Raw genomic sequence first — 53,568 nt, 5'->3', positions numbered from 1 at the left:
ATCCTTGGGATGCGCACCGCCCCGAGCCCGCCGCTCGGCGCCGTGGATGGAAACGGACTCGCGCGCCACAGCGGACGTCGAGCCCAACCCTTCCGGCCGGTATCCGGGCTGGCAGGCCCGGCCGCACCGCCTTCCCGGGCGCCGGCGGGTGCCGGCGTTCCAGTGGCGTTGGCGCGACCAGCGCTGGGCCTGAAGGCCCGGCGCGCCTGCTTACCGTTGCGGGGGCAGCACAGGTTGGCTTGAACCGCCTGCGAGGCGGCTTCGCTCCCTGTTTCCCGTTTAACCGCGCGCTGCGACTGCTCGCACGGCACCGAAAGCGGGGCGAATTATACGTCCGGCGCGCGGGGCTCCGGAAACCTTACAGGGCGCTCATGGGGCGCTCATTCGATCGACGCGAGCGCGGCGAGCACCAGCCCGGAAGTGAGGATCTCCGGCAGGATGCGCGGCTGCGATTCGCCGGGCAGGTACAGCAGGTAGAGCGGCACGCCGTTGCGGCCATGGGCGGCCAGCGCCTCTGTGATCAGCGGGTCGCGCTGCGTCCAGTCCGCGCGCAGCGTCGCCACGTTGCGCCGCGCGAACGCACCGGCCACCGGGTCGCGTTCGAGCACCAGCTTCTTGTTGACCTGGCAGCTCACGCACCACGCCGCGGTGAAGTCGACGAACACCGGCCTGCCTGCGGCCCGCGCCTGCTGGACCGCTGCCTCGCTCCAGACACCCCAGGCGACCGGCAACGCGCCGGACGTGCCGGACGTGCCGGACGTGCCGGACGTGCCGGACGTGCCGGACGTGCCGGATGCGCCCGCGGTGCCGGACGCTCCGGCCGCACCCGCGGTGCCGGACGCTGCGCCGGCCCCCGGCGAGCGCTCGGCGCCGCCAGCGGGGGCGAGCCCCGCGTCGGCCGCCGGCATCGCCAGCCATAGCCCGCAGGCCAGCGACGCAAGCGCAAGCGCCCCGGCCAGCAGGCGATGGCTGCCTGCGGAAGCCTGCACGAAGCGCCCATAGAGCCAGGCCGCCAGCGCGACCAGCACTGCACCGAGCGCCAGCGCGAGCACCGCATCCACGCCGGCCTGCAGGCCGAGCACCCAGGCCAGCCACGCAACGGTGGCGAACATCGGGAAGGCCAGCAGCTGGCGGAAGCTCTCCATCCAGCGCCCCGGGCGCGGCAGCCAGCCCAGCGCCCGCGGGAAGAAGCCCAGGATCACATAGGGCAGCGCCATGCCGAGCGCAAGCGCGGCAAACACCACGAACACCTCGACAGCCGGGCGCCCCAGCGTGTAGCCCAGCGCCGACCCCATGAAGGGCGCGGTGCAGGGCGTGGCGACCAGCACCGCGAGCACCCCGGCGCCGAAGGAGCCCGCCAGCCCGCCGCGACCGGCCACCGCCGCCTCGGCGCCGCCGAGCCGGGTCAGCCGCAGGCCGAACTCGAAGACGCCTGCGAAGTTCAAGCCGATGAGGACGAACAGCAGCGCCATCGCAGCGACGAACGCAGGCGACTGCAGCTGGAAGCCCCAGCCCACCGCCTGTCCCGCCCCGCGCAGCACCAGCAGCAGCGCCGCCAGCACCCAGAACGAGGCGAGCACGCCGGCGGCGAACGCAAGCGCACCGCGGCGGGCCTCGCCGCCGCCTGCGCCTGCGCCCCCGTGGCCGGCGAAACCCAGCACCTTCAGGCCGATCACCGGGAACACGCAGGGCATCAGGTTCAGGATCAGCCCGCCAAGCACCCCGAACAGTGCCGCCATCGCCAGCGTCAGGCCGCCGCCCGGCGCCGCAACCGCGCCGGGCGCCGGGGCGGAGCTGCCACCGCCGACCCCCTCGAGGAAGCGCGATGCCGCGCCCCCTTGCGGCGCGCCGCGCGACTCGTCCCTGCCCTCGGCGGTCGCCACCAGCACCCCGCCCGCGCCCGCTTCGCCGGGACCCGCCACCACCTCGTAATGGCGGCCGTCGACCCTCATCACGCCCACCGGCCCGGCGAGGAATCCGCCCTTGTCCAGCGCGGCGCGATCCACCCCCTCGGCCAGCGCCAGCTCGAGCCGCCATCTACCGGGCGTGTCCTGAGCGCCCGATGCGCCCGGCGTGTCCAGGCGGAACAGGCGCTGCGGTGCCGGCGCCGAAACCAGCGCCGGCGCATACGGAAAAAACTCCGCCGTCTGCACGCCTGCGAGGCCGAAGGCCAACGAGGCTCGCCCGCCATCGCCCAGCCCGACCCGGACCGGCAGCGCTTCGCGCGGGCCGGCCGCCATCGCCGCCTCGAAAAGAGCAGCCTGCGGCGAAGGCGCCGCCGTGGGTGCGACCCGCAGCGGCAGCGCCAGCTCGGCCTCGCCGGGAATGCAGACGTCGCGGCACATCAGCCACTGCGCCCGGGCGGTGATCCGCACCTCGCCCGGCGCGGCGCCGGCGGGCACGCGGACCGGCACCGGCAGCAGGACCTCGTCCTCGTAACCGTAGTTGGCCAGCGGCCCGATGAAGATGCGCTTCGGCGCCGGCCAGGCGATCTCGCCGGCGGACCAGCCCGCGGGCAGAGCGAGCTCCAGCTGTGTCGGCAGGCCGGAGTCGCCAGGGTTGCGCCAGTAGCTGTGCCAGTGGGGGTCGTGCCGCAGCCTCAGCCCCAGCATCAGCGTGCCGCCAGGCACCGCAGCGTCGCTCGCCGCGACCAGTTCGGCCTCGACCGCATCGACCCGCACCGGCTGCGCCACGGCGCCGGAGACCGCCAGCCAGCAGGCCAGCAGCAACATGAGGAGCTTGTTCACGGGCGGGATGCTAACCGAATCGGCAAGCCTTGACGGGCGCGCGGGCATTGCGCGGGCATTGTCAACTTGACCCACCGGGGGCGCATCCATACCATCGCCTGATGGATCAGGAACTCGATACGCTCGCCGAGCGCACCCGCGAGCTCTTGGCGCTCGTGCGCCGGCTCGCAGAAGACAACGAACGGCTGCGCTCGGACAAGGCGCAGTTGCACGCCGACCAGGCACAGCTTCGCGCCGAACTCGCGGCCTCGATGGACGCCCGGGGCGCGCTGTACGGCCGCATGGCCCAGGCCCGCGCGAAGGTAGAAACCGCCCTGTCGAGGCTCCCGACCCCCGGGGCCGAGACGCAGGACGAGGCCCAGGACGGAGAGCACTGAGCGATGGAACAGATCGACGTCCGCATCCTCGACCGCGAATACCGGCTCGCGGTGAGCCCAGACCAGCGCGAGCGACTGCTCGAGGCAGTCTCCATGGTGGACGGGCGCATGCGCGCCCTGCGCGATTCCGGCCGCGTCGCCGGCATCGACCGCATCGCCGTGATGGCCGCGCTGCAGCTGGCCAACGAACTGCTCGGCGCCCCGGCGGCCGGCGCTGGCACCACCACCACCGGCGACATCATCCGCCGCATCCGCAGCATCAAGGAAGAAATCGACGCGGAGATCGAGCGTCAGGAACGCCTGTTCTAGATCCTCGGAATGCCCGGGCGCACGCGCGGGCCGCGGTACAATGGCCTCGCCCTGCAGTGTTCGATCCAGGCCATATATTCCTTGAACCAATGTATGCATCCAGGCCGCGGCGACCGCGGATCGCTGTTGAGAGCGTCCTTCGCCGGACGCACCTGATGCGACCCCTGCTGCGGCCGCTCTGAACTACACGGTTCAGGATGCTGGTCTGCCGGCACAGGTGGGGCGCTTCTCCCGGGGGCGGTCGGCAACGACCGCCCCCTTCGTTTGCACGGGCCGCCGCAGGCGCGGACCCGCAGCCATGGCACGGATGGCGCCAATCTCATATGACTGCGGCGTCCACGCCCGGTGCTAGCATCCGCCCTTCGGCCAAGCGGATGACGACGTGGACATTTCCCTGATCCTGGGCCTGCTGGCGTTGGGCGCGGCCACCGGCTTCCTCGCGGGCCTGCTGGGCATCGGCGGCGGCATGGTCACCGTGCCCTTCATGACCATGCTGCTTGGCGCGCAAGGATTCCCGGCCGCCGAAACCGTCAAGGTGGCCATCGCCACCTCGCTCACCACCATTGTCTTCACGTCGATGTCCAGCGTGCGCGCCCATCACCGGCGCGGCGCGGTGCGCTGGGATCTGGTGCGGCTGCTGGCGCCAGGCATCCTGCTCGGCGCCCTGTGCGCGGCGCAGCTCGCGGGCTGGCTGCCAGCCCGTTGGCTCGCGGCCTTCTTCGGCGTCTTCGTCGGCTATTCCGCACTGAAAATGCTCCGTTCCGGCGCCGCCACCGCCGACAAGCCCCTGCCCGGGCAAGGCCTGCTGTTCGGCGCCGGCAGCATGATCGGTGCGCTGTCGGCCCTGCTTGGCGCCGGCGGCGGCTTCATCACCGTGCCCTTCCTCGCGCGGCGCCAGGTGCCGATGCATCACGCGGTGGCCACCAGCGCGGCCTGCGGCTTCCCGATCGCGCTGGCCGGCACGCTCGGCTACATCTGGGCGGGACGCGGACTCAGCCTGCCCGGCTCGGTCGGCTACGTCTACCTGCCGGCGCTGGTCTGCATTGCCTCGGCAAGCGTGCTGACCGCGCCGCTGGGCGCGCGCGCCGCGCATGCGCTGCCCACCGCCACGCTGCGCAAGGTCTTCGCGGTGGTGCTGCTCGCGCTGGCGGCCTACATGCTGTCGCGCGCCGCCCAGGCCTGAGCAACTTCGACCAGGAAGCAGGTGCCATGACGCAGCTCACCGGACTCGACGCATTGTTCCTCCACCTCGAGACCGAGGACATGCCGATGCACGTCGGCTCGCTGCACCTCTACGAGGTGCCGGCGCGCATCAGGCGGGACTTCGTCGAGCGGGTGCGGCGCCACCTCGCCGGGCGCCTACACCTGTGCCCGACCTTCACGCGCCGGCTGGCGCCCACGCCGATGGGCCTGGCGCCGCCAGCCTGGATCGACGACCCCGCGGTGGACCTGGAATACCACGTGCGCCGCGTGGACCTGCCGGCGCCCGGCAGCCGCGAGCAGCTCGACGAGTGCGTCGCAGAGCTGCATTCGCGCCCGCTCGACCGCACGCGTCCGCTCTGGGAGTTCCACCTGATCCATGGCCTGCCCAAGGGCGGGGTCGCCTTCTACGCGAAGGTGCACCACGCGGCCGTGGACGGCCAGGCCGGCGTGGCGCTGGCGCGCGCCATGCTCGACACCAGCCCGCACCCGCGCGCAGTGCCGCCGCCGCCGCAGGCCGATCCGGCGCCGCTGCCGCCCCCCGCCGTACGCCTGGGCGCGGCCATCGCCAACCAGTTCAGGCAGTCGGGACGGCTGCTGGGCCGCCTGCCCGGGCTCGCGCGGGCCGGTTCGCGCTTTGCCGGCAGCCTGCTCGCCGAGCGGCTGTCGCAGCTGATCTCGGGCGGCGCCGACGACCCCTCGCAGCCGCCGCTGCTGGCGCCGCGCACCCCATTCAACACCACGATCGACCGCAGCCGCGCATTCGCCTGCGTTGCGGTCCCGATCGCGGACGCGAAACGCATCACCGCCGCCCTCGGCGGCACCATGAACGATGTGGTGCTCGCACTGTGCAGCGGCGCGCTGCGCGCCTGGCTGGACGAGCGCGGCGAGCTGCCTGGGCAGCCGCTGCTCGCCGCGGTGCCGATGTCGCTGCGGGCCGAGGGCGACACCGCCCAGAACACGCAGGCGACCATGGTGCGCATCGGCCTGGCAACCGGGGTCGCGGATCCGCTGGAGCGTTACGTGGCGATCCGCGAAGCGAGCGAGTCGATGAAGCGCACGATGCAGGCCGTGCGCTCCGAGCTGCCGACCGACTTCCCCTCGTTCTGGCTCCCCTGGCTGCTGCCGGGGGCGGCCGGGCTCGCCGGCCGTGCCCGGCTCGCCGACCGGCTGCGACTGCCCGCCAACCTGGTGATCTCCAACGTGCCGGGGCCGCGCATGCCGCTCTACCTGGCCGGCGCCCGAATGCTCAGCTACGAGCCGGCCTCGATCGTCACCCACGGGCTGGCGCTCAACATCACCGCGATGAGCTACCTGGACACGATCCACATCGGCATGGTGGCCTGCAGGCGCGCGGTGCCGGACCTGCCCCGGCTGGCGGAGCTACTGGAGGCGGCGCATCGGGAACTGCTCGCGCTGGCGAGCGAGGACGGCTGACCCGGGCCGCGCTCAGCCCCCGAAGCGCTCCCGCAGCAGGTTCTTCTGCACCTTGCCCATCTGGTTGCGCGGCAGTTCAGCCACCACGTGCACCTGCTTGGGCACCTTGAAGTTGGCGATGCGCGACTTCAGCGACGCGACGATCGCGCCAGCGTCCACCTGCTCGCCCGCCTTGGGCACCACCACCGCGGTTACCGCCTCGCCGAAATCGCGGTCCGGCACGCCGATCACCGCCGACTCGAACACCCCCGGCAGCTCGTCGATGTACGACTCGATCTCCTTCGGGTACACGTTGTAGCCCCCGGTGATGATCAGGTCCTTGTTGCGGCCGACGATGGACAGGTAGCCATTGGCGTCCCAGCGCCCCATGTCGCCGGTGCGGAAGAAGCCGTCGGCGGTGAACTCCTCCTTCGTCTTCTCCGGCATCCGCCAGTACCCGGCGAACACGTTGGGGCCCCTGACCTGGATCGCGCCGATCTCGCCGGTGGGGCAGGACGCGCCGGCCTCGTCGACCACCCGCACCCGCACCCCGGGCAGCGGCAGCCCGACGGTGCCGGCAATGCGGTTGCCGTCGTAGGGGTTGGAAGTGAGCATCGTGGTCTCGCTCATCCCGTAGCGCTCGAGGATGCGCCGGCCGGTGCGCGCCTCGAACTGCCGGAAGGTGTCCGGCAGCAGCGGCGCCGAGCCCGAAACGAACAGCCGCATGTTGCGGCAGGCGTTCGCGTCGAAGCCAGGATCGTCGAGCAGGCGCACGTACATGGTCGGCACGCCCATGAAGACCGTGGCGCGCGGCAGCCGCACGATCACCGCCTTCGGGTCGAAGCGCGGCAGCCAGATCATGGTGCTGCCGTTGAGCAGCGCGCCATGGATCGCCACGAACAGGCCATGGACATGGAAGATCGGCAGCGCGTGCAGCAGCACGTCACCCGGGCGCCAGCGCCAGTACCGGTGCAGCACCAGCGCGTTGGACGCGAGGTTGCCGTGCGAGAGCATCGCGCCCTTGCTGCGGCCGGTGGTGCCCGAGGTGTAGAGGATGGCGGCCAGGTCTTCAGGCGCGCGGTGCACCGTCTCGAAGCGGTCGCTGCGGCCGGCCGCGGCCTCGAGCAGGGTGCCGTCACGCGCCTCGCCGAGCGTCAGCAGGTGCGGCACCCGGTGGCGCGCCACCAGGCCGCGCATCCACGCCTCGTTGCGCGGGCTGCACACCACCAGCGAGGGCTCGGCGTTGCCGATGAAGTAGTCCACCTCCGCCTCCTGGTAGGCGGTGTTCAGCGGCAGGTAGACGTAGCCGGCGCGCAGCGTCGCCAGGTAAAGGAGCATCGCTTCGGGGGACTTCTCCACCTGCACCGCCACCCGCGCACCCGCCGGCAGCCCCAGCCCCGCGAGCAGCCCGGCCAGGCGCGCGCTGCTGCGATCGACCTCGTCCCAGCTGTAGCGCAGCCCCTCCTGCGTCTCGATGCAGCAGGCCTCCCGGTCAGCCGGGAAGTGGGCCTGCAGCAGCGCGTACAGGTTGGCACCGGCGGGATTTGCCGCCGCCGGCGCGGGGCTCGGAATGTCGGACATCGGTGTCTTCCCAGTTCAATGAAGCAGGCCGGTCACCGCGCGCGACGCGTTGACCTCTTCGCTGACGAAGCGTTCGTGGTTGGCCTCGATCTCGTCGAGGTCGTACAGGTAGTTGACCATCAGCCCGTGCGACTGCTTCAGGCCCTTGCGCGTCAGATCCCCGTCGGCGTTGATGCGCTCGAGCCGCGCGCCGTTGCCAAGGTGAAAGCGCGCCACCGGGTCAGAGGGACGCAGCCCCGCGGCGGAGGTGTGGAACAGGTAGAAGGCGCAGAGCCGGCGCAGCAGCTCGGCGTCGTCGGTCTTCTGCGCGGCCCCCGCCTTCTCCGTGGCGCCGCCCTTCGCGCTGGCGCCGGCCTTCTCCACGGGCCCGGCCCCGTGGCTGCGCGCCCGCCAGGCCTGCAAGGCTGCGTCCAGCGCCTTCAGCCGCGCCGGCTTGAGGCGATCGGACTCGAGCCGCTCGACCTTCGCCAGCCAGTCGGCGAACGAGGGCACCGGCGACAGCGTGCAGAAGGTGCGCAGCGCCGGGAACCCGGCCTGCAGCCGCTGCGCCACCTGCTTGATCAGGAAGTTGCCGAGGTTCACGCCGCGCAGCCCGGGCTGGCAGTTCGAGATCGAGTAGAAGGCCGCCACCTTGAATCGGCGCGGGTCCTGCGCCGGCGGCTGGTCGCAGTCGAGCAGCGGCCCGATCGCCGCGGGCATGGCCTCGAGCAGCGCCACCTCGACGAAGATCAGCGGTTCGCCGGGCAACGCCGGATGGAAGAAGGCGAAGCAGCGCCGGTCCGGCTGCAGCCGCCTGCGCAGGTCACCCCAGCCGTCGATCTCGTGGACCGCCTCATGACGGATGATCTGCTCGAGCAGCCGCGCAGGCGAATCCCAGTCCACCTGCTGCAGCTCGAGGAAACCGGGGTTGAACCAGGACGACAGCAGGTGCTGGAAATCGGCGTCCACGGCGGCGAGCCGGCGGTCGCCGCGCAGCCTCACCAGCAGCTGGGCGCGCATCGACAGCACCGCGGCGGTGCCGCCCGACGCGCGGATCAGCCGGCGCAGCAGCTCCTGGCGCGGCGGCTCGGCGGCCCGCGTCAGCGCGATCAGGTCTTCGGGGGCGCGCGACTGCGCGTAGCGGCCGGCCAGCTCCAGCACGCTCTGCGGATCCGGATCGAACTCCTCGGCCAGCAGCGTGAAGAAGGCCTTCAGCGAATCCGCCGAGAGATTCCGGTAGTGGCCCACCGCCGCGTCGGCGATCGCCACGCTGTTCGATTCGCCGCGCGCGCCCAGCAGCGCACGGCAGGCGTCGATCAGCCGCGCCAGGTCGCTGCGCTCGCGGGCGCTGCGCCGCGCCTGCTGCAGGCGCTCAAACACGCTCGACGGCACCGCCCGGCGCGGGCCGCGCCAGCAGCCAGAGGCCGAAGGCCAGCATCGGCAGGCACAGCAGCTGGCCCATGGTGAGCCCCAGCGCGAGCGTGCCCAGGAAGGCGTCGGGCTCGCGCGCGAACTCCGCCAGGAAGCGCAGCACCGCGTAGCCGGCCAGGAACATCCCCGCCACCCGCCCGTGGGCGCGCGGACGCGACGAATACCACCACAGAAAGCCGAATAGCAGCAGGCCCTCGCCCGCGAACTGGTAGAGCTGCGACGGATGGCGGGCGACCGCGTCGCCTGCCTGCGGGAAGACCATTGCCCATGGCAGGTCGGTGGCCCGCCCCCAGAGCTCGCCGTTGATGAAATTGCCCATGCGCCCGGCGGCCAGCCCCAGCGGCACCAGCGGCGCGACGAAGTCCATCACCGGCCAGAAGCCGCGGCCGCGCAGCCGGCAGTAGAGCCAGAGCGCGCCGATCACGCCCAGCAGCCCGCCGTGGAAGGACATTCCGCCCTGCCAGACCGCCAGCGCCTCGAGCGGATGCGACAGGTAGTAGTCGGGCTTGTAGAAGAGCACGTAGCCGAGCCGGCCGCCGATCACGACGCCCATCGCGCCGTAGAAGAGCAGGTCCTCGAGGTCGCGCGGCTGCATGCCGGTGGACGCCTGCCAGCGCGGTTGCGACAGGCGCGAGCGGCCCGCGAAGTAGAAGGCAAGGAAGGCGACCAGGTACATCAGCCCGTACCAGCGGATGGCGAGCGGGCCGAGCTGCAGGGCGATCGGATCGAATTGGGGATGGATCATCATGACGCCGGTATTCTGACACCGGCGGCGGCTGCGGGGCTTGCGGCTGCCCCGGGAGGCTCCCCGCAGCAGCGGTCAGCGGCGGCGCGAGCCCTTGCCGGCGCCGGGGAAGGAAGCGGCCACGCGCTCCTTGCGCCGCTGCTCCCACTCCAGGTGATCGGCCTTGCGCCGATCGAAGCCCAGCGGCTTCTCCAGCAGTTCGAACCAGACGAAGGCCGCCACCAGCGGCGAGAGCGTCCACCACCAGGATAGTTCGGCGACCGGGCCGATCTCCAGCAGTTTCAGCACGATCAGCAGGACTCCGGCGACGATCAGGATCATGTTCTGCGCCGCCCTGGCGGAACCGGTCCGCGGGCGGCCCTCTCGGAGATGGCGTTGCCGCCGATGCTGCCGCCGCGCGAGACCCGGACAAAGTGCGGATCGCCGGATGGCGGGATCCGGCGTGTCAACGGCGGGCGCCCCGGGGGCGTTGTAGAGGCAACAGAAGCATGGCCCGGGCCGGGGCTCGCAACAGCGGAACCGGCCGGGCGCCTGCCCCTCTCCTTCCCTCGACTGCAACCGGAGTCCATTCCATGACCCTGCGCCTGCGCCCCGCCCTCGTCGCCACCGCGATCGCCCTCGGCGTCTTCTCCGGCAGCGCCCTCGCCAGCGCCGACCTGGCCAAGGCGAAGAACTGCATGGCCTGCCACGCCGCCGACAAGAAGCTGGTGGGTCCCTCGTACAAGCAGATCGCCGCCAAGTACGGCAGCGACAAAGGTGCAGTCGAGAAGCTCACGCAGAAAGTGCGCGCGGGCGGCTCCGGCGTCTGGGGCCAGGTGCCGATGCCCCCCAACCCGCAGGTCTCGGCCGATGAGGCCGCCACGCTGGTCCAGTGGGTGCTGTCGCAGAAGTGACGAGTCCCTGATCGGCCGCGCCCTCCCGGCGCTGCCGATCCCAGCGTGAGCGGTCCCGGCGCGCTGGCGTCCCGTTCGTCCGGATGCCCGCGCCGCCGATCCGGGTGCGCTCTGCGCGGCCCGGCATCGCCGCTAAGCTGAGCTCTCCTCGAACCCGCCGCGTGCCCGGTCCTGCCGGGTTCCGCGACACTGCGACACTGCGACGATTTTTCTCCCTGGCTGGTTGACCCCGGTTCGCCGGGGTTCTTTTTTTGCGGCGCCCGCACGCCCTGCCGGGTATTCCCGCTTCTTGCCCCCTCTCGATCCACGTAGAATCCGCCCGGTTTGGCCAGCCGGGGACCGGGTGTTCGACTTCGAAATCCTTCTGCAGCAGATCCTGAACGGGCTGGTCCTGGGCAGCGTCTATGCCATGGTCGCGCTGGGCTACACGATGGTCTACGGCATCCTCCAGCTGATCAATTTCGCCCACGGCGACGTGCTGATGGTGGGCGCGATGGTCGGCGCCACGGTGGTGATGCTGCTCGCCCCCTTCGGCCTGCCCGGCCCGGTGCTGCTGCTGGCCGCGGTGGCCGCGGCGGTGCCGGTGTGCGTGCTGCTGTCGCTGTTCGTCGAACGCGTCGCCTACCGGCCGCTGCGCAACGCGCCCCGGCTCGCGCCGCTGATCACCGCGATCGGCGTGTCCATCGTGATCCAGACGGTGGCGATGATCATCTGGAAGCCCAACCCCATCGTCTTCCCGGACCTGCTGCCCACCGACCCGGTCCACGTGTTCGGCGCGCTGCTCGCGCCCAAGCAGATCCTGATCCTGGCGGTATCGACGTCGATGATGGCCGCGCTGATGCTGCTGGTGAACCGCACGCGGCTGGGCCGCGCGATGCGCGCCACCGCCGAGAACCCCCGCATCGCCGGACTGATGGGCGTCAACGCCAACCTGGTCATCGCCGCCACCTTCGCCATCGGCGCGGCGCTGGCCGCGGTGGCCGGAGTGCTGGTGGCGATGAACTACAACATCGCGCAGTTCTCGATGGGCTTCATCCCCGGCCTGAAGGCCTTCACCGCCGCGGTGCTCGGCGGCATCGGCAACATCCCCGGCGCGGTGCTCGGCGGGCTGCTGCTGGGCGTCATCGAGAGCCTGGGCGCCGGCTACATCGGCGACCTCACCGGCGGCTTCCTCGGCAGCCACTACCAGGACATCTTCGCCTTCGTGGTGCTGATCGTGGTGCTGGTGTTCCGCCCGTCGGGGCTGATGGGCGAGCGCGTCGCCGACCGTGCCTGAGTCCAGCGCGATGAAGTCGCTGTTCCCGAAGCTCGCCGACAAACCCCGCGCCGCCTACGCCGCCACCGTCGCGCTGGCGATCGTGCTGGCCGTGCTGCCGCTGGTCGTGGGCATGGCAGGCAACGCCTGGGTGCGCATGCTCGACTTCGCGCTGCTCTACGTGATGCTGGCGCTGGGGCTGAACATCGTGGTCGGCTACGCCGGCCTGCTCGACCTCGGCTACGTCGCCTTCTACGCGGTCGGCGCCTACATGTACGCGCTGCTCTCGTCGCCGCACCTGGCCGAGAACTTCGAGTGGATCGCGCAGACCTTCCCCGACGGCCTGCACAACTCGATCTGGCTGGTGGTGCCGCTGGGCGCCGCGATCGCGGCCTTCTTCGGCGTGCTGCTGGGCTCGCCCACGCTGCGGCTGCGCGGCGACTACCTCGCGATCGTCACCCTCGGCTTCGGCGAGATCGTGCGCATCTTCCTGAACAACCTGAACGCGCCGCTGAACCTCACCAACGGCCCCCAGGGCATCAGCAACATCGATCCGGTGCGCATCGGCGGGCTGGAGTTCTCCAAGCCGCTGGAGATCTTCGGCTTCGAGCTGCAGTCGGTGCAGCTCTACTACTACCTGTTCCTGCTGCTGACGGTGGCGGTGGTCATCGTGTCGATCCGCCTGCAGGACTCTCGCATCGGCCGCGCCTGGATGGCGGTGCGCGAGGACGAGATCGCCGCCAAGGCGATGGGCATCAACACGCGCAACACCAAGCTGCTCGCGTTCGCGATGGGCGCGTCCTTCGGCGGCGTCTCGGGCGCGATGTTCGCGTCCTTCCAGGGCTTCGTCTCGCCCGAGAGCTTCGTGCTGATGGAGTCCATCGTCATCGTGGCGATGGTGGTGCTGGGCGGAATGGGCCACGTGCCGGGCGTGATCCTGGGCGCGGTGCTGCTGTACGCCATCCCCGAGACGCTGCGCTTCGCCGCCAGGCCGATGCAGGAGATGCTGTTCGGCGCCGAGCTGATCGCGCCGGAGGCGCTGCGCATGCTGCTGTTCGGCCTGGCGATGGTGCTGATCATGCTCTATCGCCCCAGCGGGCTGTGGCCCGCGCCGAGGCGCTGAGGAGCTCCGCATTGAGCGAAGTCCCGATGCTCTCGGTGCAGGGCGTGAACAAACGCTTCGGCGGCCTGCAGGCGCTGTCGGACGTGGGCCTGGAGATCGGGCGCGGCGAGATCTACGGGCTGATCGGACCCAACGGCGCGGGCAAAACCACTTTCTTCAACGTCATCACCGGGCTGTACACGCCGGACTCGGGCAGCTTCGCGCTCGACGGCCTCCCCTACGAGCCCACCGCGGTGCACCGCGTAGCCGAGGCCGGCATCGCCCGCACCTTCCAGAACATCCGCCTGTTCGGCGAGATGAGCGCGCTGGAGAACGTGATGGTCGGACGCCACGTGCGCACCCGTGCCGGCGTGCTGGGCGCGGTGCTGCGCACCCGCGCGCAGCGCGAGGAGGAAGCCGCGATCCGCGCCCGCGCGCTGGAACTGCTGGCCTACGTCGGCATCGCAGGGATGGCGCAGCAGGCGGCGCGCACGCTGTCCTACGGCGACCAGCGCCGCCTCGAGATCGCCCGCGCGCTGGCCACCGACCCGAAGCTGCTGGCGCTGGACGAACCGGCGGCCGGCATGAACGCCACCGAGAAGCTGGCGCTGCGCGACCTGCTCGTGCGCATCCGCGCCGACGGCCGCACCCTCCTGCTGATCGAGCACGACGTGAAGCTGGTGATGGGCCTGTGCGACCGGATCACGGTGCTGGACTACGGCCGCGAGATCGCGCGCGGCCTGCCGGCCGAGGTGCAGCGCGATCCCGCGGTGGTCGAGGCCTACCTGGGGGCGAGCCATGCGTGAGCCGCTGCTTTCGCTGCGCGGCCTGCGCGTCTCCTATGGCGGCATCCAGGCGGTCAAGGGCATCGACCTGGAGGTGGCCGAAGGCGAACTGGTCGCGCTGATCGGCGCCAACGGCGCCGGCAAGACCACCACGCTGAAGGCGATCACCGGCGGCCAGCCGCTGGCCGCCGGGGAGATCCGCTACCGGGGCGAATCGATCGCCGGCGCCGCCCCGCACGCGCTGGTGGCGCGCGGACTGGCGATGGTGCCCGAGGGGCGCGGCGTGTTCGCGCGGATGACGATCACCGAGAACCTGCTGATGGGCGCGTTCACGCGCCGCGACCGCGCCGGCATCGCCGCGGACATCGAGCGCATGTTCGCGACCTTCCCGCGGCTGAAGGAGCGCGCGCGGCAGTACGCCGGAACCATGTCCGGCGGCGAGCAGCAGATGCTGGCGATGGCGCGCGCGCTGATGAGCCGGCCCGCGCTGCTGCTGCTGGACGAGCCCTCGATGGGGCTGTCGCCGATCATGGTCGAGAAGGTGTTCGAGGTGGTGCGCGAGGTGTCCGCGCAGGGCACCACCGTCCTGCTGGTCGAGCAGAACGCGCGGCTCGCGCTGCAGGCCGCGCACCGCGGCTACGTGATGGACTCCGGACTGGTGACCCTGCACGGCGAGGCCGCCCAGCTGCTCGAGGATCCGAAGGTGCGCGCCGCCTACCTCGGCGAGCAAGGCGGCGCTGGAGAGCTCGCCGGCTGAGCCCCGGTCGGGCGCGGCGCCCGGCCGAGGCTGCGGCAGGAACTCAGCCCCCGGCCGCCGCCAGGTCCGCCGCCGTCGTGAAGGCGTCCGCGTAGAACTCCGCCTCGGGCAGGCCGCACTTCGACCTGAATTCCGCGCGCGCGGAGTCGATCACGATCGGCGCGCCGCAGGCATAGACCTGGTATCCGGACAGGTCCGGGAAATCCTCCATCACCGCGCGGTGCACGAAGCCGGTGCGCCCGGTCCAGCCGTCTTCGGGCAGCGCGTCCGAGATCACCGGCACATAGCGGAAGCCGGGCAGCTCGCGCGCCCAGCCCTCGGCGAGCTCGTTCAGGTAGAGGTCCTGCGGGCGCCGGCCCCCCCAGTAGAGGGTCACCGGCCGCACGATGCCCTTGTGCACCATGTGCTCGACGATGGCCTTGATCGGCGCGAAGCCGGTGCCGCTGGCCAGCAGCACCATCGGCCGGTCGCTGTCCTCGCGCAGGAAGAAGGTGCCCATCGGTCCTTCCATGCGCAGGATGTCGCGCTCCTTGACCACCGGAGTGCTCGCGCCGAACAGCGCATCGGTGAAGCGCCCGCCCGGCACGTGACGCACATGCAGCTCGAGCTGGTCGGCCGCGTGGGGGGCGCCGGCCATCGAGTAGCTGCGCCGGTTGCCGTCGCGCAGGATCAGCTCCACGTACTGCCCGGCCAGGTACTGCAGCCGCTCGTTGGCGGGCAGCTGCAGCCTGATGATCGCCACGTCGGGCGCCGCCATGACGATGGACGCCACCCGGCAGGGCATCTTGCGCACCGGGATGTCGCCGGCCGCCGCCACCACGCGGGCCTCGATCACCAGGTCGCTGGTGGGCCAGGCGCAGCACAGCAGCGCCTGGCCGCGCACCACCTCGTCGGCGCTCAGCGCCTTCGGCGAGTGCTCGCCCTGCTCGATGCCGCCCTCCAGCACGCGGGACTTGCACGAGCCGCAGGCGCCGTTCTTGCAGCCATAGGGCAGCACCACGCCCTGGCGCAGCGCAGCTTCGAGAACGAACTCGTCGTCCTCGACGGTGAATTGACGCCCGCTGGGCTGGACGGTGACGCTGAAGCTCATAATTCGCGGTCCGAAGGTGGAGATCGATGAACAAGACCGCGCATTATCGCCCGTTGCCAAGGCGCTTCCGGCGCCAGACCCTGCTCCTGGTGGGCTGCGGCGACGTCGGCGGCCGGATCGGCGCGCAGAGCCTGGCGCGCCATCCGGCCGACCGGCTGCGGGTGATCGGCACCAGCCGGCGCCCCGAGCAGGCCGCCGCGCTGCGCGCGCTGGGCATCCTGCCACTGCCGGTGGACCTCGACGAGCGCGCCGGGCTGCGCAGGCTCGCGGGCCTCTCCCGCTGGATGATCGACCTCGCGCCGCCGCCCCCCGCCGGCGCCACCGATCCGCGCAGCACGCGGCTGATCGCTGCGCTGGCACGCAACTCGCGCCGCCCGCTGCCGGCGTTCCGGTCCGCGGCGCGCGACACGCCGGGGATCCGGCCGGCCCGCGCGCGCCGCGAGCCGATGACCGCCCCCGCGCCGGGCGCCGTCGGGCCGCTGCGACTGGCTCCGCCGCGCGCGCGCCGCCGCTGGGTCTACGTCAGCACCACCGGTGTCTATGGCGACTGCGCCGGCGCAAGCTTCGACGAGACCCGCCCGGTGGCCCCGGCCAGCGCCCGCGCGGTGCGCCGCGTCGACGCCGAGCGGCGCTTCCGCGCGGCCGGCGCGCGCGAGTTGGCCCGCGTGGCCATCTTGCGGGTGCCCGGCATCTACGCGGATGACCGGCTGCCGCTGGAGCGGCTGCGCAAGGGCCTGCCCGCGCTGCGCGCCGAGGACGACGTCTTCACCAACCACGTCCACGCCGACGACCTGGCGCGCATCGCCCGCGCCGCGCTGGTGCGCGGACGCCAGGGCCGGGTGGTGCACGCGGTCGACGACAGCGACCTGCGGATGGGCGACTACTTCGACCGCGTCGCGGACGCCTTCGCGCTGCCGCGGCCGCCGCGCGTGGCCCGCGCCAAGCTCGCCGCGCTCGTCACTCCGGCCATGCTGTCCTTCATGAGCGAATCGCGCCGGCTGGCCAACCGGCGGCTGAAGGGCGAGCTGCGCCTGCGCCTGCGCTTTGCGAACGTCGATGCCACCCTGGCGCACGCCACGCTCGCGCCCTCCTCCGACCCCGCCCCGTTCCAGCTTCCGGCCTGACCGGTTCCGCTTTCCCGGCTTCCTGCCGCGCGCCCCGCGCCGCGCGGTCGCCCGGCCCCGGCGGGGCGGCGACAATCGACCCCCAGCAGATCGCCCCCCCGGCCGGCCACGCGCCGAACGGGGCAATGCGACTCCCCTCAACGCCACGGATGCCCGCCCAGGAGGCCTCGATGTCAGAACAACTCGTCCTCGTAGAGAAGGACCCCGCCGGCTATGCCGTCGTCACGCTCAACCGTCCGCAGGTCATGAACGCGCTGTCGCGCGCGCTGCGCGCCGAACTCGCCGCCACCATCGACCGCCTCGAGACCGACCCCGAGGTCCGCGTGCTGATTCTCACCGGCGCCGGCCGCGGCTTCTGCGGCGGCCTGGACCTCAAGGAACTGGGCGGCGGCGCGGCCGAGTCCACGCTCGCCTACGGCAGCGGCAAGGACCTCGACCCGGTCACCTCGCTGGCCCAGTTCAGCGGCCCGGTGATCGGCGCGATCAACGGCGTGGCGATCACCGGCGGCTTCGAGCTGGCGCTGGCCTGCGACGTGCTGCTCGCCTCCGACCAGGCCCGCTTCGCCGACACCCACGCCCGCGTCGGCGTGATGCCCGGCTGGGGCCTGTCGCAGAAGCTCAGCCGCATGATCGGCATCTCGCGCGCCAAGGAGCTCTCGCTCACCGGCAACTTCCTGGGCGCCCAGCAGGCCGAGGCCTGGGGCCTGGTCAACCGCGTGGTCAGCCCCGAAGAGCTGATGCCGCAAGCGCGCAAGCTGGCCACGGACATGCTCTCGGTGATCCCCGAGATGCTCACCGGCTATCTGAGCCTGATCGACGACGGCTACGCGATCGGCCTCGGCGATGGGCTGGCGCTGGAGAAGCAGCGCGGGCGCGAAGCCAACGCCAAGCTGAAGTCCGAGGACATCGAGAAGCGCCGCGCCGACGTGCAGGCACGCGGCCGCGGCCAGAGCGGCAACTGAGGATCACAGGAATGGACTACAAGACCCTGAAGATCGACCGCGAAGGCGGCGTCGAGTGGCTGACGCTGAACCGGCCGGACAACATGAACACGCTCGATCCGGTGATGAAGGACGAGCTCTGGCACTACTTCGACCGCCTCTACACCGACCGCTCGGTGCGCGTGGTGGTGATGCGCGGCGCCGGGCGCATGTTCTGCGCGGGCCTGGACCTGACCCAGACCAGCGTGTCCGACCGCAAGCCCGGCGAGCGCATCAGTCCTGACGACGGCATGGTCTCGCAGCGCAAGGTCAGCGAAATCGTGATCCGGATGCGCCGCTGCCCGCAGCCGATCATCGCGCTGGTGCACGGGGCCGCGGCCGGCGGCGGCTTCGCCATGGCGCTGGCCGCCGACATCCGCATCGCGGCCGAAGGCACCAAGATGAATGCCGCCTTCATCAAGCTGGGCCTGTCGGCCTGCGACATGGGCGTGAGCTACTTCCTGCCGCGCCTGGTGGGCGTCTCGGTGGCCAGCGAGCTGATGCTCACCGGCCGCTTCATCCACGCCGACCGCGCGCTGGCCACCGGCCTGGTGTCCGAGGTGGTGCCCAAGGACAAGCTCGAGGAGACCGCGCGCGGCTACGTCGCCGACATGCTGCGCACCTCGCCGCTGGGTCTCAAGCTCACCAAGGACTGCCTGAATCACGCGGTGGACGCCGGCTCGCTGGAAGCGGCGATCGCCATCGAGGACCGCAACCAGATCCTGTGCGTGCAGTCGCCGAACTTCGTCGAAGGCGTGGCCGCCTTCCTGGAGAAGCGCGAGCCCAGATACACCTGACGAGGCGCCATGCGCGTGCGCCCGCCGCCACATCGCCACGGGCGCACGCTTCCCAAGCCGGGCTGTGCGCTGCTATAATCGAGGGCTCGTGTGCCGGTGTAGCTCAGTTGGTAGAGCAGCGCATTCGTAATGCGAAGGTCGACAGTTCGAATCCGTCCATCGGCACCATGAAAACCAAGGGGTCGGCTCCGCAAGGGGCCGACCCCTTGTCCATTCTGGCGGGGACCGCCCACGATTTCTTCCGGAGGAGCGTCCTTGTCCAGGAAGCTCGGCACTTCGCAACTGGCCGGCCTGCTCGGCGAAGCAGCCGCTGCCGAAACCGGCCCCTCGGGGGAAGACGCCGCGCAGCGGCTGGGCCAGTGGCTGGGCGCCTTCGATGCGGTGTCGCTGCGCTCGGCGCTGCGGGCGATCGGATCGCCCGGCGCTGCCGGCACGGCAAGCGCGGGCTCCCCGGCTGCCCTTGCGGCCAGGGCGGATCCCGAGCAGGTTCGCGTGCTCGAACAGGACCTGGCGCAGGTGCGCGAGGCGCTGGCGAAGCTCGCGGCGCCGGACGCTGATGCCGCGCTCGACCGCAGGCGCCACCTGGAGCTGCAGCGGACCATGGAACCCAGGATCGGCAGGCTGCGCGACCGGGTGCGCCAGGCGCTGGCCAAGGCCTCGCCGCGGCTGGCCCGGCTGGCGGCGCTTGACGCAGCGATGGAGCAGGCCTTCAGCGCGCGCGAGCAGAAGCTGCTGGTCACGCTGCCGGCGCTGGCCGAGCGGCGGCTCGCCGAACGAGGCCAGGCAGCGGAAGACGCGCTGCGGCAGGTGCTGCTGGCCGAGCTGGAGCTGCGCCTGGAGCCGGTGCGGGGATTGATCGAAGCATTCAGGAACGAGGTCGGACCACAATCATGAACAGGATCGCTTTCGCGCTCGCCTTCGCCATCGGCCTGCTGGCCGTGGCCTGGGTGGGCGCCGGCTTCGTCGGCGCGAGCGCACTTGCGCTGGCCATGACCGTGTCGATCGCCGCGGCCTACCTGCTGGGCGCCTGGGAGCTGCACCGCTTCCGCGCGACCACCGCCGCGCTGACCGGCGAGATCTCGGCCCTGGCCCAGCCGCCGCAGACGCTGGACTCGTGGCTGGACCGGCTCCCGCTCTCGCTGCGGCAGGCGGTGCGGCTGCGCATCGAAGGCGAGCGCGCTGCGCTGCCCGGGCCCGCACTCACTCCCTACCTGATCGGGCTGCTGGTGATGCTGGGCATGCTCGGCACCTTTCTCGGCCTGATCGTCACCTTCAAGGGCGCGATGTTCGCGGTCGAGGGTTCGGCCGACCTGCAGGCGGTGCGCTCGGCGCTGGCCGCGCCGATCAGGGGGCTTGGGCTGGCCTTCGGCACCTCGGTGGCCGGCGTCGCCGCGTCCGCCGCGCTGGGCCTGATGTCGGCGCTCAGCCGCCGCGAGCGGATGGACGCCGGCCGGTTGCTGGACGCCGCGATCGCCACCGTGCTTCGGCCCTTCTCCGGAACCCGCCAGCGCGAGGAAACCCTCGGCGCCTTCCGGGCCCAGGCGCAGGCGCTGCCCGCGCTGGTCGACCGCGTGGACGCCCTGCTGGACGGCCTGGAGAGGCGCGGCCAGGAACTGGACCGCCAGCTGCTGGAGCGCCAGGAGCAGTTCCATCGCGAGGCTTGCGCCGCCTACACCGGTCTGGCCGGCTCGGTGGGAAGCGCGCTGCGCGAGAGCCTGGCCGCGGCGGCGCAACGGGGCGACGAGAGTCTGCGCCAGGCCGGCGAGCGCCTGTTGCCGGTGGTCGAGGCCGCGATGACCGGCATCGCGCAGGAGTCCCGCCAACTGCACGAGCGCCAGGTCGAAGCCACGCGCACGCAGCTGCAGGCCCTGTCCACCGAGCTTGGCGCCGCCGAGCGCCAGCGCCAAGAGGCGTGGACCGAGTCGCTCGAGGCCACCGTGGCCGCGCTGCGCGACGAATGGAACCGTCTCGGCGCCCGCACGCAGGCGAGCCACGAAGCCAGCGCATCCGCGCTGGAGCGGACCGCACAGGCAGGCGCCGCCGCACTGCAGCAGTCGGCGCAGGCGATCGCCGAGCGGGGCAACGAGCAGACCGGCCGCATGCTGGCCGAACTCGGCGCCCTGCTGGCGGCCTCCGAGGAACTGGTGCGCGCCCGCACCGCCACCGAGGCGCAATGGACGCAGGCGCACCAGGAGCGCGTGGATGCGATGACCGGGATGCTGCGCACCGAGCTCGGCGCCCTGCGCGACGACGAAGCCGCGCGCGGCCAGGCCGCCGCCCAGCGCGCGCAGGACCTGCAGGCGGCGATGGCAGCCCGGATGGAAGCCTTCCAGTCCGCCATGGCCGGCCAGCTTGGCGAGCTGCAATCCGCGGCCGCAGGCGGCCTGTCGGGCCTGCAGTCCACGGTGACCGGCGGGCTGGAGTCCATGCAGTCGACGGTTGCGGGGCGGCTGGAGGCCATGCAGTCGACGGTCGCGGGGCGGCTGGAGGCCATGCAGTCGGCAGCGGCCGGGCAGCTGGAAGCGCTGCGGTCGACGAGCAGCGGACGGCTGGAGGAGTTGCAGTCCGCGACTCTCGGACGCCTGGCCGAGCTTCAGTCTTTGACCGCCGAGCGGCTCGAAGCGCTGAATTCCTCGGCCACCAACCGCCTCGGCGCGCTCGAATCCGCGGCTGCCGGTCACCTGGCCTCGCTCGGCGCCACCCTGGAAGCGCCGATGACCCGCCTGATCGAGACCGCATCGGAGGCGCCCCGGGCGGCGGCCGAAGTGATCGCCCAGCTGCGCCAGGAGATGTCCCGGCTCGCCGAGCGCGACACCCGCGGCATGGAGCAGCAGGCCAGCCTGGTCGGCGAGACCGCGGCGCTGGTGGACGGCCTCAGGCAGGCAACCCAGGCGCAGCGCGAGGCGATCGAATCGCTCGTATCCTCCGCAGCCACGATGCTGGACGAGGCCGGCGCCCGTTTCTCGCGGGTCATCGACGCGCAGGCCGGCAGCGCGGCCGAGGCGGCCGACCGGATCGCCGTCGGCGCGGCCGAGCTGGCCAGCCTGGGCGAGGCCTTCGGCCGCGGCGTCGAGCTGTTCGGCGCGGGCAACCAGCGTCTGGTCGAAGGCCTGGAGCGCGTCGAGTCGGCAATCGGACGCTCGATCGCCCGCAGCGACGAGCAGCTCGAGTACTACGTCGCGCAGGCGCGCGAGGTGATCGAACTGAGCATCGGCGCGCAGCAAGGCATCCTCGAGGACCTGCGCCGGCTGCGCGATCCGCAAGGCGCCGCCGCAGGGGACGCCGCCTGATGCCCTGGCTGAACGAACGCGAGGACGGCGCCGACCAGAGCGCCCCAGTGTGGACGGTGTTCGGCGACCTGATGTCCGGCCTGCTGGGCGCCTTCGTGCTGGTGCTGATCGGCGTGCTGGCGGTGCAGATGGACCTGGTCTCCAGCCTGGAGACCGAGGTTGCCAAGCGCCGCAGCGAGGAACGGCGCCGCATGGCGCTGGAGAAGGCCCTCGCGGTGCCCCTGGCGACCGGCCGGATCACGCTCAACGATGGCCGCATCGGCATCAGCGGCAGCGTGCTCTTCCCGCTCAACTCCGACCAGCTGCGCCCTGACGGCCGCCTGCTGCTGCAGAGCCTGGTGCCCCCGCTGCAGGTCTACCTCGCCGAGCGTAACGAGCTGCTGATGGTGAGCGGCTTCACCGACGACCGCCGCATCCAGGAAGGCAACCGGCGATTCGCGGACAACCTGGAGCTGTCCGCCCAGCGCGCGCTCACCGTGACCCGCGCGCTGATCGAGGACGGCCTGCCCGCGGACCGGATCTTCTCCGCCGCCTTCGGCCCCGAGCAGCCGGTGGCCTCGAACGAGACCGAGGAAGGACGCGCGCAGAACCGCCGCGTGGAGATGGCGCCGGTGCACCGGGCCTCGGGCGCGAGGCCCTGATCGATGGACGGCGCGAACCGCGACGCGGTGCAGCCGAAGGCCTCGCCGGATGACGGCATCCCGGTGCGGGGACCACGGCCAGGCGCCGCCGCCGAGCCGACGCCGCAGAGCGTGGACCGGCTGGCCGCGCTGCGCGCAGCCGGCGCATCGGAACTCGACCCCATCGGACTGCGTTACCTGGAGGCGCTGTCGCGCCGCACCCAGGCCGCCACCGGCGCGCCTCGACGCCTGCTGGAGCTGCGGCTGGAGGCAGCGATGGCGCAGGCTGCTGACCGGCTGCAGCGCTCCCGCGAAGCCGACGCCGGCCGCGGCCTGCGGCGCGCAGTCGCAGAGGCGGGCCTCGCGCCGCTGCGCGCGCTCAACCAGCGGCTGCGCGAACTCGGACAGCCCGTGACAGCGGTCGCACCCGAGGGCGAGGCCGGCCCCGAGGGCGAGGTGGGGCCGCTCCCCGGCGCGGCGCGCGAACTGAAGGGCCTGCGCGGATTCCGCCGGACCTGGTCGCGGATTTCCGCCGAGAACCTGGTGCGGCGCGCAGTCGACCGCCAACCGGAGAACGCCGGCCCGCTCAACTCGCACATGCTGGTGCTGCGTTCGCTGGAGCTGATGCAGGAGCTCTCCCCCGACTACCTGCAGCGCTTCCTGTCCCGGCTGGACGCGCTGCTGTGGCTCGAGCAGGCGGATGCGCAACGCGCCGCGGCCGCCGAGCCCAAGGCGCCACGCCGCGGCCGACGCAAGAAGGATGCGACCTAGAAGCGCTGCCCCGCTGACGCGCCCGCCCTACCCCCGCTTCTCCGTCCACAGGCGCGCCATCGCGCTCAGGTCGCCCTCGCCCCACTCGTCCAGAAGAAGCTGGAATCGCAGACCCATCAGCGGAACCGCCTGCGAGGTGCCGAACCAGTCGGCGGGGTTCGCGCCCACCTGCCGGCTCCAGGCCTCCAGCTTGCGGCGCCGGGTCAGGCCCATGCCCGCTGCCCTGCAGGCCAGCTCCCATGGCGACAACCTGGGGTCGCCGGCCGGCAGGCCGAAGCGCACGCAGCCGAAGCGCTGCCGATGTTCCTGCAGCGACAGCAGCCTGGGCTGCGCGCCATCGACCACCTGCGCGGTCGCGGTCGGCTCCCAGTCCTGGCGCGCCGAGAACCACAGCATCGGCGTCTCGCCCGGATCCTGCGCCTCGCCCGGCAGCAGCGCGCCCGCGGCCACGATGCGCGGCAGCGTAGCCCAGGACGTGTAGTGCCAGACCAGCCTCATGCCCGGCTCCCGGGCGCCCGCCGGCCGCGCCAGGCGGCCGGCCGTGCCGCTTCGAGGCGAATGCGCATCATTGGGCGGTGTAGCCGCCGTCGACCAGGTGCTGCGAGCCGGTGATGAAGCTCGCCTTGTCCGACAGCAGGAACAGCACCAGCGCAGCGACCTCCTCCGAAGTGCCGAGCCGCCCGACCGGATGGAGAGTGACCAGTCCGTCGTAAGCCTCTTTCGGCAGCGCCTCCAGCAGCGGCGTGTCGATGTAGCCCGGATGCACGGAGTTGACCCGGATGCCCTTGTCCGCATAGCCGAGCGCGGCCGCCTTGGTCATTCCCGTCACGCCGTGCTTGGCCGCGACGTAGGGCACCGCGGCAGGCGTCCCGACCACGCCGAGGATGGACGCGACGTTGACGATGGAGCCGCCGCCCGCCTTCAGCATCGCTGGGATCTGGTAGTGCATCCCGTAGAACACCGAGTGCAGGTTGACGTCCATCAGCTTCAGGTAGTCCGCGATGCTCACGTCGGCCAGCAGCCCCAGCGGCCCGCCGATGCCCGCGTTGTTCACCGCCAGGTGCAGCGCCCCGAAGCGCTCCACCGCCGCGTCCACCGCGGCCTTCACGTCCTCCGGCTTGCCGACGTCGCCGGCAATTCCGAGCGCGCTTCCGCCGGCCGCAACGATCTCGTCGGCAACCGCCTTGGCAGCGGCGAGCCTGAGATCGTTGACCACCACGTTTGCGCCCTCGGCGCCGAGTGCGAGCGCGATCGCCTTGCCGATGCCAGACGCTGCCCCGGTAACGATCGCGGTCTTGCCCTGGAACTGCTTGCTCATGTGATGCTCCTTTCGATGATGCGTGTTCGTGCCGCAGCCGACCCGGATGCGGACTGGCGCGGCGCGGCGCGGCGCCATGGCCACAGTGTAGGCCGGGGCGGCCCCAGCCCAGCCCCTCCCGTCCGTCTCGTGCCCGGTGTCACCTTGCGCCGGGGGCCTTACCGTTCGATGACGGGGCATGGAGGTCCGGAGCTGGCGCTTGGTGCCGCGCGATACGTCGGATCTTCGACGTTCGAGACCCCGACTCAGTCGATGAGCGCATCCATGACTGCCCCGGGATTGCGGTCGATGACATTCAGCAGGACGAGCGCAGGCCCGTGGGGCGCCCGATCGCCACGTTCCCAGTGCCGCAGCGTGGCCACCGACACGCCGAAGCGCTCGGCGAACTCGGTCTGGCTCAGGCCGATGCGCGTGCGAAGGGCCTTGACGTCCACTGGCCTGGGGCGATGGACACGGACGCCATCTCCCTTTCCCTGCGCATGTGCAACAGCCTCCTCGAGACCGCGCCGGATGCTCTCAAAGCCCTTCTTCATTCGGATCTCTCCTTCCACGTCGTCACCAGGGCGTCGACCAGCGTAGCAAGCTCAACGCAGCTTGCGGATGCCTCCCGTGCCTTCGAGAAGGTCGCCGATACGAGGATTTACCGCCAGACAACTGATCAGCTCCTGGAGCTCTGATTCGCCCAGCAGCTGGTCGGCCGCCCGGATGAACTCGGGCAGTTCCGCAACCGCGTACAAGCCGCGACTGTAATCCATTGGGACGGTTTGCGCTGAAAGGGGAAAGAAGCCGTCGAGGAAGCCCGCGATCCTGGCGAGGGGCGGAATGCGGCGATCACCGGGAAACAGCATTCGACCCCCGACCCGCAGGATCCGCCATGCTCCCTTCAGCCGATCCGGAAGGCCGTTCGACCCGCCCGCCGCAATGAGCGAAAATCCCGCTTTTCCCTGGCCCCGGCCTGCCACCCGCAGCCCGTCCGCCCGCACCTCCATAGGACCCTCGATGCAAGTCAACCGCACCGTCTACCGCGACGACCACGAACAGTTCCGCACCACGGTGCGCCGCTTCCTCGAGCGCGAATGCGTGCCGCACATGAACGACTGGCACAAGGCCGGCTGCGTGCCGCGCGAGCTCTGGCTCAAGGCCGGCCAGGAAGGTCTGCTGTGCCCCACGCTGCCCGAGGAATACGGCGGCGGCGGCGGCGACTACGGCCACGCTGCAGTGCTCACTGAAGAGATGGGCCGGCTGGGCATCACTGGCGTGGGCTTCGGGCTGCACTCGGACATCATCGCGCCCTACCTCAATCGCCTGGGCACCGACGAGCAGAAGGCCAAGTGGCTGCCGCGCTGCGCCACCGGCGAAACCATCCTGGCCATCGCGATGACCGAGCCGGGCACCGGTAGCGACCTGAAGAACATCCGCACCACCGCGGTGCGGGACGGCGACGAATACGTCATCAACGGCAGCAAGACCTTCATCAGCAACGGCCTGAACTGCGACCTGGTCATCGTCGTCGCCAAGACCGACCCCACCAAGACCGGCTCCAAGGCAATGAGCCTGATCCTCGTCGAGACCGACCGCCCGGGGTTCCGCCGCGGCCGCAAGCTCGACAAGGTGGGCCAGCACGCCGCCGACACCGCCGAGCTCTTCTTCGACGACGTGCGCGTACCCGCCAGCAACATCCTCGGCGGCGAGGGCAAGGGCATGTACGCGCTGATGGAAGAGCTGCCGCAGGAGCGCTTCTCGATCGCCCTTGGCGCCGCTTCGGTGTTCGAGGCCTGCCTGCAGCACACCATCGACTACGTGAAGGACCGCAAGGCCTTCGGCCAGACGGTCTGGGACTTCCAGAACACCAAGTTCAAGCTCGCCGACCTGAAGGCCGAGTGCGTGGCGGTGCGCATCATGATCGACCACTACCTGGCCGAGCACATGCGCCGCAAGATCACGCTGGAGGAGGCGGCCATCGCCAAGCTCTACGCCACCGAGAAGCTGGGCGCGGCGCTGGACACCATGGTGCAGCTGCATGGCGGCTACGGCTACATGCTCGAGTACCCGGTCGCCCGGGCCTTCGTCGACATGCGGGTCAACCGCATCTACGGCGGCACGAGCGAGGTGCAGCGGGAGCTGATCGCGCGCAAGCTGTAAGGCGCCTCGCCCCGATTGACGGGCGCGCAATCACGGGCATATGATGAACGTCATATGATGTGCATCATTTGGAGATCAACCGATGAGCCGCACGCCCGGCGCCCGCAAGCAGGAAACGCATGAGCGCATCGTGGACGTGGCCGCCCGCGCGATCCGCCGGCAGGGCTACGCCGGTGTGGGCGTGGCCGACGTGATGAGGGACGCCGGCCTCACGCACGGCGGCTTCTACGCCCACTTCGATTCGCGCGACGCGCTGCTCGTCGAAGCACTGGAGCGGGCCGGCCGCGAGAGCGGCGACGCCCTGACGCGCGCTGTCGAGCGGCGCAAGGCAAAGGGCGCGAGCGCCTTCCGCGCGCTCGTCGACGCCTATCTGTCCAACGAGCATCTCGCGGCGCTCGAAACCGGCTGTCCCGTGGCCGCGCTCGCGTGCGACATGCCGCGCCAGTCGGAGGCCGTGCGCGAGGCATCGGCCGCGCGCGTGCAGAGCCTCGTCAACGCCGTGCGGTCGGCCTTGCCGCCGGCCTCGCGGGCAGCGGCAGGCGTGGTGGCCGGCACGCTCGTGGGAGCGCTGCAGATCGCCCGCGCCAAGGGCGACGACGCCGACGGGCGCGCCATCCTGTCCGCGGCGCGCAAGACGCTGATCCACCAGTACGACACGCCAGACGCGTCAGCAGGCTGATTCCGCCGAGTCTGCCTGGAACCGCCCTTCAATGTCGATCGACCTCGAATATGACGATAATCATATTTCAACTCGAACTCGCCCACGAAATGCCGCGCGTGCGGCGCCTCCAGATCGGAGAATGAGCATGGCCCCCGCCACGACCGCGACCCCCGACGACTCCCCTGCCCCCGCCAGTGCCGCATCGCCCTGGCCCGTGTTTTGGGTCGCGTGCGTCGCAACCTTCCTGGTCTCGCTCGACACGACCATGCTGTACTCGGTGTTCAGCGCGCTTCGCGCCGGCTTTCCCGACGCGAGCGCGGCCGAGATGTCGTGGACGCTGAACGCCTACACCGTGGTCTATGCGGCGATGCTGATCCCCGCCGGCGGGCTGGCCGACACGCACGGCCGCAAGCGGGTCTTCATGTCGGGGGTGGCGCTGTTCATCGCCGCCTCCGCGATGTGCGGCCTCGCAGGCAGCGTCGGCTGGCTGATCGCCGCGCGCGCGCTGCAGGCAGTGGGCGCTGCGCTGCTCACGCCGGCCTCGCTGTCGATCGTGCTGGCGGCCTTCCCGCAAAGCCGACGGGCGGTCGCGGTCGGCCTCTGGGGCGCGGTCGGCGGCTTCGCGGCCGCGGTCGGCCCCAGCCTCGGTTCGCTCCTCGCGCAGACCGTCGGCTGGCCGTGGGCCTTCTTCATCAACCTGCCGATCGGTGCGCTGACGCTGTGGTGGGCCGCCTCGCTGCTGAGGGAATCCGACCGCGGCGGCCCGCGCCGCCGTGTCGACCTGATCGGTATGGCGCTGATCGTCATCGCCGTCGGCGCGATCGCGCTGGCGATCGTCGAAGCGGAATCGGCGAACTGGACCGCCACGCAGCTCACCGCGACTGCCGGCGCTGGCGCCCTCGCGCTGCTGGCCTTCATCGCCTGGGCAGGCTCAGTGCGCGAACCGCTCGTCGACCTGGGGCTGTTCCGCCACCGGACCTACAGCGCAGTGAACCTGGCCACCCTGAGCTTCGGCATCGCCTTCGCGATGATGTTCTTCTCGCTCTTCTTCTTCATGGAAAACGTCTGGCACTACAGCCCGGCGCGCGCCGGGCTGGCCGTCGCGCCGGGCCCGCTGATGGTGGCCCCGGTGGCAGTGCTCACCGGACGCCTCGCCGCGCGCCTCGGACACCGGCCGTTCCTGATCGGCGGCGCTCTGCTGTTCGGCGCAACCGCACTCTGGTTCATGGTCATCCCGGGCAACGAGCCTTCGTACCTGCTGCACTGGCTGCCCGGCCTGATGATGAGCGGGGTCAGCGTGGGCCTGGTGCTGCCATCGCTGTCGGCCGCCGCGGTCAGCAGGCTGCCGGCGCAGCACTATGCGGTGGGCAGCGCCGTCAACCAGGCGACCCGCCAGATCGGCTCGGTCATCGGCGTCGCGATCATCGTGCTTCTGCTCGGGCACGACACCGTGCAGCGCGCAGATTTCGGCATGGTCTATGGGCTGCAGATCGGGCTGGCACTGCTGACCGCCGCGCTGTGCTCAATGGTGATCACCCGGCCGGGAGCCCGGCCGGGGTGAAGGCTCACCGCCTGCGCCGACGCGACGCAACCAGGCCGGCGGCGCCGAGCGCAAGAAGCCCGACCGTGCCCGGCTCGGGCACCGTGAGATCCTCCGGCGCCACCTGCATGCGAACGAGATACTGGGTCGGTCCGTTCGAGATGCCGTTCGACAGCAGCGACCCGATGTCGAAGGACGCGAAGAATACCGGCACCGGCGCCAGGTAGGCCCTGAGGTTGACGACTGATGATCTCCTCGATGAGGGAATACGCAGGGCGCTACAGCTTCACCACCAGCGACGCCGCATCGTCGGGCCGATACACCGCGTCGTATTGCAACTCCTCCTGCAACCGCTTCTCGGCCCACTCCCGGTTCTGATCGCTCTCGTAGTTGAAGTACAACTTCGGGCGCAGCTGCGTGGTGCGCCCGATCACCCGCTGCACCGCTTCGCGGTCCGGGTGGCCGAACTGCGCGCCGTTGGTGCTGAACAGGAAGCGCGGGCTCTCCACCAGCGCCAGCAGCTCGTCGGTGACGTTGCCCCGGCTGCCGTGATGCGACAGCTTCACCGCATCGACCACCAGGCGCTCCAGCCCGCGGGCCCGCAGCAGGCGTGACAGCGAAGCGCAGACCAGGTCCGGATGCGCATCGGCCAGGAACAGACAGCTGCGGCCGGCGAATTCCGCCAGGAAGGCAATGCTCGAGCCGTTGGCCGCTGCGTTGTCCGGCCGCCCCTGCTTCTCCAGCAATGCATCCAGTTCGGGAGTGGTGCCCAGCAGCCCCTGGCCCGGCAGGTACTGCTTGCGCCCGGCCAGCAGTTCCCAGGCAGCGTCCAGGTCGCCGGGCTCGATCGCGTCGCCGAGATCCTTGCGCCAGGCCTTGCGCATGCGCTCCAGCTTCTGGGGCGAGGGCGACAGCAGGGTCAGCTTCAACTGACCGGCCAGCGTGCGCTCGGGCAGCTCGCCCTCGGCGGGAACCACCACCGGGCCGCCGCCGAAGGCGCCGTTCCAGCTGCCCGGATCCAGCCGCCGCGCCAGCAGCGCGCTGAAGTACTCGCCCTGCTTGCCGCCCAGCAGACCGTGCGCCTGCTCCAGGTGCCGCCAGCCGTTGAACCAGACGTCGCGCACCACGAAAGGCCAGGGCCTTGGCTGCGCGAACAGGCGGATGATCCCGTCGACGTGGTCGGTGTCCACGTGGCTGAGCACCACCAGCTCGAAGTTCCGATCCCCCGCCGGCAGCGCGTCGACCCGCGCCTGCAGCGCGCGGAAGGCGCCGATGGGGCCGCCGTCGATCAGCATGCGCCGGGTGCGGCGCTCGTCGCCGTACTCCACCACCAGGCAGTCGCCGTGCAGCGCGGGCAGCATCTCGATGTGAAAGAACTCGCCGGCCATGTTTCCTCCCTGCGCTGCGCCCGGATCCGCCCGCGCGCGTCGATCAAAGCCGCCAGTCTGCGTCCCCGAAGGCCACCACGCACATCGCCATCGGCAGACTCTCCAGCAGGGCCGCCCGGCGGGCATCGCGAAGCGCCTCGCCGATGCGCGCGACGGGCGGCTCGGCGCCAGGCGACGCCGCGCCGGCACCGGCCGCCGCGCCCGCGGCCGCCTCCAGCAGCCCTTGCAGGATCACCTCCCCCACCCGCACCGCATGCGGCCCGAAGACCGTTGCAATGGTCGACACCACCACCGCCGCGCCGGCCCGGCGGAAGTGGCCCACGTGGCTGGAGAAGTCCTGCGCGGTGCCGGCCACGTCGCAGCCCAGCAGGAAGACCACCGGAGTTGCGCTCGTGTCCGCACGCACGTAGCCGTCCGGAAGGTCGAGCGTGTAGAGCTTGCCCCCGCCGATTTCCAGCAGCATGCCCTCCTCCTTGCCCTCGTTGTGCGGGAAGGCCACCAGCAGCGCGGGTTTCTTCTGCCCGACCGCCGTCATCCATTCGCCCCAGTCCTTGACCAGCGCCACCCCTCGCGGCAGCTCGCGCAGCAGCCTCGTGACCAGCGGCGCCACCTCGTCCGCCTTCACCTCGGTGCTGTGGCCCAGCAGCGCCGCCGAGCGCAGGTCGAGACGATCGCGGCCCTCCACGGCCTCCACCCGCACCAGCAGCTCCGCGCCGGCGGGCGCCGCCTGCATGGCCTTCGGATCGAAGAGATGGCGCTCGATCACCTTCTTCAGGCCCCAGAAGCCCATCGGGCAGACGTGCCGCCGCGGCTGGCCGCGCCGCGCGCAATCGGCCGGGCAGCGCCCCTCCTGGAGCGCCTGCCGGTGCTGCGGACAGACCGTGGCGTCCGGGTCCGGCGCGTTGTAGTCGTAGAGGAACTCCAGCGGCACCACCGCGTCGGCGCGGGCGCTCACCACCTGCACGTGGGTCACCTTCTCGTCGCCGACGTCGAAGCCTTCGCTGGCCAGCTGGCTGAGCTGGTCGCGGTAGAGCAGCGCGTACAGGTTGGAGCCCACCCGCGCCAGCGCCACCAGCAGTTTCGGGTTCTCGCCCTGGTCCAGCCCGTCGCCATGATCGAGCACGCTGTACGCCACGCCCGAGAGCAGATCGTTGAGCCGGCGCACCGGCTGCTCGATGCCGTCGAGCCGCGTGGCCCAGGCCCTTGCACCGGCCACCGCAGTCAGGTTGGACTGCCCGTCGCCCGAATGGTTGTGGACCACCGCCAGGTCGAAGCGGCGGCGCTTGGCGAGGTCCGACCAGTCGTGCCGCACCTCGGCGAGGTCGGCCAGGCGGATGCCCAGCCCCGCGGCGGGCCGCGCCCATGAGGACGCGTAGACCTGCGTGTGCAACAGCACCGTCTGCAGCACCCGCCCCCGGTGCAGCACCGTGATCCGTCCCTCGAAGGCCCCCGCGGCGCGCGGCGTGAAGACGAAGTCGGCCGCACTGCTGTCCCCGGCGCGCGGCAGCTCGATCTCGCCCAGCATCGGCTGGTCGAACTGCCGGGGCTCATGGAAGACCACCAGCAGGCGATGGACGTCCTCGTCCGGCGGCAGGCGCTCCTCCGGGAAGGCGGTCGGCGCGGCGATGCTGTCCTCGCGCAGCGGACCGATGTGGACCCGCAGCAGCACCGGCTCGCCGAGCGCGTAGCCCACGCGCTCCTCCGCCGGACCCTCGGGCTCCTGCCTGAAGCTGCGCTGCTGGATGTGGCGCGGCGTCGCCAGGCGCCGGCGCGCCTCGATTTCCTCGCGCTCGAGGCGCCGGCTCAGCTCCGAGAGCGCCGAGGCCTCGCCGCTCTCATGGTCGAAGCCGTAATCGCTTCGCGAGGCATCGATCGCATCGGCGAGGTCCTCGGGAGCGGCCATGGCCTGGGGCTCGTCGGCCATGGCCTCGTCCTGAGGCTCGGGCTCGGCCTCGACGGGGAAGCTTGCGGACGGCGGTAGCGGGGGCAGCGGCGGTGACGGCCGCATCCGCTGCTCGGGCAGGCGCAGGCGCTGCAGCGCACGCCCGGACAACTGCAGTTCCCGGTCCCTGGGCAGGCCGCGCAAGCGGTCGGCCGCGCGTTCCATCGACGCGTCGAGACGGCTGACATCGAGCAGATCGCGCCCCATCATCAGCAGCAGCCGGTCGCCGAAGCCGCCGGCCAGCGCCACGTCCAGCGGCCGGTTGTGCGACAGGCCATAGGCGGACTCGTTCAGGCGCCCGACAAAGCTTTCAGCCGAGTCGCCAGGCTCCACCACGGCCACGCCCTCGGCCGACACGCGCGCCGCCAGCGCGCGCAGCAGCGGCAGCGCCGAGACCGGCGACTCCGCGCCCATGCCCGCGACCACCACCAGGCAGCAGCTCAGCCGCAACTCGCTGTCCAGCACCTGGGCCAGTGCCCGGTCGACGGATGCGCCGACCACCAGCACCTCGGAGCGCGCCGCGTCCCGGCCAATCACCCGGTAGCGGAAGGGCCAGGAGTCGGTGGGCAACCTTGCCTGCATCGCGGCCATCGACGCCGCGAGCGGATCGCCCGGCAGCGTGGCAATGCTGAAAGGCCAGCGCCAGTCGATTCGCCCGTCGGCATCGAAGGCCTCGTCCAGGAAGACGCCCGTGGCCCGCACCTCGGATCGCAGCAGCAGGCGCGCCAGGCCCATCGCCTGCGGCAGATCCTGTGCAGGCGTGGCCAGCGCCAGCCGCGGACCAGCCGGCGTCCAGCGATCCATCGCCGGAAATCCGACCACGAAGTCCTGCCAGGCCTGCGCCAGCGAAGCTGCGTCTGGCGCATCCACCGCCAGCCAGGCACCGGCGTCCGAGGGCGCGACGATCAGCCGCGGCGCATCGAACCGCGGCGCATACGGCGGGACCGCACCGGGCAGGACCGCACCAAACGGCGGCGGCACCGTCGGCAGCATCCAGCGCAGCAAGCCTGACGGCCGCTCGGTCGCGCCGGCGAGCACCGCGGCCAGCGCATCGACCCGCCACACGCCATCGGCCCAGGCCGCTCCCAGCCGCCGCGGTTCGACCGCCGCAAGCGCACCGAGCGCCGCCAGCGCCAGCGGAAACCGGTCGTCGGGGAGCCCGAGACTCCAGCGGGCGAGATGCGCACGATCCATTGCAGCACCTCCAAGGCGGGCTGGACGGGCGGGGAGTTCAGGCCCCGCCGGTCCGCGGAGAAGGCGGCCGCACCAGGGCACCGTACGATCGGATCAGTCTAGGCGCTGGGACGGGTTGGCGGCAAGGCTGACAAAGACTGGCTCGATCAGGACCAGGACCAGGACCATCATCGCAAGCTCAGCGCCGATCCTCCCAGTCCACCCAGCGGACCGAATGCGCCGCGACATAGGAACTCACCGCCTCGCCCAGCGTCGCGAAGAAGCGATCCTCTCCCAGCCTGGAGAACAGGCCGAAACGCTTGAGCTTGTCCTTGACGGGGTCCTTCATCTCAGCGAAGCACAGCTCGACGCCCGCCGCCCGCAGGGCGCTGTCGAGTTCGTCCAGGGCATCGGCGGCCGTGACGTCGACGCTGGTGATAGGTTCCGCGCCAACGACGATCCGGTTCACCGGTGTGGGCGACGCGGCCACGGCATCCAGAACCTGATCGCGGAAGAGCTCGGCGTTGGCGAAGAACAGCGGCGCGTCCCACCGGAACAGGACCAGCCCGGGCACCAGCCGGGCATCCGGGTAACGGGTGATGTCGTGGTAGCCCTTGATGCCGTCGACGCGGCCCAGCACGGCGTAGTGCGGGCGCCAGGCATCCCAGAGGAACTCGATGACCGCGATCACGACCGCAAGGCCAATGCCCTGGATGGGGCCGAGCACCGCGACCCCCGCAAGGCAGCCCATCGACAGCCAGAATTCCCAGCGCTGGATCCGGTAGATCCGTCGCAGATCGGTGATCTCGATCAGTGCGATGGCGGCGGCGATCACCACGGCTGCCAGGGTCGCCCGCGGAAGACTCTCCAGCAGCCTGGGCGCGAACATCAGCAGCACGGCCACGACGATCGCGCCCACGACGCCTGCCAGTTGCGTCTTCGCGCCGGCGGCCTCGGCGACCGGCGTGCGCGATGTGCTGGCGCTGATCGGAAAGCCCTGGAAAAGTCCGGCGGCCAGGTTCGCCGCGCCCAGCCCGACCATCTCCTGGTTGGGATCCACGTAGGTTCCGCTGCGCGCCGCGTACGACCGCGACAGCACGCTCGTGTCAGCAAACGAGACCAGCGCCACCGCCAGGCCACCAAGCAGCACCGGAACGATGTCCGCCGTCGTGATCAATGGCAGCACCAAGGCGGGCAGGCCCTGCGGCAATGCGCCCAGGACGACGACGCCTGCACGCGCGGCCAGGTCCAGCACGGCAACGATGGCAATCGATCCGGCCACTGCGATCAGGACGCCCGGGAGACGCCGGCTGCCGTTGAGCAGGAAGATCACGATCAGCGTGCCTGCGCCGAGCATCAGCGACGCCCAGTTCGTCTCCCCGGCCAGCACCGCCTCCACGAAGGCGCGGGAGACGTCGAGGATGCCCTCGCCATCGACCGAGACGCCGAACAGCGCCGGCAACTGACTCACCAGCACGGTCAGCGCAATGCCGTTCATGTAGCCATAGCGGATGGGCTTGGAGAGCAGCTCGGTGATGAACCCCAGCCGGGCCGTGCCGGCCAGGATGCACAAGGCTCCCGACACCACCGCCATCATTCCGGCCAGGGCCATCGCCCGCTGCGGATCCCCTGCCGCCAGCGGCAGCACCACCCCGAGAACGAGCGCGACCAGCGAGGAGTCCGGCCCCAGCACGAGCACACGGCTGGGACCGAACAGCGCATAGGCAAGCAGCCCGAAGATGGTCGCGTACAGGCCGCTGATGGCCGGAACGCCGGACGCCACCGCATAGGCGATACCGACCGGCACCAGCACCGCGGTCAGCGCCAGGCCAGCGAACACATCGTGACGCAGCCAGGCGATCTGGTAATTGCGGAGCACATCGAGCCCCGGGAACCAGCGCATCCAGCCCGTCCCTCGGAGGGCTCGCGCCGGGTGCGTGATGCGGACCGGATCCACCGGCGCGGGTGACGGCGGCGGAGCGCTCATGTGGCGTCCGTCACGCGCGAAGCGTGCTGATTCAAACCTTCCTCCCCTTGCGGCTCCCGGCGAGCCTCGCGGCCGAGTCTACAGTTGCGCGAGGGGACCTCGAGGGGCGAGACAACAGCCACTCGGCCAGCACCAGATTGGGCACCCAGCACAGCCAGGCGACGACCGGATAGGTCACGTCCAGGGTGAAGCCGCTGGCGATCCACAGCACGGCCAGCGTGCCGAGGCCGGCGCCGGACGCCAGCCGTCCAGCAGCCGCTCCAGGTTCTGGCGGCTCGCTTCAACGATCGGGCCAGAGAAGTCGCGCAGGTGCGTCTGGCGCAGCACTGCGGCGCCGTGCACCAGGGACCAGATGCCGAAGCCGAGGAATTCGGCCTGATCGCGCCCGCCGCCCAGGAAGTCGCTCACTCTCCCGATCAGGAAGCCGTAGGGCGAGGTCTCGTCCGGTTAGTCAGACGGTATCGATCACCTCCACCGCCCGGGGAATCCCCCGGAGCCCGACCCGAACGGCCCGGCCTCCCCTTCCCAAGGGTCCATTCCGCCCAGCAACACCCCCACCCCCGCCCCGCCCAATCCCCACCCCCTTGCGCCGGTAAGCGACAATCTCCGTCTGCCGCCCCCCGCCGCCCCCGGCGCGGCGGGCGCACCACGAGAAACCAACCGGACACCACGAGGGTTCACCGATGCCTGTCTACCGCTCCAAGACCTCCACCGCCGGCCGCAACATGGCGGGCGCGCGCGCGCTGTGGCGCGCCACCGGCATGAAGGACGCCGACTTCAGCAAGCCGATCATCGCGGTGTCCAACTCGTTCACGCAGTTCGTCCCCGGGCACGTGCACCTGAAGGACATGGGCCAGCTGGTGGCGCGCGAGATCGAGGCCGCCGGCGGGGTCGCCAAGGAGTTCAACACCATCGCCGTGGACGACGGCATCGCGATGGGCCACGACGGCATGCTCTATTCGCTGCCCAGCCGCGACATCATCGCGGACTCGGTGGAGTACATGGTCAACGCGCACTGCGCCGACGCCCTGGTGTGCATCTCCAACTGCGACAAGATCACCCCCGGAATGCTGATGGCCGCCATGCGGCTGAACATCCCCGTGGTGTTCGTCACCGGCGGCCCGATGGAGGCCGGCAAGACCCGCCTGGCCGAGCACAAACTCGACCTGATCGACGCGATGGTGATGGCCGCCGACTCCTCGGTGAGCGACGAGACCTTGGCCGCGGTGGAACGCTCCGCCTGCCCCACCTGCGGCTCCTGCTCCGGCATGTTCACCGCCAACTCGATGAACTGCCTGGCCGAGGCGCTGGGCCTGGCCCTGCCCGGCAACGGCACCGTGGTGGCCACGCACGCCGACCGCGAGAAGCTCTTCAAGCGCGCCGGCCACCTGATCGTGGACCTGGCCCGCCGCTACTACGAGCAGGAAGACGAGAGCGTGCTGCCGCGCTCGATGGGCTTCAAGGCCTTCGAGAACGCGATGACGCTGGACATCGCGATGGGCGGCTCCACCAACACCATCCTCCACGTGCTGGCGATCGCACAGGAAGCTGAGATCGACTTCACGATGAAGGACATCGACCGTCTCTCGCGCGTGGTGCCCCAGCTGTGCAAGGTGGCGCCCAACACGCAGAAATACCACATCGAAGACGTGCACCGCGCCGGCGGAATCATGGCCATCCTGGGCGAGCTCGACCGCGCCGGCAAGCTGCACACCGACGTGCCCACCATCCATTCGCCCACGATGAAGCACGCGCTGGACGAGTGGGACATCATGCGCAATCCGTCGGCCGACGTGCAGCGCTTCTACATGGCCGGGCCGGCCGGCATCCCCACCCAGGTGGCCTTCAGCCAGGACACCCGCTGGCCCTCGCTGGACACCGACCGCGCCGAAGGCTGCATCCGCTCCGGCGACCACGCCTTCTCTCAGGAAGGCGGCCTGGCCGTGCTGGTGGGCAACATCGCGCCCAACGGCTGCGTGGTGAAGACCGCCGGCGTCGACGACGACCTGATGGTGTTCGAAGGCCCCGCCCACGTCACCGAATCGCAGGACGAGGCCGTCGAGCACATCCTGAAGGACAAGGTGAAGGCCGGCGACATCGTGGTGGTGCGCTACGAAGGCCCGCGCGGCGGCCCCGGCATGCAGGAGATGCTCTACCCCACCTCGTACATCAAGGCCAAGGGCCTGGGCAAGGCCTGCGCGCTGCTCACCGATGGCCGCTTCTCGGGCGGCACCTCGGGCCTGTCGATCGGCCACGTGTCGCCTGAAGCCGCCGCGGGCGGGCCGATCGGCCTGGTGCGCAACGGCGACCGCATCCGCATCGACATCCCCAACCGCCGCATCGACGTGCTGGTGTCCGACGAGGAGCTGGCCAGACGGCGCGCCGAGCAGGACGAGAAGGGCTGGAAGCCGGCAGTACCGCGCAAGCGCAAGGTGTCGGCGGCGCTGAAGGCCTACGCCAAGCTGGCGATGTCCGCGGACAAGGGCGCGGTGCGCGACCTGTCGATGCTCGAAGACTGAACCGCGCAGGACCGAACCGCGCTTTCCCTTTTGAGGAGATTCCCATGTACAAGCTCATCCTGGCTCCGGTCGACGGCTCGAACTTCTCCGAACAGGTCCTTCCCCACGCGGCCGCCATCGCCCGCAGCACCGGCGCCGAACTGCTGGTGGTGCGCGCCGTGAGCAGCGAGAAGGACCGGGCCGAAGCCGCCCGCTACGTCGAAGCGCTCGCAGGGAAGCTGGGCGCGCGCTCGGCCTGCGTCGTCTCCGACGACATCCCTGCCGCCATCGTGGCCGAAGCCGCCCGCCTGCCGGAGACCCTGGTGGCGCTGTCCTCGCACGGCCGCACCGGCGCCATGCAGGCGCTGTTCGGCAGCACCGCGCTGGCCGTCCTGCGCGCCTCGCACGCCCCCCTGCTCGTCTACCGCCCGGACTCCGTGCGGCCGGTCGCCCCGGTGGAGCGCATCGAGCGCATCGTGCTGCCGCTGGACGGCAGCCCGGCCTCCGAATCGATGATCGCCCCGGCTGCCGGCCTCGCGAAGTGGCTGGGCGCCCGGATCGACGTGGTCAACGTGGTGGATCCGTCGGCCGGCGCCAGCGCCGCAGCCGGCGATGCGAGCGAGTCCGGCTACGCGCGCTCGCGCGCCGAGGCCATCGCCCGCGAGCACGGCGTGAAGACCAGCTGGGAAGTGCTCCACGGCGACCCGAAGGAAGCCATTCCCGACTTCGTCAAGGGCCAGGGCGCCGGCGGCCTGCTGGCGATGACCACCCACGGCCGCGGCGGGTTGCGCAGCGTGCTGGCGGGCAGCGTGACGGCCGCGTGCCTGAACGAGGTGGATGGGCTGGTGTTCACGAAGCTGCCTTGAGGGGCAGCCGTCCTGCGGGCGGGCCTCCCTGAGGGCCGGCCCTGGGACGCGGCGCGGCCCCGATCGGGCCGCGTCAGGCTAGCGCGTGAAGCGCAGCCTCTGGCGCCTTGTCCAGGATCTTCAGCAGGGTCTTCGCCGCCCCGGTGGGGTAGCGCCTTCCCTGCTCCCAGTTGCGGATGGTGTCGAGGGGGACGTCGATTCGCTGCGCGAACTGCCGTTGGGTGAGACCCAGACGCTGGCGTACGCGACGCACGAAGCGCGCGGCGTCGTGCATGGCTTCGGCCTCATCCTCGGCCTCCTGGGCGGCGAGATCGGCTTCGGTAGTAGCGTCGAGCCGTGCTCGATCTACGCGGCCCTTCGGGAGGGTCGAGGCATTCTTCAAATCAACGCTGACGCGAACCATCTTCATACTGGGCGACCTCCCGGAGATTGGCCTTGCGCGCCGAAATGATTCGAATGGTCGTGCCTCGGAACGTGAAAGCGAGGCAGAAGACCCGCTGCTCGATGACACCGAACAGGCGATACCGATCCTCTCCATAGTTCCAGCGCTCGTCCAAGGACACCACGCGATCCGGATCTCCGAATGCCTGGAGCGCGTAAGCGAAGTCGAAGCCTCGCCGCGCGAGGCAGACATCGCTCTTTGCTGCGTCCCATTCGAAATCGCTTGACGATGATAGTCCAATGGACGACATGCGACAAGAATCCCAGCGTCGTGATTCATGACGCGAGATGCTAGGCAAAGGCCACTGGCGCGTCTGTAGAACGCTCGGCCGAAGTCGCGCGCAAGCAGGCCAGCACCCGGCCACCTGCGCGTACGCGTAGTTTCGACGGATTCGGACCCTTACCAGACGCCGTAGGATCCATCCGAGAAGCGGCTCGCCTGCCAGTGCCTGAACGGCCAGGCAATGGCGTTGATATTGGCGCGACCAGTAGTAGACGCTGCAATGCGTACGCCGAGCTCACATCCAGCGCACCCCACCCCACCTCCCCGGCTCCGCCAGATCCCCCTTCGGCGTCGCGATCCTCAGCACCCTCGGCGCCCCGTCCCCCGGCAGCGTGATCGCGGTCACCGTGGCCTCGTCGGCCACGCCGGTGCGCACCACCGCCAGCGCCACTTCGCGCGCAATGCGGGCGAAGTTACGGTCGGGCTTGTGGTGGTCCTTGCCGGTGATCGCTCCGCCGCCGATGGGCACGCGCGGGCCGTAGAAGTCCAGCAGCAGCTTCTTGCCGGAGAGGCCGTTGTCGCCCTCCGGGCCGCCGACGTGGAAGCTGCCGCCGGGGTTGACCAGGATCTCGGGCTCGGCGTCCTCCATGCCCGGCAGCGCCGCTCGGGCACGCTGCAGCACCTCCTGCGCGCAGCTGCGGACCATGCGATACAACGTAACTCCGTCAACTTCGTCGGGCGCGAGCAGCGACGCGGACAGGGTCCGCCAGCGCCAGCGGCGCTTCGAGGGCGGCGCGCTCGCCGAGGACTCCTCCAGCACCACCAGCAGCTTGCCGTCGGGGCACAGCTCGAGCGGCCCGCGGACCAGCGCGTTGAAGCGCTCGCCCAGCTCACGCGCGAGCCACTGCTCGGGCGGCAGCCAGCAGGTGCCGGGCAGGTCGATCGCGTAGCCGGTGACGATGCCCTGGTCGTCGGACAGGTGGCGCGCGTCGGCTTCGCCTTCGGCGAGGTCGTCGAGGCAGAGGTTGCCCTCGACCTGGAGTTCCCCGGGCGCAGGGTGCCACCGCTCGCCGTAACCGGCGGCGGCGTAGACCTCGCGGGCCAACGCGGTCAGGTCCAGGTCGCGCGAGCCGGGACAGGCGATGCGGCCGGTCAGGTAGACGCGGTCGCGGTGCACCGCGACCTCGATCGCGCATAGCGCCTTCGGGTCGAGCTCCGTTGCGGCGCGCACCAGTCGTTCGGCGACGGCATCGGCGAGCCGGTCGGGGTGGCCGGGGAGCACCCATTCGGCGGGGCGCAGGATGTGGTCGGCGGTGTCCAAGGTGATCATGGACGGTTCTCCTCGATGGCGGCCAGGCTCATCGCGTGCGCCCCTCGTCGACGGCGGCTGTCATCGGACGCTTCCTCGTCCGCCTCCAGCACCACCTCGGCGCGCGCGTACGGCCGCAGCGCGCGCGTGTCGTGCCCAGGCACGTAGGCGACGCCCAGCCGCACTGCCCGCAGCACCTGCGCGTCCGCGTCCGCCGGGTCGCCCACGTAGCCGTCGGTGACCAGCACCGCACGTCGCACTCGGTGGCGGCGCAGGTGCGCGGTGACGCAGCGCAGGTCGGTGCCGCCGGTGCTTCGGCACACGCCGGCGGCGAGTTCGGCCAGGGTCACGTCCTCCACTTGCGTTGAGAACAGGTGCACCACCGGGTGCAGCCAGGCGCGGCAGTCCAGGGCCGCGCCGTAGAGGGCCTCGCGCAGGCCGTCAATGCTGCCGGAGACGTCCAGGTACAGGTGCACCCGCTCGGCGTCCGGGCAGCGCTTCGGCCGGGGCACGCGGCCCGGGTGCAGCAGCACCGGCGCGCCCAGCGCCCGCAGCACGGTGGTCCGGCGGGAGAGCGCGGGCACCGGCGTGTCCACCACCTGCTCCACCGTGCCAGGCCGGGGCACCTGGGGCGCGGCGGCGCCCGCGCCTGCGATGCGCTCGATCAGCCCGCGCAGCACCGCGCGGTTGCGCGGCCCGCGCCGCGGCACCAGCCGCGCCTCCTGCAGCATGCCCTCGATCGAGCGGCCCTTCAGCGGCTCGGGCGGCGTGGGCCACTTGCGCAGCACCTCCACCACCGCGCGCGCCAGCAGCCGCGAGGACTCGGTGGCCTGGCCGCGCGCGGAGCGCTCGTGATCGCCCAGCAGGCTCGCGAGGACGAAGCCGGTACGCTCGAGCTGCGGAACCAGGCGGCGCAGGTCCGCCTCGCTCGCGCCTTCGCTCGAGTAGAGTGCCCGATACACCTCGCGCGCGGCCTGCACGCCGGGGAAGGCGCGCTGCAGCGCCGCGGGCAGCGGCACGCGCGCGGGCGGCAGCGGCCCGAAGCCCCAGGTCCAGCCCGGCGGCGGGCGCAGCAGGCAGGCGGGGAAGTGCGCGTCGTCGTAGAAGTCGGTGAACAGCGCCAGGTACTCGGGCTGCGGGAACATCTTCGAGAGCAGCGCGTTGATCACCGCGTCCAGCACCAGGTTGTCCGCGGGGGTGACCGCCGGCAGCCGGCGGGTGTGGCCGAGCAGCACGTGGTGCAGCTCGTGCATCACCAGCATCATCAGCTTCTCCGGGGTCTCGGCGTAGCGCGCCACGAAGCCCGGGTTCACCAGCAGCCGCGGCTGCGCGCGGCACTCCACCGCGGCGGTGGGCACCGCGTCGGTCTCCACCACGTCGAGCAGCCGCAGCAGCGCGGTGAACGCGTAGCGGCCCGCGGGCAGGCAGTCCAGGATCCGGTCCTTGATGCTCATCGCATCCCCTTTCGTTCGACTCCGGCGCGCACGGGCTGCAGCAGGTGTCCGGGCACGTCTTCGGGGAACCACAGCCGGCAGCTCCATTGCGCGTCTTGCGCCTGGCCGGCGCGGGCGCCGGCTGCACGCACCACAGTCGGCGTGTTCAGCGGCGCCAGGCACCAGGGGCGATCGCGCATCCACAGCGAGCCGATGCACTTGCCCAGCGCGACGAAGACGGTGAGCGGGTGGTCCAGCACCAGCGCTTCGTTCGGGTGGACGCCGACGAAGCCGTCGGTGCTGCAGACCAGCAGCGACGGCCAGTCGAGCTCGCGCAGGTGCGCGTCCATCAGCTCCAGCAGCGCGCGGCGGGCCTGGGGTTCGCGCAGGCCGTGGCCGGGGCGTGCGAGCTCGAGTAGCTCGGTGCAGCGGTTCCAGTCGGCGTCCGCGTCGGCGCCGTCGGCCGCGACTCGGTGGTGGCGACAGTGCAGCCAGCTGCCGGTGGGCGGCGCGTCGGCTGGGCCGTGCGCACCGGCGGCCGGCGCGCTGCCGGACCGCTCGAGGCCGGACGACGTGGCGCCGGCGAGGCCGTTCCAGCGGATGAAGGTCGACGAGGGGCCGCCGATGTTGTGCAGCAGGGAAGCGGGCTCGTTCATGGGTGCGCCTCATGCACGCCGGGGATGCGCCTTCCCTCGACCCCCAGCCGCTCCCGCGTGCCTCGATACGCCTCCACCACCGGCTCCGCTTCGCGGTCGTCGCCCAGCGCCCCCTCGCGGAACAGGTGCACGATCAGGTTGGCCAGCCGCACGTCCACCGGGTCCTTCGGATCCAGCCGCGCCAGCCTTGGCTCCAGCCCCTTCCACAGCCGCCACTGCGGGCTGCCCGCACGCGTCCTGATGTCCAGCGGATCCGGCGCCACCAGCACGCGATAGCGCGCGCCCGCCTCGTCGGCCGCGACCACACTCAGGCGCGCCACCGCCCCGGTCTCGAGCAGCCACTCGGCCAGCGCGTGGCAGGCGCCGGCGGGCAGCTGCGACAGCGCGTCCACCACGATCGCGGTGAGCTCGCCGTCCTCGAGGCCGCCGCAGCGCAGCGCCAGCTGCACCCGGCGCGCAGGATCGCGCTCGGTGAGCACCGCGGCGCGCGGATCGTCCGGCCGCACCGCGGCCAGGCCCCAGGCCTCGCGGTGCGCGGCCAGCAGCGCCCCGGCGTTCACCGGCAGGCCGCAGGCGGCCAGCGGCAGCGCGTGCGACAGGGCCAGCCACGCGGAGTCCGACATCAAGTCGTCGGTGTCCGCACCTGACGCGGCACCGGCGGATTCAGCGGCACCGGCGACCACACCGGGCGCGGACAGCCGCACCGCGTGCACCGCGAGCAGGTTGCGCAGCAGCACGCCCGCGCGCCGCGCGCTCAGCCGCACGCCGGCGGTCTCCAGCAGCCCGCACAGGATGCGCACGTAGCGCGCCGCCGGCGCGGACCATCTCGCCTGCACCGCCGGCAGCAGCGCGCGCGCCTCGTCCAGGCAGCGGCGCAGCGCAGCGCCGTCGGGCGCGCCGGGCTCGGGGTCGGCGCGGATGATGCGCTCCTGCTCGGCCTCGGAGAGCCCGCGCCAGTCGGGCATCGGCACGTGCCAGGCGAAGCGGTCGGCCAGCGCCAGGTCGAGCGGCTGGCTGCCGGCGTAGTGCTCGCCGTCGGGCTCCGCGTCGCGCGGCATCGGCGGGTTCATCGCCGCCCAGCGGTGGCGCAGCCGCGGCAGCGCCATGCCCTGCACCCGGCGCTCGTGGATGATGGGGAAGAGCCGGTTCTGCATGTCGACGCGGGCGCGCGAGATCTCGTCGACGAACACCGCCTCCGCCTCCCAGATGGAGGCCGGCGTGGGCACGAAGCGCAGGCCGCCGTGCTCGTCGGGCAGCGGATAGCCGATGAGATCGTCGTAATTGACCAGCGCCGCGTTGTAGTGGCGCCAGACCAAGCCCAGCGCGATGGCCAGGCGCTCCAGCAGCAGGCTCTTGGCGCTGCCGTGCGCGCCGACCAGCAGCAGCGGCGTCTCGGTGGCCAGCGCGGCCAGCACCACCGGCTCGATGCCGGCGAGGCCGACGAGACCGAGGCCTTCGAGCAGCGAGGGCGTCGGGTCGCCTGCGGGGCAGGCTGGAGCCGCCCGCATTCGCGCGGATAGGGTGCGCCCCGCAGGGGCTTTCCTGGTGGCCATCGGATGATTCCTTCTTCGTCCAGGTTCCCGCGCGCGGCGGGCCAGGACGAGAGTGGCCACCGACGCTTTAGCTGCACTTGTTTGCCGCCCGCAAGTGGTCGTAAATCGGCGGCGCCTGTTGAAGCGGGACAGGCTCCCGCGCGGGCGCATCCGGGGCGAACGGCCCTGGATGCGCGCCGTGTGACGGTGCTACACAGCGCCCTCGGCCCGCAGGCACGGCGGCGCTGCGGGCGGCCGCGACTGCACGCCCGTGGGCCGGCGCCGACGCGCGAAGAGTTCGAGGGAAGCCCGCTCGAAGCAGAACGGGGCCGCCGCGGCGGACGGACGCCGCGCCAGGCGCGGACGGAAACGGCGAAGCTCGGTCATTGGCATCTCCTGTTTAGCGGCTTCGACGCGATGTCAGGGGCCGCAAGCCGGATCAAATCCCCCTGGCCGATTCGTCACGCAGGTGACGGGCAGGCCACGCCCGGGTCGATCTGGAGGGTTGCGCGCAGCTGGATCCGCAAGGTCGGCGCATCGGCGGGTGCCGTGCTCGATGCGAAGCGGGATCCAGAAATGCGAAGCCCTCCGTTCGAGGAGGGCTGACGCTTGCCGGCTTGGTTGCCCGTGAGGGCCGCATCGCACTTGGCAGACCACCTTGCCCCGGGAGGCAGGTTGGTGCGGGCGTCAGCCCGACTCTTGATGACGACGTCAATTCTACGGATGGGAGGCAGGGTGTCAACCGCGACAGTCGTGGTCCGCGACAGTCGTGGTCGATATAAATCCTTGATCTGGATACTCGAAGGCGAGATATCGACCAGCGGCTATCGCCCAACCATTGGCGATAAGGCGCAATTTGTCCGATAGCCTTCACGACACCACCCTACAGCCGCCAGCGGTTCTCGCCATGGCATCGACCCGCGCCACCGCCCGTCACTTCCGGCTGCGCCAGTAGGTTGGCCGGCGCTTGAAGTGCGCAACCGCGAAGACGACAACTTCGTCGGCTTCAGTGCGATACACGACAGAGAACGGGAAGCCCCTGAGAAAGACGCGCCGCGTTCGCAGCTTCCAAGGTGACCCAAGCTTCGGATGCGCGGATGCAATTGCCGCTGCCGCCTCAACTGAGTCGCGAAACCGATCGCCAAGGCCCCTCTCACGATCCTGGTAGTACGAAATCTGTTCGAGGAGCTCGTCCTGCGCTTCCTCGAGGAAGCGGACCGGCTTCACCGCGTGAGGCGACGTGCAGCTGCAAAGACCTCCTCCGCGGGAATGAGCTTGGCCTCTCCCCGTTCGTACTTCGCAATGCGCCCCGCGATCTCGACTTCCCACGCAGCCTGAACGTCGGGATCAGCGTCACGCTCGACCGACTCGAGCAGCTCTTGAGCAAGCTGCGCTCGTTCTTCAACACTGAGCGTTTGAGCTTTCTTCGAGAGTTCGTCGAGCAAGGTGGACATGGGGCTGCTCCTTCAAGGCCGAAGCTCAAGTTTACGTCGAGGCTCGAGGATTTCACGCGGCACTAGACCGTTCGGTGCATTCCCGCCGCCTGCCCCCGTGGTCAGGATGGACGAAGCATCTCCTGTGCTTGGTAGGGGCTTGCGCGCTCATATTTCCGTAGATACATTAATTATCGAGACCATCTACCAGGCGCATGCCAGCCATTGGCTGTACGCAGCACGGCTCGGAGCGTTTCGGGTTCAGCATGAGAAAGGCCAACGATCGTGAGCAAACCCGCCTCGCGCCGTACCTTGGGTTCTGATCTCAAGCGCGTCGACTCGCATGCGATCAAGCCCGAGGAGTACGACGAACTCCCCGCACTCACCGACGAAATGCTCGGCCGCGCCGTCTTCAAGAAGGCCGGCCGCCCGCGGTCGCCGAATCCCAAGCAGCTGATCAGCTTGCGGCTTCCGCCCGAGGTGATCGCACGGTGGCGAGCAACGGGTCCGGGCTGGCAGACGCGCATGGCAAAGCGCCTGGAGGATGTCCCGCCGCCCCAGACTTCGGATAAATTCTGATGATCATGAATCCGCGCATGCACAATCCGCCCCACCCTGGCGAGTTCATCTCCGGCGTCTATCTCGAGCCCAATGGGATCAGCGTCCGCGTGCTGGCGGAAAAGCTCGGGGTTGCCCCGTCCACGCTGAATCGTGTGCTCAACGGGAACAGCCGGGTCAGGCCGGAGATGGCGTTGCGCCTGTCCAAGGCGATCGGACGCAGCCCGGAGAGCTGGCTCGCCATGCAGAGTGCACGTGATCTTCGGCTGGCCCGCCAACACGTCGACCTGCAGGGCGTCAGAAAGCTCAACTTGCCAGCGGCCTGACATTCCTCCGTAGCCTTGCCATCTCGCCCCAACAAGGGGCCCGCTACCTCATTTGGTCTCCCCTCGACCTCGCCGATGATCGGCCTGGGCGGTAGCGCTGCAATTCCTGCACTGACGAATCTCTCCAGGCTACAAGCTAAATGTCAGAAACACTGTTATTCTTCTGACATTATGCCAGCAACCAGCACCCTGCCCGAAACCATCCTGTCGCATGCCCGATCCCTTCCCGAGGGAGGCGTGCTATCGCCCAAGGAGTTCCTCCACCTGGGAAGCCGTGCCGCCGTCGATCAGGCGTTCTCCCGGCTCACCCGGCAGGGCAGGCTGTTGCGCGTTGCACGGGGCTCGTATGTCTCGCCAGTGTCCAGTCGCTTCGGAACACGGGCACCGGCACCCGAGAAAGTGGTCGGCGCCTTGGCCAGCCGGAGCGGCGATGTCATCACGACCCATGGTGCGAACGCTGCCAACGCGCTGGGGCTGACGCAGCAGGTACCCATTCGCCTTGTCTACCTGACGTCCGGTCGCACGCGCAGCATCAAGCTCGGGCGCTCCGAGATCACGGTCAAGCACGCGCCTGGATGGATGATGGCCCTGGGCTCGAGCCAGGCCGGTGCGGCCATCCGCGCCCTGGCCTGGATGGGACCAACCCACGTGAGGGAATCGTTGGCCACCCTGCGGCGGAGGCTTCCGCCTTCCGACTGGCAGGTGCTGACTTCCTCGCGCGCCACCCTGCCCTCCTGGATGGCAAGGGCAATCGGCGAGGCGGCGCTTCGTGGCTGAGCGCTACCTCGCGCTCAGCAGGCGAGACCAGGTCGAAGTCCTGGAGCAGGCGCGCGAGAACACCGGACGGCCGACGCATCTGCTCGAGAAGGATGCCTGGGTCGTGTGGGCGCTCGGCGCGCTGTTCGACTCGCCGCTCGCCGCCGACCTGACCTTCAAGGGAGGGACGTCGCTTTCGAAGGCGTACAAGATCATCGACCGGTTCTCGGAGGACATCGACCTCACCTACGACATCCGGAAGCTGATCGCGGACCTCACTCGTGGCGACGAGTTCCTGCCGGCGAACCGGAGCCAGGCAAGCAGATGGACCAAGGCCGTCCGTGATCGGTTGCCCGAATGGATCGCCACGAGCGTGGTCCCGATCCTCGAAGCGGCGCTGCAGGACGCCAGGTTGGACGCAAGGCTCGAGCTCACAGGTGCCGAGCGCGACACGCTGCTGCTCCACTACCCTGCAGTCGCGCAGGGTACCGGGTACGTCTCGCCCGTCGTCACGCTGGAGTTCGGCGGACGCGCGACCGGCGAGCCGCATCAGGTAGTTCCCGTCACCTGCGAGATGGACGGGCAAGTGGAAGGCGTAACGTTTCCCTCTGCGTCGCCCCTCGTCATGAGCGTTGCCCGCACGTTCTGGGAGAAGGCCACCGCCGCGCATGTGTTCTGCGCTCAACGGCGGATTCGAGGCGAACGCTTCGCGCGGCACTGGCACGACCTGGCAGCCATCGCGCGCAACCCGCGCTTCAGCGCGGTGATCGAAGACCGGGTGGTCGCTCGTGCCGTCGCGGAACACAAGTCGCGCTTCTTCAGCGAAAAGGACGCCGAGGGCAAGACCATCGACTACTTTGCAGCCACGGAAGGCGCCTTGCATCTAGTGCCCGAAGACGCCGCGCGCGATGCGCTTGCCGCTGACTACGCGCGCATGCTCGAAGATCAGCTCATGGTCGGAGATGCGCTGGCATTCGACACCCTGATGCAGGCCTGCGCAGAGCTGGAGAGGCGGGCCAACAGCGCATTTGATCCAGCTTCGATGCCATCGACCGTTCCGGGTGCGCACGCACCCTCGTCAGCCCGGCGGAACACTCCTGCGTGATCAGCTTGCGGCTTCCGCCCAAGGTGATCGCGCGTTGGCGAGCAACGGGTCCGGGCTGGCAGACTCGGATGGCAAAGCGCCTGGACGATGTCCCGCCGCCCCGGACATCGGACGAGTCCTGAGGCTCATGCGGCCTGCAACGTGAACTCGACCTTCACGGCCTCGTAGGGAAACACGATTGCGCCGCCCTCGGCGCGCTCCAGCACCCCCGAATTCAGCAGAGCCGTGACGTCGCCATGAACGGCCTTGACATCACGGTGGACCCGCCGCGCTGCCTCCCGTATCGAGACCGGCCCTGCACCACACAGCGCCTTGAGCAACTCCCAGCGCTTCGCGGTCAGCACCTTCCAGAGGAGTTCCGGCGAAGCAAAGCTGATTCGCGCTGAACGCGCTGCCTTGCCGTCTCGCCACGCTCGCGCGAACCCGGCAAGCGCTTCGCCCGGCTCACGGACCTCGAGAATCACTGTTTTCACGGTTCCACCTCGCAATGCCGCGCTCGAAGTCGGCGATGAGCGCCTCGGGCGTGCTGAACACGCACTCGGTCTCGGTTGCGCCGAAATGCCTGTGATCGCCTTTGCCGACCTCGTTACCGTAGCGCAGGACGCAGACCCCGTCGACGCCCGGGCCAGGCGGTACTTGTAGCCAACATGCGGATGGCACGGCGCGTAGACCGCTCGGCGCGGTCCATTGCGCCAGGGTGCGCGAGCCCTGCGCTCAGCGTCGCGCCTGATCGGCGGGAACGGCCGCGCTGGGCCCCGGGGAAGCCGCCGGCTGTTCCGCCGGTTTCTCACCGGCGGCGAGTGACCGCATCTTCACGGTGATCATCGACGGGTACTCGTAGGCCGCTCCCGACGCGATGTCGACTGCGCCGCCCACCACGCCGCCGAAGATGATGTTGCCGAAGGCCATCGCCTTGGTGGTGGACTTGGCCGACGTGGTGCCGGCGTCATAGCCGGCCAGCTCGCACTTGACCAGCAGGTCGTCGTAGGCCCGGTTGATGGTGACCGTGCCCGGGGTGGTCACGAAGTATTCGCCCTTCGGGTTCTTGAGCGAGCACTGTGCACCACTCACCTTGCGGTCGGCGTCCAGGGCCTCGACGGAAACTACTTGCGAGGTGCCACCTACGATGGAAGCACAGCCGGTGGACAGGGCAGCGACGACGGCAACGGCGCAGAGGCGGGGAATGGACAGGTTCACGGTGCGGCTCCTCGTTGGTGTTGGTATTGGAGTCGCAGAGCATGAAGGCTTGCCGTCGCAAGTGGTCAGGCCGATGCCTGGACGGCGAATACCCGGACATGAACGGCAGAATGGCGTGTGCATGCGGGCTCACGGGGCGAGCCCGGATTTTCCTTCGGGCCAAGTTTCGGGCGCGCTGCGGCATCGTCATCCGACGTACCCCGCCTCGCGCTGACCGCGCTTCGCGAGCACGAAGACGATGTCGTTCTCCTCGACGTAACGGTACAAGGCAACGCCGCCGCGCGGACGATGTCCGAGATCCTCGAAGCGGAGTGCTGCGCTGCGTTCGCGACCAGGTGTTCGAGGATGCGATCGAAGTCATCGGCGAGTTCTGGCGCCAATTCGACCGCCGCCACGATCAGCGGGCCAGCTTCCTCGGTGCAGGGCGCGCCACTGCCTTGCCAACGCGCCGGTCCTGCAGATAGCGGCGCATTTCGCTCCACGCGATGGTCTTTCCCGATTCGACGATTGCCGCATGGCGACGCTCGGCCTCGTCGTGGAACTCGGCACGCCGCTCGGCCTGGTCCGTCTTGTCGCGGATGGCTTCAAGCATGAACTACTTCCCCGCAACGTCCAGCAGCGCCCTCGGGTTCGTCCAGGCAATGTTCAGCAGCGTGCGAGCCGCCCCGCTCGGTTGCTTACGCCCCTGCTCCCAGCCCTGGAGCGTGCGCACCGATACACCGAGCAGCGCGGCGAACTGCGACTGGGACAGCCCCGTGCGCTCGCGCGCCTCGATGGCGGGCGAATGAACGACCCGGGTCTCGCCAGCCTTCATCTGGCGCACCGACTCCAGGAGATCTGCGGCCAAGTCGCGCTTCGACTCGTAGGCGTCGAGGTCGGCCCTGGAAAGAGGCTTAGCTTTCGATGGCACGGCGGATCTCCTTGAGCTTGGCTCCGGTGAGGTTATCGGTCTCAGCCTTGGCGTAAAGCGTCAGGGGTGCTGGCGATGTAGTCCGCGAACTCCCCGCGCTCCTCCTCGGACCAGTAGTACGGCCATTGCTTCTGGAAGAGGATGGTTTCGACAACCGTGAGCATCGGCATTGTGCGCCCCTGGAGTACACCTGACAAGCGGGCACCGTCTGGGCACCGTCTGGGGAACCTTGCCCGATCGACCAACGGCGCTCTCTGGATCCACCCCGTCGATGCAACGGGATGCGCCCACCAAAGCTACCCCAAGCCCGCGATTCCAAACGCTCCCTTGCGCCTACCTCCAACGCATGAGATCCTTAGTTGCGTAATGCAACTAAGCGACGGCACCACCCAACCGCCAACCCTCCACCCCATGCCCTTCACCCGGGTGGAGGTGGCCCTGCTCTCCCTGGTCGAGAACCGCCTCTGCGTCCTTCTCGGCAAGCGCCAGGAAGCTCCCTACAAGGGCCGCTGGGCGATCCCGGGCGGCGTGGTGCGCATCGACCTGGACGCCGACCTCGAGGCCGCCGCGCGGCGCGTGGCGCGCGAGCGGCTGAACGTGTCGCTGCCCTACCTGCGGCAGATCGGCGCGGTGGGCGGTGCGGCGCGCGACCCGCGGGCGCCCTGGGCGCTGAGCGTGGTGTACCGGGCGCTGGTGGATGCGCAGGCGCTGGCGGCCACGCCGGGCAAGCGGCTGGAGACGTTGGGCTGGTGGCCGGCCGACGCGGTGCAGGAGGCGAAGCCCGCCTTCGACCACGGCGCGCTGGTGGCGCAGGCGGTCGACGCGCTGCGCGCCGAGGTGGACCGGCTGGAGCTGCCCTTCGGCTTCCTGCCGCCCACCTTCACGCTGGGCGAGCTGCAGGCCCTGTGCGAAGCCCTGCTGGGGCGCCGGCTGGACAAGTCGAGCTTCCGCCGCCGGCTCGCGGAGCGCGATCTCCTGGAGCCGGTGCCGGGCGAGATGCGCACCGGCGCCTTCCGGCCCGCGCAGCTGTACCGCGCACGCTCTCTAACAAACTGAAGCCCCGCAGCGGACCGGCCGCGTCACCCGCCACGCCGTCCGCCCACACCCGAACCCGGCCCCGCACCAGGGGCCAGACGCCTGCGCGCGCCCTACCCGGGCACGGCCGGCCCCGACCCGAGGAGATCCCCATGAAGGCCACTTCCGACATCGCCCTGATCCTTAAAGCCGCCTCCTTCGCGGCGCACAAGCACCGCGACCAGCGCCGCAAGGACGCCGAGGCCACCCCGTACATCAACCACCCGCTCGCCCTCGCCAGCCTGCTGGCCGACGTGGCGGGCATCACCGACGCCGAGGTCCTGGCCGCGGCGCTGCTGCACGACACGATCGAGGACACGCTCACCACCGCCGACGAGCTGCGCGCGACCTTCGGCGAGCGCATCACGTCGATCGTGTTGGAGGTCACCGACGACAAGTCGCTCCCGAAAGCCGAGCGCAAGAAGCTCCAGGAGGTCCACGCGGCGCACGCGAGCCGCGAGGCCAAGCTGGTGAAGCTCGCCGACAAGACCTGCAACCTGCGCGACCTCGCCGCGACCCCGCCCCCGGACTGGGACCTGGCGCGCCGGCGCGAGTACTTCGACTGGGCCCAGCGCGTGGTGACCGGCCTGCGCGGCACCCACGCCGGCCTGGAGGCGCTGTTCGAGCGGGCGGCGGACGGGCGGCCGTGAGCGGCCGGAGCGACTCCGACGCCTAAGGGGCAGACCGCATCAGGTTGTCCGTGACGTCGCTGGCATCAATCATGGAAGCGCCCTGGCTTCTTCGCGAACATGAACATGCCACCCGCTGACCGCGTGGCGCGAGCCCGTGCACTCAGGGCCAGCCTGCCCCAAGGGCAGTTCACGGCCGAGACGGTCGATTCAGCCAAGCGGATGGGGCGCGAGTGATTCATGGACAGCACATCGTTATATTGCTAAGGTGCAATACATGTCAGCGAAGCTCCTAGCCCGTGCGAAGGAGATCCGTGACGACGGATCCATCGTCGAGATCGTCATCTGGGAGCTTCCCGAACCGCTGCCGCCCAGCCCTCACCGTTACAAGTACCGTCTCTACTACGGCGCCGCAGGTGTCAGCCGCGTCCGATACGACAACGAACGCGGGAAGGGCGACCATCGGCACGTGGGCGATCAGGAGCACGGGTACAGCTTCACCTCCGTCGAACAACTGCTCGCGGACTTCCAGTCCGATGTCGAGCACTGGGAGCAGCCATGAAGGCCATCATCGAGGTTTCCGGGAAGGGAGCGATCTTCAAGGCCGCCGCTGCCCAGGTGTCCGCCGCCCGCGACGGGCGCGCGCCGGACTTCCACCTGAGCTTCGAGTCGGCGCGCTCGCTGTTCGCCGAACTGACGCCCGCTCGCCTGGACCTGCTCGACACCCTTCGCCGGGTCGGGCCCTGCAGCGTGTATGCCCTTGCCAAGGCGGCCGAGCGCAACTACTCCAACGTCCACACCGACGTTGCGCGCATGGAGGAGTTGGGGCTGATCGAGCGGACCGACGGAGGCGAGGTCGTGGTGCCTTTCGAGTCCGTCGAGATCGTGCTGCCCCTTGCCCGCGCCGTCGCCTGACGCACGGGGTCGTATGGTTCAAGTTCGAGATCAGCCGCGCTGACCCATTGGCGAACCATGCGCACTTCGCAACCAAGCACCTGTTCGAGCCACCGCCCCTAACATCACGCCATAGCCTCGATTCCCCGCCACCCCGTGCCCCACGACCCCATCGCCTGGTACGACGCGCACGCACCCGAGCTCGCCCGAACCTACGAGGCGATCGAAGCCGCGCACGTGCACGCCTGGCTCGTCGACCTGCTGCCGCAGGCCGGCGCCGCCGCGCTGGACGTCGGCGCAGGCACCGGCCGCGACGCCGCATGGCTCG

The 53,568-nt window shown here is 70.6% G+C and carries 59 protein-coding genes, 1 tRNA gene, 1 other RNA gene and 2 riboswitches (1 of these 63 only partly in view); of the genes, 33 read left to right on the top strand and 28 right to left on the bottom strand.

The annotated features are described in order from the left end of the window. Positions 1-77: 77 nt before the first annotated feature. Positions 78-330: riboswitch (cobalamin riboswitch) on the bottom strand. Between the two features lie 50 nt (positions 331-380). Beyond that, positions 381-2,747 (bottom strand): protein-disulfide reductase DsbD family protein, encoded by a 2,367-nt coding sequence (locus HNQ70_RS04725; RefSeq protein WP_343060638.1) that lies wholly within the window; start codon positions 2,745-2,747, stop codon positions 381-383. 101 nt (positions 2,748-2,848) lie between these two features. Here HNQ70_RS04725 and HNQ70_RS04720 point away from each other — a divergent pair, with 101 nt between their 5' ends. From HNQ70_RS04720 to HNQ70_RS04700, 5 genes are all read left to right on the top strand, one after another. Beyond that, positions 2,849-3,124, top strand: a complete 276-nt coding sequence (locus tag HNQ70_RS04720; protein WP_183964766.1) for a hypothetical protein — start codon at positions 2,849-2,851, stop codon at positions 3,122-3,124. Positions 3,125-3,127: 3 nt separating this feature from the next. Beyond that, the gene (locus HNQ70_RS04715) at positions 3,128-3,433 is read left to right on the top strand and encodes a cell division protein ZapA (protein ID WP_183964764.1); all 306 of its coding nucleotides are present in this window, start codon (positions 3,128-3,130) and stop codon (positions 3,431-3,433) included. A 45-nt stretch (positions 3,434-3,478) separates the two neighbouring features. Further along, positions 3,479-3,661, top strand: a non-coding RNA gene (gene ssrS / locus HNQ70_RS04710) — 6S RNA. Between the two features lie 154 nt (positions 3,662-3,815). Then, a complete protein-coding gene (locus HNQ70_RS04705) occupies positions 3,816-4,616 on the top strand; it encodes a TSUP family transporter (protein WP_183964763.1) in 801 nt (266 codons plus the stop codon). A 26-nt stretch (positions 4,617-4,642) separates the two neighbouring features. After that, the gene (locus tag HNQ70_RS04700) at positions 4,643-6,070 is read left to right on the top strand and encodes a WS/DGAT/MGAT family O-acyltransferase (protein WP_183964761.1); all 1,428 of its coding nucleotides are present in this window, start codon (positions 4,643-4,645) and stop codon (positions 6,068-6,070) included. Between the two features lie 12 nt (positions 6,071-6,082). On the opposite strand, the gene HNQ70_RS04695 is transcribed toward HNQ70_RS04700, so the two are convergent. From HNQ70_RS04695 to HNQ70_RS04680, 4 genes are all read right to left on the bottom strand, one after another. Continuing rightward, positions 6,083-7,630, bottom strand: a complete 1,548-nt coding sequence (locus tag HNQ70_RS04695) for a malonate--CoA ligase (RefSeq protein ID WP_183964759.1) — start codon at positions 7,628-7,630, stop codon at positions 6,083-6,085. A 15-nt stretch (positions 7,631-7,645) separates the two neighbouring features. Then, positions 7,646-8,989 (bottom strand): malonyl-CoA decarboxylase domain-containing protein, encoded by a 1,344-nt coding sequence (locus HNQ70_RS04690; RefSeq protein WP_183964756.1) that lies wholly within the window; start codon positions 8,987-8,989, stop codon positions 7,646-7,648. Beyond that, on the bottom strand, positions 8,982-9,788 hold the full coding sequence (lgt, locus tag HNQ70_RS04685) for a prolipoprotein diacylglyceryl transferase (protein WP_183964754.1): 807 nt from the start codon (positions 9,786-9,788) through the stop codon (positions 8,982-8,984). The genes HNQ70_RS04690 and lgt overlap by 8 nt, the downstream gene beginning before the upstream one ends. A 72-nt stretch (positions 9,789-9,860) precedes the next feature. Next, the gene (locus HNQ70_RS04680) at positions 9,861-10,106 is read right to left on the bottom strand and encodes a TIGR04438 family Trp-rich protein (protein WP_183964752.1); all 246 of its coding nucleotides are present in this window, start codon (positions 10,104-10,106) and stop codon (positions 9,861-9,863) included. Positions 10,107-10,357: 251 nt separating this feature from the next. Between HNQ70_RS04680 and HNQ70_RS04675 the strand changes: the two genes are divergently transcribed. The 5 genes from HNQ70_RS04675 to HNQ70_RS04655 all read left to right on the top strand — a co-directional run bounded on the left by HNQ70_RS04675 (position 10,358) and on the right by HNQ70_RS04655 (position 14,577). After that, positions 10,358-10,678 (top strand): c-type cytochrome, encoded by a 321-nt coding sequence (locus tag HNQ70_RS04675; RefSeq protein ID WP_183964750.1) that lies wholly within the window; start codon positions 10,358-10,360, stop codon positions 10,676-10,678. A gap of 409 nt (positions 10,679-11,087) precedes the next feature. Continuing rightward, entirely contained in the window at positions 11,088-11,954 is an 867-nt protein-coding gene (locus HNQ70_RS04670) for a branched-chain amino acid ABC transporter permease (RefSeq protein WP_183965479.1), read from the top strand. 10 nt (positions 11,955-11,964) lie between these two features. Continuing rightward, positions 11,965-13,056 (top strand): ABC transporter permease subunit, encoded by a 1,092-nt coding sequence (locus HNQ70_RS04665; protein ID WP_183964747.1) that lies wholly within the window; start codon positions 11,965-11,967, stop codon positions 13,054-13,056. Between the two features lie 26 nt (positions 13,057-13,082). After that, a complete protein-coding gene (locus HNQ70_RS04660; RefSeq protein ID WP_183965481.1) occupies positions 13,083-13,841 on the top strand; it encodes an ABC transporter ATP-binding protein in 759 nt (252 codons plus the stop codon). Next, positions 13,834-14,577 carry an ABC transporter ATP-binding protein gene (locus HNQ70_RS04655; protein ID WP_183964745.1) on the top strand — a complete coding sequence of 248 codons (744 nt, stop codon included), beginning with the start codon at positions 13,834-13,836 and terminating at the stop codon, positions 14,575-14,577. Before HNQ70_RS04660 ends, HNQ70_RS04655 begins: the two co-directional genes overlap by 8 nt. A 43-nt stretch (positions 14,578-14,620) precedes the next feature. On the opposite strand, the gene HNQ70_RS04650 is transcribed toward HNQ70_RS04655, so the two are convergent. Beyond that, the gene (locus tag HNQ70_RS04650; RefSeq protein ID WP_183964744.1) at positions 14,621-15,667 is read right to left on the bottom strand and encodes a CDP-6-deoxy-delta-3,4-glucoseen reductase; all 1,047 of its coding nucleotides are present in this window, start codon (positions 15,665-15,667) and stop codon (positions 14,621-14,623) included. Positions 15,668-15,693: 26 nt separating this feature from the next. Here HNQ70_RS04650 and HNQ70_RS04645 point away from each other — a divergent pair, with 26 nt between their 5' ends. From HNQ70_RS04645 to HNQ70_RS04610, 8 genes are all read left to right on the top strand, one after another. Further along, a complete protein-coding gene (locus tag HNQ70_RS04645) occupies positions 15,694-16,791 on the top strand; it encodes a Rossmann-fold NAD(P)-binding domain-containing protein (RefSeq protein WP_183964742.1) in 1,098 nt (365 codons plus the stop codon). Between the two features lie 170 nt (positions 16,792-16,961). Continuing rightward, the gene (locus HNQ70_RS04640) at positions 16,962-17,753 is read left to right on the top strand and encodes an enoyl-CoA hydratase (RefSeq protein WP_183964740.1); all 792 of its coding nucleotides are present in this window, start codon (positions 16,962-16,964) and stop codon (positions 17,751-17,753) included. 11 nt (positions 17,754-17,764) lie between these two features. Continuing rightward, positions 17,765-18,568 carry an enoyl-CoA hydratase/isomerase family protein gene (locus HNQ70_RS04635; RefSeq protein WP_183964738.1) on the top strand — a complete coding sequence of 268 codons (804 nt, stop codon included), beginning with the start codon at positions 17,765-17,767 and terminating at the stop codon, positions 18,566-18,568. Between the two features lie 92 nt (positions 18,569-18,660). Continuing rightward, a tRNA-Thr gene (locus tag HNQ70_RS04630) sits at positions 18,661-18,736 on the top strand. A gap of 87 nt (positions 18,737-18,823) precedes the next feature. After that, on the top strand, positions 18,824-19,462 hold the full coding sequence (locus tag HNQ70_RS04625; RefSeq protein ID WP_183964735.1) for a DUF3348 family protein: 639 nt from the start codon (positions 18,824-18,826) through the stop codon (positions 19,460-19,462). Continuing rightward, complete coding sequence (locus HNQ70_RS04620) at positions 19,459-21,858, top strand: apolipoprotein A1/A4/E family protein (protein WP_183964733.1); 2,400 nt, start codon at positions 19,459-19,461, stop codon at positions 21,856-21,858. The genes HNQ70_RS04625 and HNQ70_RS04620 overlap by 4 nt, the downstream gene beginning before the upstream one ends. Continuing rightward, on the top strand, positions 21,858-22,499 hold the full coding sequence (locus HNQ70_RS04615; protein ID WP_183964731.1) for an OmpA family protein: 642 nt from the start codon (positions 21,858-21,860) through the stop codon (positions 22,497-22,499). Before HNQ70_RS04620 ends, HNQ70_RS04615 begins: the two co-directional genes overlap by 1 nt. A 3-nt stretch (positions 22,500-22,502) precedes the next feature. After that, positions 22,503-23,249 (top strand): DUF2894 domain-containing protein, encoded by a 747-nt coding sequence (locus tag HNQ70_RS04610; protein ID WP_183964728.1) that lies wholly within the window; start codon positions 22,503-22,505, stop codon positions 23,247-23,249. Positions 23,250-23,276: 27 nt separating this feature from the next. Here the strand turns inward: HNQ70_RS04610 and HNQ70_RS04605 are convergent, their stop codons facing one another. From HNQ70_RS04605 to HNQ70_RS04590, 4 genes are all read right to left on the bottom strand, one after another. After that, positions 23,277-23,747, bottom strand: a complete 471-nt coding sequence (locus tag HNQ70_RS04605; protein ID WP_183964727.1) for a hypothetical protein — start codon at positions 23,745-23,747, stop codon at positions 23,277-23,279. A 67-nt stretch (positions 23,748-23,814) separates the two neighbouring features. Further along, on the bottom strand, positions 23,815-24,567 hold the full coding sequence (locus HNQ70_RS04600; RefSeq protein WP_183964725.1) for an SDR family NAD(P)-dependent oxidoreductase: 753 nt from the start codon (positions 24,565-24,567) through the stop codon (positions 23,815-23,817). A 245-nt stretch (positions 24,568-24,812) separates the two neighbouring features. Further along, positions 24,813-25,100 carry a helix-turn-helix domain-containing protein gene (locus HNQ70_RS04595; RefSeq protein ID WP_183964723.1) on the bottom strand — a complete coding sequence of 96 codons (288 nt, stop codon included), beginning with the start codon at positions 25,098-25,100 and terminating at the stop codon, positions 24,813-24,815. Positions 25,101-25,151: 51 nt separating this feature from the next. Next, positions 25,152-25,556 (bottom strand): hypothetical protein, encoded by a 405-nt coding sequence (locus HNQ70_RS04590; RefSeq protein ID WP_183964721.1) that lies wholly within the window; start codon positions 25,554-25,556, stop codon positions 25,152-25,154. 10 nt (positions 25,557-25,566) lie between these two features. On the opposite strand from HNQ70_RS04590, the gene HNQ70_RS04585 reads away from it, so the two are divergent. From HNQ70_RS04585 to HNQ70_RS04575, 3 genes are all read left to right on the top strand, one after another. After that, positions 25,567-26,709, top strand: a complete 1,143-nt coding sequence (locus tag HNQ70_RS04585; protein WP_183964719.1) for an acyl-CoA dehydrogenase family protein — start codon at positions 25,567-25,569, stop codon at positions 26,707-26,709. Positions 26,710-26,791: 82 nt separating this feature from the next. Continuing rightward, a complete protein-coding gene (locus HNQ70_RS04580; RefSeq protein ID WP_183964717.1) occupies positions 26,792-27,388 on the top strand; it encodes a TetR/AcrR family transcriptional regulator in 597 nt (198 codons plus the stop codon). Between the two features lie 127 nt (positions 27,389-27,515). Further along, entirely contained in the window at positions 27,516-28,931 is a 1,416-nt protein-coding gene (locus HNQ70_RS04575) for an MFS transporter (protein WP_183964716.1), read from the top strand. 4 nt (positions 28,932-28,935) lie between these two features. Here HNQ70_RS04575 and HNQ70_RS20500 read toward each other — a convergent pair whose 3' ends face one another. The 5 genes from HNQ70_RS20500 to HNQ70_RS04550 form a co-directional block, all read right to left on the bottom strand. After that, on the bottom strand, positions 28,936-29,124 hold the full coding sequence (locus HNQ70_RS20500) for a PEP-CTERM sorting domain-containing protein (RefSeq protein ID WP_221302644.1): 189 nt from the start codon (positions 29,122-29,124) through the stop codon (positions 28,936-28,938). 64 nt (positions 29,125-29,188) lie between these two features. Continuing rightward, on the bottom strand, positions 29,189-30,298 hold the full coding sequence (locus HNQ70_RS04565; protein WP_183964714.1) for a ComEC/Rec2 family competence protein: 1,110 nt from the start codon (positions 30,296-30,298) through the stop codon (positions 29,189-29,191). Positions 30,299-30,341: 43 nt separating this feature from the next. Next, positions 30,342-33,434, bottom strand: coding sequence for a hypothetical protein (locus tag HNQ70_RS04560; RefSeq protein WP_183964712.1), 3,093 nt, complete (start codon positions 33,432-33,434; stop codon positions 30,342-30,344). A 178-nt stretch (positions 33,435-33,612) separates the two neighbouring features. Next, complete coding sequence (locus HNQ70_RS04555) at positions 33,613-35,316, bottom strand: SulP family inorganic anion transporter (protein ID WP_246434708.1); 1,704 nt, start codon at positions 35,314-35,316, stop codon at positions 33,613-33,615. A gap of 258 nt (positions 35,317-35,574) precedes the next feature. Beyond that, positions 35,575-35,808: a hypothetical protein gene (locus tag HNQ70_RS04550; RefSeq protein ID WP_183964708.1), complete on the bottom strand. Its 234-nt coding sequence runs from the start codon at positions 35,806-35,808 to the stop codon at positions 35,575-35,577. Positions 35,809-36,083: 275 nt separating this feature from the next. On the opposite strand from HNQ70_RS04550, the gene ilvD reads away from it, so the two are divergent. Together ilvD and HNQ70_RS04540 are read left to right on the top strand one after the other, a co-directional pair. Beyond that, complete coding sequence (gene ilvD, locus HNQ70_RS04545; RefSeq protein WP_183964706.1) at positions 36,084-37,919, top strand: dihydroxy-acid dehydratase; 1,836 nt, start codon at positions 36,084-36,086, stop codon at positions 37,917-37,919. Between the two features lie 44 nt (positions 37,920-37,963). Beyond that, positions 37,964-38,764: a universal stress protein gene (locus tag HNQ70_RS04540; RefSeq protein ID WP_183964704.1), complete on the top strand. Its 801-nt coding sequence runs from the start codon at positions 37,964-37,966 to the stop codon at positions 38,762-38,764. 73 nt (positions 38,765-38,837) lie between these two features. Here HNQ70_RS04540 and HNQ70_RS04535 read toward each other — a convergent pair whose 3' ends face one another. From HNQ70_RS04535 to HNQ70_RS04500, 8 genes are all read right to left on the bottom strand, one after another. Further along, positions 38,838-39,173, bottom strand: a complete 336-nt coding sequence (locus tag HNQ70_RS04535) for a helix-turn-helix domain-containing protein (protein ID WP_183964702.1) — start codon at positions 39,171-39,173, stop codon at positions 38,838-38,840. After that, complete coding sequence (locus HNQ70_RS04530) at positions 39,148-39,456, bottom strand: BrnT family toxin (protein WP_183964700.1); 309 nt, start codon at positions 39,454-39,456, stop codon at positions 39,148-39,150. Before HNQ70_RS04530 ends, HNQ70_RS04535 begins: the two co-directional genes overlap by 26 nt. Before the next feature lie 267 nt (positions 39,457-39,723). Then, positions 39,724-40,758: a methionine adenosyltransferase domain-containing protein gene (locus HNQ70_RS04525; RefSeq protein ID WP_183964699.1), complete on the bottom strand. Its 1,035-nt coding sequence runs from the start codon at positions 40,756-40,758 to the stop codon at positions 39,724-39,726. Next, the gene (locus tag HNQ70_RS04520; RefSeq protein ID WP_183964697.1) at positions 40,755-42,191 is read right to left on the bottom strand and encodes a DUF2201 family putative metallopeptidase; all 1,437 of its coding nucleotides are present in this window, start codon (positions 42,189-42,191) and stop codon (positions 40,755-40,757) included. Before HNQ70_RS04520 ends, HNQ70_RS04525 begins: the two co-directional genes overlap by 4 nt. Continuing rightward, positions 42,188-42,826 carry a hypothetical protein gene (locus HNQ70_RS04515; protein ID WP_183964695.1) on the bottom strand — a complete coding sequence of 213 codons (639 nt, stop codon included), beginning with the start codon at positions 42,824-42,826 and terminating at the stop codon, positions 42,188-42,190. The genes HNQ70_RS04520 and HNQ70_RS04515 overlap by 4 nt, the downstream gene beginning before the upstream one ends. Next, positions 42,823-44,379 (bottom strand): AAA family ATPase, encoded by a 1,557-nt coding sequence (locus HNQ70_RS04510; protein ID WP_183964693.1) that lies wholly within the window; start codon positions 44,377-44,379, stop codon positions 42,823-42,825. The genes HNQ70_RS04515 and HNQ70_RS04510 overlap by 4 nt, the downstream gene beginning before the upstream one ends. Before the next feature lie 586 nt (positions 44,380-44,965). Beyond that, a riboswitch (SAM-I-IV-variant riboswitch) is annotated at positions 44,966-45,069 on the bottom strand. A gap of 222 nt (positions 45,070-45,291) precedes the next feature. Continuing rightward, positions 45,292-45,585, bottom strand: a complete 294-nt coding sequence (locus HNQ70_RS20590) for a type II toxin-antitoxin system RelE/ParE family toxin (protein WP_183964691.1) — start codon at positions 45,583-45,585, stop codon at positions 45,292-45,294. Next, complete coding sequence (locus tag HNQ70_RS04500) at positions 45,582-45,812, bottom strand: addiction module protein (protein ID WP_183964689.1); 231 nt, start codon at positions 45,810-45,812, stop codon at positions 45,582-45,584. The genes HNQ70_RS20590 and HNQ70_RS04500 overlap by 4 nt, the downstream gene beginning before the upstream one ends. A 264-nt stretch (positions 45,813-46,076) precedes the next feature. Between HNQ70_RS04500 and HNQ70_RS04495 the strand changes: the two genes are divergently transcribed. From HNQ70_RS04495 to HNQ70_RS04475, 5 genes are all read left to right on the top strand, one after another. Then, positions 46,077-46,370, top strand: coding sequence for a BrnA antitoxin family protein (locus tag HNQ70_RS04495; RefSeq protein WP_183964688.1), 294 nt, complete (start codon positions 46,077-46,079; stop codon positions 46,368-46,370). Then, positions 46,370-46,675, top strand: coding sequence for a HigA family addiction module antitoxin (locus HNQ70_RS04490; protein ID WP_246434706.1), 306 nt, complete (start codon positions 46,370-46,372; stop codon positions 46,673-46,675). Before HNQ70_RS04495 ends, HNQ70_RS04490 begins: the two co-directional genes overlap by 1 nt. A gap of 171 nt (positions 46,676-46,846) precedes the next feature. Further along, positions 46,847-47,452 (top strand): DUF6088 family protein, encoded by a 606-nt coding sequence (locus tag HNQ70_RS04485; protein WP_183965473.1) that lies wholly within the window; start codon positions 46,847-46,849, stop codon positions 47,450-47,452. Continuing rightward, a complete protein-coding gene (locus tag HNQ70_RS04480; RefSeq protein WP_183964686.1) occupies positions 47,445-48,536 on the top strand; it encodes a nucleotidyl transferase AbiEii/AbiGii toxin family protein in 1,092 nt (363 codons plus the stop codon). Before HNQ70_RS04485 ends, HNQ70_RS04480 begins: the two co-directional genes overlap by 8 nt. Beyond that, positions 48,533-48,658 carry a BrnA antitoxin family protein gene (locus HNQ70_RS04475; RefSeq protein ID WP_343060634.1) on the top strand — a complete coding sequence of 42 codons (126 nt, stop codon included), beginning with the start codon at positions 48,533-48,535 and terminating at the stop codon, positions 48,656-48,658. The genes HNQ70_RS04480 and HNQ70_RS04475 overlap by 4 nt, the downstream gene beginning before the upstream one ends. A gap of 3 nt (positions 48,659-48,661) precedes the next feature. Here HNQ70_RS04475 and HNQ70_RS04470 read toward each other — a convergent pair whose 3' ends face one another. The 5 genes from HNQ70_RS04470 to HNQ70_RS20350 form a co-directional block, all read right to left on the bottom strand. Further along, complete coding sequence (locus HNQ70_RS04470; protein WP_183964684.1) at positions 48,662-49,009, bottom strand: HVO_A0114 family putative DNA-binding protein; 348 nt, start codon at positions 49,007-49,009, stop codon at positions 48,662-48,664. A 241-nt stretch (positions 49,010-49,250) separates the two neighbouring features. After that, positions 49,251-49,733: a hypothetical protein gene (locus HNQ70_RS04465; protein ID WP_343060633.1), complete on the bottom strand. Its 483-nt coding sequence runs from the start codon at positions 49,731-49,733 to the stop codon at positions 49,251-49,253. A gap of 397 nt (positions 49,734-50,130) precedes the next feature. Next, a complete protein-coding gene (locus tag HNQ70_RS04460) occupies positions 50,131-50,325 on the bottom strand; it encodes a CopG family transcriptional regulator (protein WP_183964682.1) in 195 nt (64 codons plus the stop codon). A gap of 3 nt (positions 50,326-50,328) precedes the next feature. Beyond that, positions 50,329-50,643, bottom strand: a complete 315-nt coding sequence (locus HNQ70_RS04455) for a helix-turn-helix domain-containing protein (protein ID WP_183964680.1) — start codon at positions 50,641-50,643, stop codon at positions 50,329-50,331. A gap of 41 nt (positions 50,644-50,684) precedes the next feature. Next, complete coding sequence (locus HNQ70_RS20350) at positions 50,685-50,807, bottom strand: hypothetical protein (protein WP_281381480.1); 123 nt, start codon at positions 50,805-50,807, stop codon at positions 50,685-50,687. 247 nt (positions 50,808-51,054) lie between these two features. Between HNQ70_RS20350 and HNQ70_RS04445 the strand changes: the two genes are divergently transcribed. The 5 genes from HNQ70_RS04445 to HNQ70_RS04425 form a co-directional block, all read left to right on the top strand. Then, on the top strand, positions 51,055-51,699 hold the full coding sequence (locus HNQ70_RS04445; RefSeq protein ID WP_183964678.1) for an NUDIX hydrolase: 645 nt from the start codon (positions 51,055-51,057) through the stop codon (positions 51,697-51,699). Between the two features lie 149 nt (positions 51,700-51,848). Beyond that, positions 51,849-52,367 carry an HD domain-containing protein gene (locus HNQ70_RS04440; protein WP_183965467.1) on the top strand — a complete coding sequence of 173 codons (519 nt, stop codon included), beginning with the start codon at positions 51,849-51,851 and terminating at the stop codon, positions 52,365-52,367. Positions 52,368-52,623: 256 nt separating this feature from the next. Next, positions 52,624-52,908, top strand: a complete 285-nt coding sequence (locus HNQ70_RS04435; protein ID WP_183964675.1) for a toxin-antitoxin system TumE family protein — start codon at positions 52,624-52,626, stop codon at positions 52,906-52,908. After that, positions 52,905-53,261, top strand: a complete 357-nt coding sequence (locus HNQ70_RS04430) for an HVO_A0114 family putative DNA-binding protein (RefSeq protein WP_183964673.1) — start codon at positions 52,905-52,907, stop codon at positions 53,259-53,261. The genes HNQ70_RS04435 and HNQ70_RS04430 overlap by 4 nt, the downstream gene beginning before the upstream one ends. A gap of 135 nt (positions 53,262-53,396) precedes the next feature. Continuing rightward, positions 53,397-53,568, top strand: partial view of a methyltransferase domain-containing protein gene (locus tag HNQ70_RS04425; protein WP_183964671.1) — the start only. Its footprint extends 1,496 nt past the window's final position; only the first 172 of its 1,668 coding nucleotides appear in the window; the start codon lies at positions 53,397-53,399; its stop codon lies off the right edge, out of view.

Origin of the sequence: Quisquiliibacterium transsilvanicum (genome assembly GCF_014202215.1) — a bacterium.
GTDB lineage: Bacteria > Pseudomonadota > Gammaproteobacteria > Burkholderiales > Burkholderiaceae_E > Quisquiliibacterium > Quisquiliibacterium transsilvanicum.
The sequence above is the reverse complement of the archived record's forward strand: the minus strand, read 5'-3'. Positions and strand labels throughout refer to the sequence as shown.

Excerpts from the sequence above, each read along its gene's own strand:
- HNQ70_RS04720 (WP_183964766.1), top strand. The coding sequence starts at position 2,849 with ATGGATCAGGAACTCGATACGCTCGCCGAGCGCACCCGCGAGCTCTTG.
- HNQ70_RS04715 (WP_183964764.1), top strand. The coding sequence starts at position 3,128 with ATGGAACAGATCGACGTCCGCATCCTCGACCGCGAATACCGGCTCGCG.
- HNQ70_RS04700 (WP_183964761.1), top strand. The coding sequence starts at position 4,643 with ATGACGCAGCTCACCGGACTCGACGCATTGTTCCTCCACCTCGAGACC.
- HNQ70_RS04695 (WP_183964759.1), bottom strand. The coding sequence starts at position 7,630 with ATGTCCGACATTCCGAGCCCCGCGCCGGCGGCGGCAAATCCCGCCGGT.
- lgt (WP_183964754.1), bottom strand. The coding sequence starts at position 9,788 with ATGATGATCCATCCCCAATTCGATCCGATCGCCCTGCAGCTCGGCCCG.
- HNQ70_RS04680 (WP_183964752.1), bottom strand. The coding sequence starts at position 10,106 with ATGATCCTGATCGTCGCCGGAGTCCTGCTGATCGTGCTGAAACTGCTG.
- HNQ70_RS04675 (WP_183964750.1), top strand. The coding sequence starts at position 10,358 with ATGACCCTGCGCCTGCGCCCCGCCCTCGTCGCCACCGCGATCGCCCTC.
- HNQ70_RS04670 (WP_183965479.1), top strand. The coding sequence starts at position 11,088 with ATGGTCGCGCTGGGCTACACGATGGTCTACGGCATCCTCCAGCTGATC.
- HNQ70_RS04665 (WP_183964747.1), top strand. The coding sequence starts at position 11,965 with ATGAAGTCGCTGTTCCCGAAGCTCGCCGACAAACCCCGCGCCGCCTAC.
- HNQ70_RS04660 (WP_183965481.1), top strand. The coding sequence starts at position 13,083 with ATGCTCTCGGTGCAGGGCGTGAACAAACGCTTCGGCGGCCTGCAGGCG.
- HNQ70_RS04655 (WP_183964745.1), top strand. The coding sequence starts at position 13,834 with ATGCGTGAGCCGCTGCTTTCGCTGCGCGGCCTGCGCGTCTCCTATGGC.
- HNQ70_RS04650 (WP_183964744.1), bottom strand. The coding sequence starts at position 15,667 with ATGAGCTTCAGCGTCACCGTCCAGCCCAGCGGGCGTCAATTCACCGTC.
- HNQ70_RS04645 (WP_183964742.1), top strand. The coding sequence starts at position 15,694 with ATGAACAAGACCGCGCATTATCGCCCGTTGCCAAGGCGCTTCCGGCGC.
- HNQ70_RS04640 (WP_183964740.1), top strand. The coding sequence starts at position 16,962 with ATGTCAGAACAACTCGTCCTCGTAGAGAAGGACCCCGCCGGCTATGCC.
- HNQ70_RS04635 (WP_183964738.1), top strand. The coding sequence starts at position 17,765 with ATGGACTACAAGACCCTGAAGATCGACCGCGAAGGCGGCGTCGAGTGG.
- HNQ70_RS04620 (WP_183964733.1), top strand. The coding sequence starts at position 19,459 with ATGAACAGGATCGCTTTCGCGCTCGCCTTCGCCATCGGCCTGCTGGCC.
- HNQ70_RS04615 (WP_183964731.1), top strand. The coding sequence starts at position 21,858 with ATGCCCTGGCTGAACGAACGCGAGGACGGCGCCGACCAGAGCGCCCCA.
- HNQ70_RS04610 (WP_183964728.1), top strand. The coding sequence starts at position 22,503 with ATGGACGGCGCGAACCGCGACGCGGTGCAGCCGAAGGCCTCGCCGGAT.
- HNQ70_RS04605 (WP_183964727.1), bottom strand. The coding sequence starts at position 23,747 with ATGAGGCTGGTCTGGCACTACACGTCCTGGGCTACGCTGCCGCGCATC.
- HNQ70_RS04600 (WP_183964725.1), bottom strand. The coding sequence starts at position 24,567 with ATGAGCAAGCAGTTCCAGGGCAAGACCGCGATCGTTACCGGGGCAGCG.
- HNQ70_RS04595 (WP_183964723.1), bottom strand. The coding sequence starts at position 25,100 with ATGAAGAAGGGCTTTGAGAGCATCCGGCGCGGTCTCGAGGAGGCTGTT.
- HNQ70_RS04590 (WP_183964721.1), bottom strand. The coding sequence starts at position 25,556 with ATGGAGGTGCGGGCGGACGGGCTGCGGGTGGCAGGCCGGGGCCAGGGA.
- HNQ70_RS04585 (WP_183964719.1), top strand. The coding sequence starts at position 25,567 with ATGCAAGTCAACCGCACCGTCTACCGCGACGACCACGAACAGTTCCGC.
- HNQ70_RS04580 (WP_183964717.1), top strand. The coding sequence starts at position 26,792 with ATGAGCCGCACGCCCGGCGCCCGCAAGCAGGAAACGCATGAGCGCATC.
- HNQ70_RS04575 (WP_183964716.1), top strand. The coding sequence starts at position 27,516 with ATGGCCCCCGCCACGACCGCGACCCCCGACGACTCCCCTGCCCCCGCC.
- HNQ70_RS04565 (WP_183964714.1), bottom strand. The coding sequence starts at position 30,298 with ATGGCCGGCGAGTTCTTTCACATCGAGATGCTGCCCGCGCTGCACGGC.
- HNQ70_RS04560 (WP_183964712.1), bottom strand. The coding sequence starts at position 33,434 with ATGGATCGTGCGCATCTCGCCCGCTGGAGTCTCGGGCTCCCCGACGAC.
- HNQ70_RS04555 (WP_246434708.1), bottom strand. The coding sequence starts at position 35,316 with ATGCGCTGGTTCCCGGGGCTCGATGTGCTCCGCAATTACCAGATCGCC.
- ilvD (WP_183964706.1), top strand. The coding sequence starts at position 36,084 with ATGCCTGTCTACCGCTCCAAGACCTCCACCGCCGGCCGCAACATGGCG.
- HNQ70_RS04540 (WP_183964704.1), top strand. The coding sequence starts at position 37,964 with ATGTACAAGCTCATCCTGGCTCCGGTCGACGGCTCGAACTTCTCCGAA.
- HNQ70_RS04535 (WP_183964702.1), bottom strand. The coding sequence starts at position 39,173 with ATGAAGATGGTTCGCGTCAGCGTTGATTTGAAGAATGCCTCGACCCTC.
- HNQ70_RS04530 (WP_183964700.1), bottom strand. The coding sequence starts at position 39,456 with ATGTCGTCCATTGGACTATCATCGTCAAGCGATTTCGAATGGGACGCA.
- HNQ70_RS04525 (WP_183964699.1), bottom strand. The coding sequence starts at position 40,758 with ATGATCACCTTGGACACCGCCGACCACATCCTGCGCCCCGCCGAATGG.
- HNQ70_RS04520 (WP_183964697.1), bottom strand. The coding sequence starts at position 42,191 with ATGAGCATCAAGGACCGGATCCTGGACTGCCTGCCCGCGGGCCGCTAC.
- HNQ70_RS04515 (WP_183964695.1), bottom strand. The coding sequence starts at position 42,826 with ATGAACGAGCCCGCTTCCCTGCTGCACAACATCGGCGGCCCCTCGTCG.
- HNQ70_RS04510 (WP_183964693.1), bottom strand. The coding sequence starts at position 44,379 with ATGGCCACCAGGAAAGCCCCTGCGGGGCGCACCCTATCCGCGCGAATG.
- HNQ70_RS04500 (WP_183964689.1), bottom strand. The coding sequence starts at position 45,812 with ATGTCCACCTTGCTCGACGAACTCTCGAAGAAAGCTCAAACGCTCAGT.
- HNQ70_RS04490 (WP_246434706.1), top strand. The coding sequence starts at position 46,370 with ATGATCATGAATCCGCGCATGCACAATCCGCCCCACCCTGGCGAGTTC.
- HNQ70_RS04485 (WP_183965473.1), top strand. The coding sequence starts at position 46,847 with ATGCCAGCAACCAGCACCCTGCCCGAAACCATCCTGTCGCATGCCCGA.
- HNQ70_RS04460 (WP_183964682.1), bottom strand. The coding sequence starts at position 50,325 with ATGCTTGAAGCCATCCGCGACAAGACGGACCAGGCCGAGCGGCGTGCC.
- HNQ70_RS20350 (WP_281381480.1), bottom strand. The coding sequence starts at position 50,807 with ATGCTCACGGTTGTCGAAACCATCCTCTTCCAGAAGCAATGGCCGTAC.
- HNQ70_RS04445 (WP_183964678.1), top strand. The coding sequence starts at position 51,055 with ATGCCCTTCACCCGGGTGGAGGTGGCCCTGCTCTCCCTGGTCGAGAAC.
- HNQ70_RS04435 (WP_183964675.1), top strand. The coding sequence starts at position 52,624 with ATGTCAGCGAAGCTCCTAGCCCGTGCGAAGGAGATCCGTGACGACGGA.
- HNQ70_RS04430 (WP_183964673.1), top strand. The coding sequence starts at position 52,905 with ATGAAGGCCATCATCGAGGTTTCCGGGAAGGGAGCGATCTTCAAGGCC.